The organism is Mucilaginibacter sp. OK283 (genome assembly GCF_900110415.1).
GTDB lineage: Bacteria > Bacteroidota > Bacteroidia > Sphingobacteriales > Sphingobacteriaceae > Mucilaginibacter.
Map to the genome: position 1 here is coordinate 288033 of NZ_FODR01000003.1, position 57671 is coordinate 345703.

Here is a 57671-nt window from a genome sequence, read left to right on the forward strand (position 1 = left end):
CTCCACGTTGAAACGCAGGAAATCTATCAGCTCGCAAGCCGAATCGATCTCGGCCTGGTAAGCGTTTTTTGATTGACCAAGCATGGTAGCCGCGTTTATAGTAGCACGGTACGGGCCGGCAATTAAATCGGCAGCTTTTAAAAATATGGCGGCACGTTGCTCCCAGGGCAGGTTTTCCCAGTCGGCTTTGGCGGCAAGGGCTGCATCAATGGCGGCGGTTACGTGGCTGGCATCACCTTCGCTAAAAGTAGCTAACAGGTGTTTATGATCATGTGGCGGGCGAATTTCCAGTTTGGTGCCTGTGCGTACTTCCTGCGCACCAATGTACATAGGTATATCTAACTGTTGTGCGCGGGCCTCGTCTAAAGCGGCTTTGAGGGCTACACGCTCTAAACTTCTGGGTCCATAGTTTAAAACCGGCTCGTTTACAGGAGCCGGGACATTAAAAAATCCTTTAAGCATAATGGGTCGTCAATTAATAGGGCAAAGATAGGCATTTGTGATTGACGATGGGTGAGGGGAGTGTCAAAATGTTGATGGAGTAGAATTGGGGCTATATTTCAGGGATTTTCCTGAGGTATCACCACTACATTCTTACCTAATGTTTTAAACCGATCGCCGTTTTCTTGTACTACGGTAATGGTAATGTGTCCGGTTTTACTGGTGTTTATATCGCGTACTTTGCCGCATTTTCCGGCATGGGTTCCCCCGATAACTTTACAGTCGTCTCCGTCCTTTAAATTTGCAATTGCCATATTTTTCATTTGTTTAGTTTGTAATTTACGCTTAAAGGTAATTAATGTCTGTTGATATCATTGTAAATCGCCAGCATTTTGGAGTTTAAACTCAGGCGGATTTTGGGCGTAAAGATATATTTGGGCGGTATAAATAATTCGTTAAAAAAAATTATATTCATACTAAAATGGAAATACTATTTATCATCATCGGCGTTATTGTTTTTGCCCTCATCGGTTTTGTTGCTTACCGTTTTTTTAAAGTAAAGACGCAACGAAAAAAACTCGAAAGCCTGCGATTTAATAGGATTCAGCCACTTTTTGATCAGTTGAACAGGAAGAGCGTAGGGAGTTATTCATTATGAAAGTAAAACTATTGGTGATCAGAACCAGCGATATGCAAAAGCTTGCCAAGTTTTATGAGCTATTAGGCTTTGTTTTTGAATACCACAAACATGACGATGCTCCTTACCATTATTCAGCTACCGTTGGTGAAACCGTTATTGAAATTTATCCGCTCACAAAAAGCCAAACCGAGGCCGATAAAAGCTTGCGCTTAGGTTTTGAGATTGATAATTTTGATACAACCATTGAATTGCTAAAGGAGAATAACGTTGTATTTGTATCACAGCCGGTATCAACAGCATTTGGCTTTATGAGCGTTGTTATTGACCCCGACGGCCGGAAACTTGAATTGTATAAAAAGTAAGATGAAAAAGCTACTTATATTATTCGCGTTATTGATAACAGTTAATTCAACTTTCGCGCAATCAAAAAAGGTTGTCGCTACAAAGTTGAGGCCGTTTATACCGAAGGACTATTCGGTACTGGCCTATGAAACCGGCGATCTTAACCAGGATACCTATCCGGATATTGTGTTAGCTTTAAAAAATAACCATGAAACAGATAGCGACCAAACAGCAAGGCCGCTGTTGATACTTTTTGGTAAAAAAGGTGGCGGCTTATCACTTTATGCACGTAACGACAGTGCGGTGCTTTGTAAAGGCTGCGGCGGCGCGTTTGGCGATCCGTTTGAAGGTATAACCATTAAAGGCCGGTATTTTTCGCTGGAGTATTATGGTGGCAGCCGGTACCGCTGGAACCGGATCACGACGTTTAAATACGACCCGGTAAAAAAAGATTTTATCCTGCATCGTGATGCAGGTGCATCATACGATGATGTGCAGGAAGACAAAAAATACACCAAAGATGTGTATCATAAAACCGCTTTCGGCAAACAGCGTTTTGTAAAATATAAGTATGATACAGATTAACAGCGCGCCATGAACATAGAAACGCTTCAATCCATTTGCCATCAATTGCCCGGTGTTACCGAGGATATCAAACTGGATCATCACCTGTGCTTTAACGTTGGAGGTAAAACCTTTCTGTTTACCGGTCCCGACTCGGTGCCGGTAACAGCGGCTGTTAAAGTGCCGGATGAGGACTTTGAAGAAACCCTTCAAAAGGAATGCTTTTCACCGCAGGCCTATATCGGCCGTTATAGATGGGTACATATAGCCGATATTAGCTGCCTTAGCCACAAGGATTGGGAGTTTTATATCAAACAATCGTACCGGCTGATAGCTGATAAGCTGCCGGCCAGGGTTAAAAAACAGCTTAATATAGCCGGGGAATAAACACCCCTTAATTGTCGTATCCGCACCGCATTGTTTTATCATTGGGGTGCTACATTTGCATCATAACAATAACAACAAACTATCATGGCAACTCAAATTTTTGTAAACCTACCGGTTAAAGACCTTAACAAATCAACCGAATTTTTTACCAGCCTGGGCTATAGCTTCAACCCGCAATTTACCAACGAGGTAGCCGGCTCGTTAGTGATAAGTGATACTATTTTCTTTATGCTGGTAACAGAGCCCTTTTTTAAAACTTTTACCAAAAAGGAAATTGCAGATGCAACTAAAGTAACTGAAACTATTAACTGCATCTCTTTAGATAGCCGCGAAGCTGTTGATGAAATGATAGCAAAAGCAGTTGCCGCAGGTGCCACCACGCCAAACGACAAGCAAGACCATGGCTGGATGTACGGCTGGGGTTTCCAGGACCTTGACGGCCATCTATGGGAGTTTGCGTATATGGACATGAGCCAGTTGCCGGGGTGAACAGAGTCAAGAGATTAGAGTCAAGAATTAAGAGAAAAATAAAAAATTCTGGTTCATTCTTAAATTCTGCGAATTCTGATTCTGACAAATTTTGCGATAGGGATCGGCGCGGATACCGGCCAATGTGGCTAAGGCCTGTGCAGTATGAGCAGAGAGCCCGGGCCGCAGGCATCGCCCTTTTTAGTAGTAAGTATCAAGTAGTAAGGTTTTTAGGGCAAAAGGGTTTTTATAAAATAGGTTCCTGCCTGTTATCCCAAAAAAATAAGATTTCAATTTGGGTTGCTTTTACTTGATAAAACATGGCGCAGTTTTTATGAATAAACCCTTTTCGGATATGGGGGGCCTGTTTTAAACTTTGAAATATTTCTGGCGACAGACTAAGTGTTTCGAGTACTTTGAGTGTGCGCTCCTCGAATTCAGCTACGATTTTATTTCCGAACCTTTCTTGGATCTGGAATTTTATGGCATCGAAGGTTTCAATTGCGGTGAGTGAAAAAACGACCGTATAAATCATTTAGCAGAACTTAACCGCTTTTTAAATTCATCTAAACTTATAGTGCGACCGGCAAGGATATCTGCCTGGCCTTTAGCGATACCATCTAATACGTGAGCTGGTAACATTTCTTCGTCCTGTTCTTCAAAAGGAATTTCTAACGCTTCAAAAAAAGCCTTGATAATCTTTTCCTGGCTTTTTGCGGGATGTACTACGTATGATGCCATGTTATAAAATTACAACAAATTGTTTTGATAACAAAAAAACGGGGTGCAATTCAAATTGCCGCAGTTAATTTATAATTTTATGAGAAAGAAACCATGATGTTAACCATAAAAATAATTTACGATGACCAGGGAAGAATTTATCGAAGCGGCGGGCAAGCGCTACGACCGGCTTCAGGCATTAAACGACGGCCGTGATTTCTATGATTATGAGAAAGAGTTTATAAATATATGGGAAGACTTGGGTCGGGAGGTTTTTGAAAAGAATATAAATACAGCAAGTGAGGATAGGCGTAAAAAAAAACTCGCTGTTGCTACGGGCAAATAGCCATCAACAAATCTCATCATTACAGCCACGGAGCCAAAGGTTTTCAGATAAGTCCGTTGATGCAGGAGAAAATGGTGTATGCTGGGCAGTACGACAATTATGGCAGCTGTAACCAATTGATAAGCAAACTGATGGGTCAGGAAATAAGTTCGGCGCAGGTATTCAGGGTAACGAATGCATATGGAGCTGAATTAGGCATAGATGAGCAGGCGGAGCGTAGTCTTGCACCCGTTGGACAGGACGAGGTAGTTTATGCAGAAATAGATGGTAGCATGATACTAACCAGGGAAGGATGGAAAGAGGTAAAATTAGGCCGGGTATTTAAATCATCTGATTGTGCCACTACCGGAGAAAAGGATCGCGGATTGATCCTTGAATCGCAATATATGGCCCATTTGGGAGACAAAAATCCATTCTGCCGGGGCATGGACGAACTACTGGATTCGTATGGAGGTACTAAACTAAAAGACCGCCTGATGCTAATCAACGATGGTGCAGTTTGGATACATAACTGGTGTACAGATATGTATCCTAATGCGATACATGTGCTGGACTATTATCATGCCTGTGAACATTTACATGAATTTGTCGGGATGGCTTTCAAGGATGCCGAAGCAGGAAAAAGTTGGGCCCAAGAACAGAAAGACAAACTTTTAGAAAGCAGGGCAGCAGAAGTAATTCAGGCCATTAGCGATATGACCTGTTCAACAAAACAAGCAAAAGAAAATCAAGCGAATTTGATCAATTATTATCAAAGCAATCTTTTACGGATGGACTATGCCAGCTACAAAAAATTGGGTTATGGGATAATAGGTTCCGGGGCAATTGAATCAGCCCACCGAACTATTATACAAAAACGTTTGAAGCAATCCGGTCAGCGTTGGGGCTTGAAGGGAGCGCAAAATGTCTTGAACCTTAGAGTAACCAAAGGAAGTGGTCAGTGGAACAAAGTCATCAGAAATATTAAATCAGCCGCCCAACAGGCTGCATTGACAAAACTAGCCGCATAGCGACAATTTGAATTGCACCCAAAAACACCACCCGAAACCGGATGGTGTTTTTTTATGTTGTCCCACACCTTTCAGTGGGCCGGGCATCTATCAAACTTTGATTTCAACTTCAACGCCGCTTGGCAACTCAAGCTTCATCAGGGCATCTACAGTTTTCGAGTTCGAGCTGTAAATGTCTAATAAGCGCTTGTATGAGCATAATTGAAATTGCTCACGTGCCTTTTTGTTTACGTGTGGTGAACGTAAAACGGTGAAAATTTTCTTTTCGGTTGGTAACGGAAGTGGTCCGCTAACTACAGCGCCTGTTGGCTTTACTGTTTTTACGATTTTCTCGGCAGATTTATCTACCAGGTTGTAATCGTAAGATTTTAATTTGATCCTGATTCTTTGGCTCATGTTGTTGTTTAATTTGATTACCCTAAGAGCTATTTATTAGAGTAATTGATTGTTTATTGTTGTATTTGAAAATTTGGTAATTTGAAGATTTGAAAATTAAAAAGCATCTTCAAATTTTCAAATCACCGAATCTTCAAATTAATTTATGCGTTTGCAGCAGCTTTTTTGCCTTTTACTTTGGCAACTACTTCTTCCTGTACGTTACGTGGTGCTTCAGCATAGTGATCAAACTCCATGGTTGAAGTAGCACGGCCAGATGTGATGGTACGTAACTGGGTTACATAACCAAACATTTCTGACAATGGTACAGTAGCTTTAATTACCTGTGCACCTGCACGTGAATCCATACCTAACAGCTGGCCACGACGACGGTTCATATCACCGATTACATCACCCATGTTTTCTTCAGGGGTAAGGATCTCGATTTTCATGATAGGCTCCAGCAATACTGGTTTACACCTTGGCAAAGCCTCACGGTAAGCCATCTTAGCTGCTAACTCGAAAGATAGCGCATCTGAATCGACTGCGTGGAACGAACCATCAATTAAACGTACTTTTAAGCTGGTTAACGGGAAGCCGGCTAATACACCGTTTGCCATTGAAGCTGCAAAGCCTTTTTCAACAGATGGGATAAACTCACGAGGGATTGAACCACCGCTGATTTCGTTCACAAACTGTAAACCTTCTTTACCTTCGTCATTTGGTGAAAGTATAACCTGGATATCGGCAAATTTACCACGACCACCGGTTTGTTTCTTGTAAGTTTCGCGGTGCTGAACGGTACCTGTAATTGCTTCTTTGTAAGCAACTTGTGGCGCGCCCTGGTTAACCTCTACTTTAAACTCACGTTTCAAACGGTCCATGATGATATCTAAGTGAAGCTCGCCCATACCGCTAATAACGGTTTGACCGGTTTCTTCGTCAGATTTTACGTGGAAGGTTGGATCCTCTTCAGATAATTTACCTAAAGCGATACCTAATTTATCAACATCAGCCTGAGTTTTAGGCTCAATAGCTAAACCGATAACCGGGTCAGGGAAATTCATCGATTCAAGGATGATCGGGAATTTCTCATCGCAAAGGGTATCACCTGTTTTAATATCTTTAAAGCCTACTACCGCAGCAATATCACCTGCACCCACGTTAGGGATAGGGTTTTGCTTGTTAGCATGCATCTGGAAGATACGTGATATACGCTCTTTGTTATCTGAACGCATGTTATGCACATATGAACCAGCCTCAAGGTTACCCGAGTATACGCGGATAAAGCACAACCTACCTACGAAAGGATCGGTTGCAATTTTAAACGCCAATGCTGCAAATGGCTCTTTTTCAGATGGTTTACGTAAAATCTCTTCGTTTGTATCAGGGTGGTGGCCTACAATACCTTCAACGTCCATTGGCGAAGGCAATAATTCCATCACGTAATCAAGCATGGTTTGTACACCTTTGTTTTTGAAAGATGAACCGCAAACCATAGGAACAATTTTAGCATCTAAAACTGCTTTACGTAATGCATCAAGTACTTCACGCTCAGTAATTGTTTCAGGAGCATCGAAGAATTTCTCCATCAGGCTTTCGTCATACTCGGCTACTGATTCAAGCAATTTCTCTCTCCACTCTGTAGCTTCCTCGATCATATCCTCTGGGATAGGCACTTCGGTAAAGGTCATACCTTTATCATGCTCATTCCAAACAATACCTCTCCAGTTAATTAAATCAACCACACCCTGGAATTTCTCTTCAGAACCAATTGGCAATTGCAAAGGCACTGCGTTGCTGCCCAACATGCTTTTTACCTGTTTTACAACATTTAAAAAGTCGGCACCGCTACGGTCCATTTTATTTACGAAGCCTATACGGGCAACGTTATAGTTGTTTGCAAGTCTCCAGTTGGTTTCTGATTGTGGCTCAACACCATCAACCGCGCTAAAAAGGAATACCAAACCATCTAATACACGCAGTGAACGGTTTACCTCAACGGTAAAATCCACGTGACCCGGTGTATCAATAATGTTGATATGGTATTTTTGACCTCTGTAGTTCCAGTTTACTGTAGTAGCAGCAGATGTAATGGTAATACCACGTTCCTGCTCCTGGGCCATCCAGTCCATGGTAGCTGCACCTTCGTGTACTTCACCAATTTTGTGGCTTACACCAGCATAGTAAAGTATACGCTCGGTAGTGGTAGTTTTACCGGCATCAATGTGAGCGGCAATACCTATATTTCTTGTAAATCTTAGATCTCTTGACATGGTAATTATTGAGTTATTGATTTATTGAATTAGTGATTTAATTGAATTTCACCAATTAAGTCATTCACTTATATTTTTAGAAAGTGATTGGCGAAATAATGAATTACTGATTAGCATAATGTTATCTAATCAATAATTCACTAATTCAATAATTCACTAATTAGAATCTAAAGTGTGAGAACGCTTTGTTGGCTTCAGCCATTTTGTGCGTATCCTCTTTCTTTTTAACTGCTGCACCTTCACCTTTAGCTGCTGATATGATCTCGCCGGCTAATTTCTCCATCATGGTTTTTTCACCACGACGACGGGCATAGCTGATTAACCATTTCATACCTAAAGCTATTTTACGCTCCGGACGAACTTCGGTTGGTACCTGGAAGTTAGCGCCACCAACACGACGGCTTTTAACTTCAACTGCAGGCATAACATTGTTTAAAGCCTTTTTCCAGGTTTCTAAACCGCTTTCGCTGGTTTTCTTTTCAACAATATCAACTGCATTATAAAATATAGCGTATGCGGTAGATTTTTTACCATCATACATCATGTTATTTACGAACCTTGTAACCAGGGTATCATTAAACCTTGGATCAGGAAGGATAATTCTCTTTTTTGGTTTTGACTTTCTCATTGCTTTCTATCCTCCTTAATTATTTTTTCTTCTTAGCTGGTGCGCCCTTGGTAGGTGCAGCTACCTGACCTGGTTTAGGACGTTTTGTTCCGTATTTACTACGACGTTGGTTACGGCCGGCAACACCTGATGTATCCAAAGCACCACGGATGATGTGGTAACGTACACCTGGTAAATCCTTAACACGACCACCGCGGATCAAAACAATAGAGTGCTCCTGTAAGTTGTGACCTTCACCTGGTATGTAAGCATTTACTTCTTTACCGTTGGTTAAGCGCACACGGGCAACTTTACGCATTGCTGAGTTTGGTTTTTTAGGGGTAGTGGTATACACGCGTGTGCATACTCCTCTTCGCTGTGGACAGCTGTCCAACGCTGGCGACTTACTCTTGTCAACCAGAGCTACTCTACCTTTTCTAACTAATTGCTGAATAGTAGGCATTTTTTCCTTTTTGTATTTACAGTTTTATCCTTATTTTAAGGACTGCAAAGGTACGGAGTATTTTTTGATTTTCAAGGGATTGGGTAGAAAAAGTTTTGTAAAGGGTTGGTTTGGTGGATAGAGGGGGGCGTTGAGGGGTAATTGATTGATATTTTAGGCGTTATGGGGAGTTATTGAAAGCGTTATTCCCGGCGTCGTCATTGCGAGGAACGAAGCAATCCCCGATATGCCAAGTAGCCTGAATCTACAATGTATTAAGTTTATCAATAACATCGTTAGCAGAAAGGGGAATATTTTTACCAGATTGAAACGCTCTTAAAGATCTTTTTGCTGTTTTAGCCATCTCGTCTCTACGCGCTTCAATTTGTCGCTTTTGTAAAATTTCAAGCAGCATTTCCCTGGACGCAAAATCGAGTTGCTTAATATCTTCCAGCGTTGAGTCAATGGTTACCATGATTTACTGTTTAAACAAAAATACCAAAAATCATTATATTGTAGTTCCATTGTTTGTAGCTTCTATCAGTAAAATAACCTTTATTCTTGACCGCTATAGGCTGTCTTACTACTTGATACTAACTACTTGCTACTTTCCTTTGGCAATGCCTTCGGCCCGCGCTGTTTGTTCATACTGCACCGGCCTTAGCCACATTGGCCGGTATCCACGTCCATCGCTATTGCGGGTTTCGGATACAAATAGGTTCTTTAAGTGGGCTTAGTAGCTGATGCAGCAACCCATCTATATATAAACAAACAAAGCGGTGATTACTCACCGCCTTGCTATCAATCACTCACAAACAATCACTCACAAACAATCACTCAAAACAATCTTTTTTTATTAGTAGTGGTTATAGCCGCTCTGGTTGTAATCATGGTCGTGGCCACGTCCGTGGTCGTCATGATCGCGGTCGTGATACCTTCCATTATGGTGTCCTCTTCCATATCCATCGCGTACCACACAACCCGATGATACCGATACTACTACCGCTGATATTAATAGTGCAAATGCAACAAATCTCTTTTTCATGGTGTTTAATTTTAATGGTACCTGTTAATTAAACAACGTACACATATATGACGATTTGTTTTTGAAAAGGATTAACCGGGGTGGCATTTTATTAAAAAGCCGCATCGATGATCTGCTGGTAATAGGGCGATTCGGGCAGGGCAAACTCTTTGGCTTTCAGCCTCCGGGTTTTATAATCGGCCAGCTTGCCTGTGTTTTTGTAGCAGGTTGCCATGTTAAAAGCCAGTTCGCCTTTGGCATCCAATTTTTTATCGGATGCGTTCGATATGCCTTTTTTATAGGTCGCGATGGCCTGCTCAAATAGCTTTTTCTTCTATCAGTTTAGTGTTAACCATGTTAAAATACAATATGTTGATTATCAAATATTTACAAAAAATACATTGAAATGTGTTAAGTTATGTTAACCCAATTAGATGCACTGCACTGCAAAAAAGCCTTCAACTCGTTACAGTCAAAGGCTTTTCTTATTATGGCGCTGCCGGTTTTGGCGGCGTTGGCGGATGCGGCATGTTCCTTGGCGGAGCGCAGCTTGTAGCTAAGGTGGCAACCATTGCTGCAAGCAACAGTATGCCGGTGAATTTCTTTTTCATAGTGGTATGTTTTATAGTTATAATATAAGTTGGCTGTTATTTGTTTTCAAAACCATTAACTTAGGTTTTTACAATACAGTCACCATGAAAAAAATATCCTTACTGATTATTCCTTTTTGCATCCTCGTAGGTTGCAAGCCTAAGCCCGCAGCCAATAATAGCGATGCGTTATCCGGCGATGCTGCCTTCCAAAAAACAGCCGACGACTACCTCGACGGTTACCTGGCCTGGCGACCGGCCAATGGCGTTGCCCTTGGGTATCACCAATATGATGGTAAGGTTACCGATATCAGTAAGGCCTCTATCGAAAAAGAACTGGCGCGGTTAAAAGATTTTGATGCTAAACTGAACTCTGCCGATACGGCATCCTTTAGCCCCAAAACATTTTACGATTACCGCATTTTACGCTCGGCCATTAAACAGGAACTCTGGACTTTTGAAGACCTGGGTACTTTTACTAAAAACCCCATGACCTATGCCGGCGCGGTTGATGTGAGTATTTATATAAAGCGCAATTTTGCACCGATAGCGGATAGGGTAAAATCTATCATCGCGATAGAAAAACAGGCCCCTAAAATGATGGCCGATGCCAAACTAAACCTGAACGATACCTTGGCAAAACCATATGTAGAAACCGCGATCCAGATAGCAGAAGGCTCTGCTGCTTTTTTAGGCGGCGACTTGAAGGTGGCTCTAAAAGACGTGAAGAACGATACGCTCATGAAAACCTTTAACAAGGTTAACGCGGCTGCTATAGCAGCAGTAAATGATTTTGCCGCTTATCTGAAAAAAGTAAAATTGCCCAAGGCCAATAACAAATACGCCATAGGTACAGCCAGCTACCAAAAAATGCTGTTATACAGCGAAGGGATAAAACTTACACCCGATAAGATATTGGAAATTGGCCTGGCCCAGTTAAAAAAAGAACAGGATTCGTTTAATGCCGCGGCCAAGATCATCAACCCCAGTAAAAAACCGGTTGATGTGTACCACGACCTGCAAAAAGACCATCCCACGGCCGAAAGCCTGATCCCGGATGCCAAAAAGAACCTGGAGCAGATTCGCCAGTTTTTGATAGATAAAAACATCGTGACCATGCCATCGCAGGTGCGGGTTAAGGTGGAGGAAACACCGCAATACGCCCGCGCTACAGGTACCGCATCAATGGATACGCCTGGCCCGTTTGAAACTACTGCCACCGAGGCCTATTATTATATAACCCCTGTAGACCCTAAATGGACGGCCCAGCAAAAAGAAGACTGGCTAAAACAGTTTGACTATTACACTACCGACAATGTAACCATCCACGAAGCCTACCCGGGCCATTATACCCAGTTTTTGCACCTGAATGCATCATCGGCAACCAAAATTGAAAAAATCTTCGGCAGCTATGCTTTTGTGGAAGGCTGGGCCCACTATTGCGAAAAAATGATGGCCGATGAAGGCTACGGCCACAATGGCGACACGGTAAAGGCAGCCAAATACCGCCTGGCACAATCGGGCGATGCCTTGCTGAGGCTTTGCCGCTTATGTGTATCCATCAAAACCCATACCCAGGGCATGAATGTAGATGAGGCCACCAAATTTTTCATGAACAACTGGTACCAGGGCGATAAACCATCGAGGCAGGAGGCCATACGCGGCACCTTCGATCCAGGCTACCTGTTTTACACCATTGGCAAGCTGGAGATCCTGAAACTACGCGATGATTACCAAAAACAGGAAGGCGCCGCTTTCTCCCTCAAAAAATTCCATGATGCAGTACTTGACCACGGTATGCCGCAAATTGGCATGCTAAGAGAAATTATGCTGAAAGACAAAAGCACCTGGGGCGATGTGCTTTAAGAGGCTTAAAGCAGAATGCTTAAGGCAATAGAAAAATATGTCATTGCGAGCGTAGCGCGGCAATCGCGAGCTATTCATGTGGATATGCATAGTTCGCGATTGCTTTGTGCCTACCGATGATATGTTTTCTTTTAGAGGTGCGTAGGCCTGTCACCCTGAGCCTGTCGAAGGGTCGCGCGGAGAGGCCTTTGCCCGCTATGCTTCGACTGGCTCAACATGACAACGCTCTTTAGTATGTTATTTCTCCTTCGGGATTTCGCGAAATTTTACCACTCAGGATGACATAAAAAAAAAGAGAATGTCATCGTAACTCACGCCGCGATGACATTCTCTTTTTTCCATCATCTGCACATCTGAAATTTGCACATCTAAAGGGGGCTGCGGGGCCTAAACTACCATATTCACAATCCGGCCTTTAACCACAATCACCTTTTTAGGGGCTTTGCCGTCGAGGTATTTTTGTACATCGGGGTTGGCCAATACGGTTTCTTCTATCTCTTTTATCTCCAGGCTTAACGGAATATTAAGGTTCATTTTCATTTTACCGTTGATGGATATCGGGTAAGCAAAATCATCCTCAATTAAATAAGCGCTGTTGAATTTAGGGAACGGCGCGTAAGATAATGTACCGGCCGGGTTGCCCAGTAAAGTCCATAACTCCTCGCAAATGTGTGGCGCGTAGGAGGATAGGATGATCACCATATCCTGCAATATCGCACGGTTGTTACATTTTAAATCGGTTAACTCATTTACAGCAATCATGAAGCTGGATACCGAAGTATTGAACGAGAAACGCTCGATATCTTCCTCTACCTTGCGGATGATCTTGTGCAGCGATTTTAGTTCCGCTTTTGAAGGCTCGGCGCCGGATACGCTAAATTCCCATGCGTCGTTATGAAACAACCTCCAGAACTTACGCAGGAATTTAAATACGCCCTCGATACCGTTGGTATTCCATGGTTTGCTTTGCTCCAGCGGGCCAAGGAACATCTCGTACATACGCAAAGTATCGGCACCGTAACGTTGGGCAATGTCATCCGGGTTAACAACATTATAGTAACGTTTCGACATTTTTTCAACCTCTACGCCACAGATATACTTGCCGTTTTCTAAAATAAATTCAGCATCTGCAAATTCCGGCCGCCATTGTTTAAACTTGCTGATGTTCATCACTTCGTTCTCTACAATATTTACGTCAACATGCAAAGGCGAAGTTTTATATTCTTTAATCAAGCCATGGGATACAAAAGTGTTGGTTCCGCGACCTTCTTCATCTATCAAACGATAAACAAAATTGCTGCGGCCCTGTATCATCCCCTGGTTAATCAATTTCTTGAAAGGTTCTTCCTCAACCACTTTACCAATATCCTTCAGGAATTTGTTCCAGAAACGGCTATACAACAAGTGACCTGTAGCATGTTCGCTGCCACCTATGTATAAATCAACGTCTTTCCAATATTCAATGGCCTCTCTTGATGCAAATTCATTATCATTTTTTGCATCCATATACCTATACCAGTACCAGCTACTACCAGCCCAGCCAGGCATGGTGCTTAGCTCGTATTCCCCTTCAGCATGTTTCCAGTTTTCAGCCCTGCCCAAAGGAGGTTCGCCTGATTCAGTCGGCAAATATTTATCAACTTCAGGCAATAACAATGGCAAGTGACTTTCTTCAATTAAATGTGGCAAACCATCTTTAAAGTAAACCGGCACAGGTTCGCCCCAGTAGCGCTGGCGGCCAAAAATAGCATCGCGCATCCTGAAGTTGATTTTGGCCTTGCCAGCGCCAACCTCTTCCAGTTTGGCAATAACGGCCGCAGTACCCGCCTTATAATACAACCCGTTCATAAATTCCGAGTTGATGTAGGTGCCTTCCTTGGTTGGGTCGGCCTCGGTGTCTATCTTTTGGGTGTCAAGAATCTGTACTATCGGTAAATCAAAATGTTTGGCAAATAAATAGTCGCGTTGATCTCCGGATGGCACAGCCATAACCGCGCCTGTTCCGTAACCAGCCAGTACGTAATCGGCAATCCAGATCGGGATTTGCTGGCCGTTCAGCGGGTTTAAAACGTAGCTGCCGGTAAAGGCGCCCGATACCGTTTTGGCATCGGCCATCCTGTCAAGCTCCGATTTCTTTTTGGTTACAGCTATATAGGCATCAATATCGGCCTTTTGCTCTGGTGTGGTTAAACTGGCCACCAACTCATGCTCGGGCGCTATCACCACAAAAGTTACCCCGAAAATGGTATCCACACGGGTGGTGAAAACCTCTATGAATTCGGATTTCGGATTTTCGATTTCGGATTTATCTGAATTCTCAAATCCGAAATCCGAAATCCGAAATTTTACCGACGCACCGGTGCTTTTGCCTATCCAGTTGCGCTGCATTTCTTTCAAAGGGTCGGGCCAGTCGATGGTGTCTAAGCCTTGCAACAATCTTTCGGCGTAGGCGGTGATGCGCATGCTCCATTGCATCATCTTTTTTTGCTCAACGGGGTAGCCGCCGCGCTCGCTAAAACCGTCTTTTACCTCGTCGTTGGCCAATACGGTACCAAGGGCGGGGCACCAGTTTACGGTGCTTTCGCGCAGGTAGGTAAGGCGGTATTTCAATAGTTCGGCCTGCTGGTCCTGGTTGCTCATCGCCTTCCACTCAGCGGCAGTAAAACTCAATATTTCTTCATCGCATACGGCGTTGATGCCTGTCGATCCGTTTTGCTCAAAATGTTCAATCAGTTTGGCAATGCTTTCGGCTTTGTCGGCATCTTTATTATACCAGCTGTTAAACAGCTGCATAAAAATCCACTGGGTCCATTTATAGTAATCGGGCGAACTGGTGCGCACTTCGCGGCTCCAGTCAAACGAGAAACCAATCTGATCCAGCTGGCGGCGGTAGGTAGCAATATTTTCTTCGGTAGTTACCGCCGGATGCTGCCCCGTTTGTATGGCATATTGCTCGGCCGGTAAGCCAAAGCTATCGTACCCCATGGGGTGCAATACGTTAAAACCTTTAAGGCGTTTGTAACGTGCAAAAATATCAGATGCAATATATCCCAGCGGATGGCCCACATGCAGCCCCGCACCCGACGGGTAGGGGAACATATCCAGCACATAATACTTAGGTTTGGCGCTTTTATCTTCGGCTTTAAACGTATTGTTCTGGGCCCAAAATTGCTGCCACTTTTGCTCTATATCTTTAAATTGATAGTCCATTTTGTTGGTTATACGTATGAGGTTGCGAAATTAAGAAAATCTCTATTAGTATGGTAGTTTATTGGCGATTAGTTCAGTTTTAAGTGCCGGGCTCATGGCATATGTCGCCAGGATCGGATTATGGAGTTACCAGAAATGGCAGAATCTGTAATCTGAACTTTCTTCGCTTGCACGCATTTTTAACACCCAAACGAAACCGGAAAAGCTGATCCTATGTACCCGGGCCAGGCAGCCGGAAACCCGTACCCAAAAAAACTCAACTTATTTTATAATTAGCCGTAATAACGTTAAATTTGACATGAATATTTAAAACTTAAACATGAAACACAATTACAAACTTACCCTGATTGCCGCAGCGGCTATTGTGCTAACCTATTTTGGTTGCAGCAAATTAAAAGAAGATAACACTCCTGTAAACACGGCCGATCCGACATTGGTGAGCACAGAGATTGCTTCAAACCTTAGTCAGGCTTTATATGGCGAACAAGGTGGTTTCAGCATTTCTGACGGATTGGATTATCCATCAAATATTGTTTTTAAGTCAAAAGGTAAAGCAAGGATCGAATCTGCGGGCAATTTTGGCTGCGGTTTCAAGATTGATACTACTTTTTCGCTAAAACTGGGCGATAGCGATACTTCGAAACTCGACCTTTGGGAAAAAATTAAATACGAGGTTTTATGCACAAACAGCAAACCGTCAAGCATCACGGTAAACGATAGTTTAAACCTGGTATTAGTTGGCGGCGGTGCCAATATCACCGAAAAATATGGCAAAAATTTTATTTTAAAAAGCCTTAACCCTGGCGTAAGCAATTTAAAGCTTCAGTTAGATGGTACCTTAAATGCCTATGTAAACGGTACTTATACCGAGGCCGGGAAAGCAAAAGCCATCGCCGCGTCGTTTAATTTTAAACTTACCGGCTTAATGATAGACCGCGCTGCCGACGCCGATATAACCGATGGCCACGCCACCTTTTCTACCAAAGGTACCTATGAAGGGAAAACCTGGAACTACAGCGGTACAATTTCCTTTATAGGTAACCATAAAGCCCAGTTTAGCATTAACGGAAAGAAATTCACCATAAATATTAAAACAGGCCAGGTATTATAAACAACCTTCGCTCATATGAAATCCCCGTTTGCCTTTATTTGGTAAGCGGGGATTTTTGTTAACAGGCGTTTTGAACAAACTACAACTCCAAAATCGTATACTTGTTAAACTATAAAACGTCAGATACTCCATGCCAGTCAAAAAGTTCCCCCTTCAGGGGGGTAGGGGGCTTCGCCTCGTTTCAAACCTCACCTTCCAGGTGCTTGTTGCCATTGCCCTGGGCGTAGTGGTAGGCCTAAACTTTAAAGGTTTTGCTCCAACTGCCGAACTGATCAGCAAAACCTTCATCAGCCTGATAACCATGCTGATTGCACCTATCATATTTTTTACCATTGTGCTGGGCATTGCAGGTATGAGCGATATGAAAAAGGTTGGCCGGGTAGGAGGGAAGGCTTTGCTTTATTTTGAAATAGTAACCTCTTTTGCTCTTATTATAGGTGTTACGGTTGCCAATATCATTAAACCGGGTGCCGGTTTTCAAAACCATACCCTAACCGATACAACGGGTAAACTGGCCGTGTATGAAAAAGCAGCATCTGAAATGCACTGGGGCGATTTTATAGCTCATATAGTGCCCGGCAATGTGTTTGATGCATTTGCCAAAGGCGATATTTTACAGATCCTGTTTTTTGCCATCCTGTTTGGCGTTGGCCTAAGCCGCATGGGCGAAACGGGGCAAACCGTTATCAGTTTGTTTAATAAGCTATCCAAAGTGTTTTTTAATATCATGAAAATAGTAATGAAGGTGGCCCCTTTGGGTGCTTTCGGGGGGATGGCATTTACCATCAGCAAATACGGTGTAAAAACTTTGCAGCCACTGGTTATATTAATGGGTTCGGTTTACCTTACCATGTTCCTGTTTATTTTTGTGGTGCTCAATATCATCTGCCGCATTTATAAATTCAGCCTGTGGCAGTACCTTAAATATATTAAAGAAGAAATACTGATTGTGTTAGGCACATCTTCTTCCGAATCGGCCCTGCCGGCCATGATGGAAAAGCTGGAAAAGTTTGGTTGCTCCAAATCGGTGGTTGGCCTGGTTATCCCTACAGGATATTCCTTTAATTTGGATGGTACCACTATTTACCTATCTATGTGTGTGATATTTTTGGCGCAGGTTTTTAAAGTGCCTTTGTCGCTGGCGCAGCAGTTAACCATAATAGGCATCCTCATGATTACCTCCAAGGGTGCCGCCGGGGTTACCGGCAGTGGTTTTATTGTGCTGAGCAGTACGCTCACGGCTATAAAAATTATCCCGGTAGAGGGGCTGGCCATATTGATTGGTGTGGATAGGTTTATGTCGGAAGCACGGGCTATTACCAATGTGATAGGTAACGGGGTGGCTACTATTGTAATTGCGAAGAGCGAGGGGGAGTTTGTAAGCCCCTAACCCACTGAAGGGGGTACTTTTGATTAGGACCCGGATCTTACTTTTGATAAAAAAACTGGGTTTTGACGATATAAATTAGTAGACAGGCACCACATATACCAGTTAATGTATAACTTGCAATATATGATGGATTATATCACGCTATTTAAAGACTGGGTTATTGCCTTGGGGGAGAAGCACGAGGTTGACCCTTTGCTTATCGGTATTCTTTATTTAGTTAGTAAGATCTGCTTTTTTTCGTTCCTGGGCTGGGTCATCAAAACTTTCAGGGCCCGAAAACCTATCCTTATTCCTTTGCTGCTTGCGTCGCTTAGTTTTAGCCTGCCTTATCTTTACCTCATCATCGCCGGGCGCAATATTTCCGTTTGGGTATACGTGTTTATTGGTTTGATGTTTGTGTACGGCGGATTCTCCATCTGGAAGAAAATTACCGCCAAACCAAATCCTGCTTAAGAGCCTGCTGACAGCTTTCAGCTGCCGGTAAAATGTATTTTTTCTTTTTTTTAAAATTGAAATTTTTAATTATCATTGTGTCAATAAAACACAATTGATTCTATTCAATTGTAAGCCATTTATAAACAGGCTGACTATCAAACGATAGTTGGTATTGATACACAAAGAAATAAGATCATTATGAAAAAAATTATCCTGTCATTGGTAACTATAGGTATCAGTATGCAATCGATTGCGCAAAAGGTAACATGGGTTTCCACTACCAAAACAGATCATTGGGCTGTTAGCAATCTGAAAACTGTTGCTGGTGAAAGCAATGCTGTCGATGTCGAAATATTGCCGGCAGGTACAAAGCAAACCATTAATGGTTTTGGGGGATGTTTTAACGAACTCGGTTACACCTCGCTGCAATTGCTGAGCATTAAAGACAGGCAGGCGATTATGAAAGAGTTATTTGCTCCCGGTGTAGGCGCCAGCTTTACTATTTGCCGGATGCCGGTTGGTGCCAATGATTTTTCGCTCAACTGGTACTCCTACGATGAAACCGAAGGCGATTTTAAACTGAAAGATTTTAGCATAGCGCATGATATGCATACCCTGGTGCCGTTTATAAAAGATGCCCAAAAAATCAATCCGGCCCTTAAGCTATGGGCATCACCATGGAGTCCGCCGCAATGGATGAAAAAGAACAAGCATTATGCTGCCGCCATGATTCCCACTAAAGAGATGATAAAAAAATACGAAGAACGTGGTATAAAACTAACCGGCATGGATTTCTCAAACGCAGAGAACGGCCTGAAACCCGACCAGGTTGGTAAAGAAGGCGCCGACATGTTTATACAGGACAATCAATATTTTAAAACCTATGCCCAATACTTTGGCAAATTTGTTGATGCCTATAAACAGCAGGGTATTAAAATAGGCATGGTGATGCCACAAAACGAGTTTAATTCGGCACAGGTATTCCCAAGCTGCACCTGGACAGCGCATGGGTTGGCCAAATTTGTAAGCTACCTTGGCCCTCAAATGGAACAACGTGGAGCAAACGTATTTTTCGGAACGGTTGAACGCGCCAACGAAAAACTGACAGACACCCTGCTAACTAGCCCCGAAAGCGCTAAGTACATTAAAGGCGTTGGTTTTCAGTGGGCCGGTAAAGGTGCCATAGCAGGTATTCATCAACGGTATCCAAATCTTGCCCTGTACCAAAGCGAGCAGGAATGCGGCGATGGCCAAAACGATTGGAAATACTGCCGTTATACCTGGGATTTAATGAAACATTATTTTAACAGCGGCGCAAACGCTTACATGTATTGGAATATTGCGTTAAAAGAGGGCGGAATCAGTCACTGGGGCTGGCGGCAAAACTCGCTGGTGAGTGTAGATACCACCGGTCGCACCTATAAGTTTAACTACGAATATTACCTGCTTAAGCACCTGAGCCATTACGTGAAGCCCGGTGCAAAGCTGTTGACGGCAAGCGGCACATTTAACAATTTGCTGGCCTTTAAAAATCCCGATAACAGCGTAGTTATTGTTATACAAAACGATGGGGAAGCCAACAAAATGGTGAATATTAAGCTGGGTAATAAAACAATCAGCCCGTTATTAAAGGCTGATTCGTTTAATACATTTTTATTGGCCGGTAAATAGAAATATGCATGTAAAGCCACGGCGCGCGCTTCAGTTAACGGTGAAACGCCATCCCGATATTACCATTACGGGTAACCGCCCCAATACCAAAAAGTCACTTTTATGTTATCATATTAAATTATTGTGCTATTAAATTATAATGGGGTTTGACATTCGGCCAAAAACTTTAGATTTGCCGTACTAAACGAAAAAAACCAATGAGTGTTCTGGTAAATAAAGATTCAAAAGTTATTGTACAAGGTTTCACCGGTAAAGAGGGCAGCTACCATGCCGAGCAAATGATTGCTTATGGTACCCAGCTTGTTGGTGGTGTTACACCTGGCAAAGGTGGCCAAAGCCATTTGGACAGGCCTGTTTTTAATACTGTTAAAGACGCGGTTGACCAAACCGGCGCCGATGTATCTATCATTTTTGTACCCCCTGCTTTTGGCGCCGATGCCATTATGGAGGCTGCCGAGGCCGGTATTAAAGTTATTGTTTGTATTACCGAAGGTATCCCTACGAAGGATATGATTGCGGTAAAAGAATATTTAACCGATAAGGACGCGCGCCTTATTGGCCCTAACTGCCCCGGTATTATTACTGCCGACGAAAGCAAAATTGGCATTATGCCAGGCTTTATCTTCAAAAAAGGTAATGTAGGCGTGGTTTCAAAATCGGGTACCTTAACTTATGAAGCGGTTGACCAGGTGGTTAAGGCCGGTTTAGGTATCACTACTGCCATAGGTATTGGCGGCGACCCGATCATAGGCACCCCAACCAAAGAAGCTGTTGAATTGCTGATGAATGACCCGGACACACACGGCATTATTATGATTGGCGAAATTGGCGGTGGTATGGAAGCTGATGCAGCCCGTTGGATTAAAGAATTTGGTACTAAACCGGTTGTAGGTTTTATTGCCGGCCAAACCGCGCCTCCGGGCCGCAGGATGGGCCACGCAGGTGCCATTGTTGGCGGTGCCGACGATACAGCTGCAGCCAAAATGAAAATTATGGCTGAGTGCGGTATCCGCGTAGTAGAATCGCCTGCCGAAATTGGCGCTGCTATGGCCGAAGAATTGGCTAAATTAGCTTAAGGCTGAGGCGAAAGCTAAAAGGTTAAAGGCGAAAGGTTCACAAGTAAACATATTTAAATCCTGGTCATTTTGGCCGGGATTTTTTATTTCTCCTTTCCTTACATAATTTTTAACTATTTGTATATTTACCATATGACAACGATAACGTTAGAAGTTCCGGATAGCCTTGGCGAGTATAAGAACGATACTGTGCGTTTTATAGCTTCCAAACTTTATGAGTCGGGCAAACTATCACTCGGACAGGCTGCTGTTATGTCTGGCCTTAGCAAACGTACCTTTGCCGAGCTGCTTAATGAATATGGGGTATCCTATATCAATTATTCGGTTGAAGATTTGAAAGATGAGTTTGATGGTATTTCCGGATTATAATATCGTCATCGCATATAAACTTGATGGATTAACTATCATTTTAGATTAAAGGGGGGCATTGACCTCAAAATATAAAACTTTCCGTTTTGTTAAATTTACTCTTAGCCGGAAAAAGCAACTCCCTCCACCATCTGGTAAAATAAGAAATTCTCTCCAATGTAGTTTCTGATCCGCGGAGCAAAAGCAGCTTATAAACACCTCTTTTTCTCCATTATGATTAATAACAGGTATGAACTGTTTGTAGTAGGACAAAGTGGAATCAAGGAAGCCTCCACGATAAATGTAACTGGTATCCTTTAGCATTTTACGAGTTCGTTTAGTAACGGATACCGCAATGGTATTTTCTCTTTTGTTGTACTTTATCGCCTCGAGCCTGATGACTTCTTCAATATCTCTAATTTCATTGTCAGATAGGGTGGTAGATTCTGCGTGCTTATCAAATTTGTAATTCGTGTAAAGAATCTTATCAAATTTGAACACCATATACTTCGAGGTGTCTATATGCTGCAGGTTAATCTGTGTTTCAACAGGACCGGCTGCACAGCGTTTCACATTAACAAGCAAACAGGATAAGGTTATTAGCAAAACGTATTTCATTAATACTTGGTTTGAGGTAAATATACGAGTTAACAGTTCTAAAAAATCCTTATTTTTAAGGCATCCAGCTTTAAAACATCACCCATGATCAAAAAAAATCTGCTTTGGTTACTTTTATTTTTGTGCTGTGCAACAGGCACCGCCCAAACCTACAAACCCGCCACTTTCACCGATCCTGACAGGCTGAAGAAGATAGAAGCCACTTACCCGGTTATAGACCAGATTTATAAAAAATATGCCGAAGATAATCATTGGCCAGGTGTTGCCTATGGTATTATTGTGGATGGTAAACTGGTGCATACCGTGGGCCTGGGCTATACCGATGTGCCAAATAAAGTACCGGCTACGCCAAAATCAGCCTTCCGCATTGCATCCATGACCAAAAGCCTTACCGCTATGGCTATTTTAAAGCTTCGCGATGAGGGTAGGCTCAAGCTGGATGATCCGGCTTACCTGTATATTCCCGAAATGAAGGGTACTAAATACCTTACTAAAGATGCTACGCCCATAATCATACGCCAGCTGCTTACCCATGCTGCCGGTTACCCGGAAGATAATCCCTGGGGCGACAGGCAGCTGGCAGTAAGCGATGCCGAACTGGTAGCCATTTATAAAAAAGGTGTTTCGTTTTCTAATAACCCCGGGCAGGGTTATGAGTACAGCAACCTGGGTTTTGCCACACTGGGTTACATCATCAAAAAAGTATCAGGAAAAACCTATGAGACTTATATTACCGAAAATATCCTGAAACCACTGGGTATGACGCATACCTACTGGGAGTACACCAAAGTACCAAAAGAGCAACTGGCCCTGGGCTACCGCTGGCTGGATGATAAATGGGTTGAGCAGCCCTTGCTGCACGATGGCGCTTACGGTGCCATGGGTGGCTTGATTACCACAATTGAGGATTTTAGTATTTACATGGCCCTGCACCTGGATGCCTGGCCGCCAAGGGACGATGCCGAAACCGGCCCTGTTAAACGCAGCTCCATCCGCGAAATGCAGTATCCCTGGGATGTAAACTATTTAACAGCCAATGCCAAAACAACCACAGGCCGTCCTTGCCCCAATGTAAGCGCTTATGCTTATGGGCTGCGCTGGGCAAAGGATTGCGATAACCGGGTTTATATTGGCCATACCGGCGGTTTACCGGGCTTTGGCAGCCAATGGAACATTATGCCCGATTATGGTATCGGCGTAGTGTCGTTTGCCAATTTAACCTATGCGCGGGCCGGTTATCCCAATACGCAGGTGCTGGATACCATTATGGCCTTAACGGGTATAAAACCCCGCCAGCTGCCGGCATCATTAATATTGGAGCAACGCAAAAACGACCTGTTAAAAGTTATTGCCGATTGGAGCAAAGCCAAAGAAAGCGGCATTTTTGCTGATAACTTTTTTATGGATTACTTTCCTGATAAATTAAAAGTTGCAGCCGCTGCCGCCTTTGCCAAAGCCGGTAAAACGGTAAGTGTTGGCGATGTAGTGCCGGAAAACCAGTTGCGCGGTTATTTTATTATTAAAGGGGAGAACGCTAATATTAAAGTGAGCTTTACGCTGACGCCCGAAAACCCGCCGTTGATACAGGAGTATCATTTGGATGTGGTGACGCAGTAGTGTTAAGTCAAACAGTACTAAGTCGTAAGTCTAAAGTTGTTTTTTCTCTTTTGACTTAGAAGCTGTCTAAATTTGATTTATGAATGCTTTTATACTTCTTATGAAGCACATATCCACGCGTCATTGCGAGGTACGAAGCAATCCCCTACTTACAGGGTAGCTTTGCAAGTCCGATCTGCATAGTCGGGGATTGCTTCGTACCTCGCAATGACGGTCTGTTTGTCTAATTTTAGACAGATTCTTAGAAACTAAGACTTTGGGCTAAAGAATATCCGTCAATTTATCGTTGACACGACAATGGCTTATCGGGATCAGGACACGCCGTTTACTCTAAACCAAACTACGGTTCCGGTGGTTAGGTTTATCTTTAAGTTGAAGTAACAGCTTCCTCCGTCCATTATCCTGACAATATTTTTTCGCCAATAATTTTTGTCATTATCCGGGCGCCAGTCATCTAATTTACAAAAGCAATTTACCCAAACTTCTTTTTCGTCCTTTGCATTAGTCACAGCAACAATTTGTTTGTAGTAGGTGGATGGCGATTTGATCTTCGGGTCATAAGCAACCGAGCCTGGGTACTTTTTTGTATTTGCCAGGTTTTGCTTGTAAATTTTTTCGCTATCGATATTATATTGGGTAACCGCCTCGTTAATCAAAAGATTTACTTTTTCTATTTCATCCGGCGAAAGTCCGGCGGGCTTTGAACCTTCGTCAAAATAACTACTGACCAGGTTTTTTTCCAGGTTTAAAATAGCCAGCCTCGGGGTATCAGTCATCTGTTCATGTATGTGAACCGAGGAAGCTAAAGCCCAATCATGTTTTGGTTTACCAACTGTAAACACAAATGCCAATAATAGGAGGTATGGATTCATGGTAGCAAGATAACCGTAATTTTTGGTATTTATTGTGCACGTCAACCCAATGTAAACATCACCCCAAAACATCCAATCCCCCTTAATTGTCGTATATTTATGTAGCAAAACGGTGATTTTCTCAATCACTAATTCACTAATTCAATAATTCAGTCATTCAATAATTAAAATGGAATACAATAAGTTAACACCCGAAGAAGAATATATTATACTGCATAAAGGTACCGAAAGGCCATTTACCGGCTCGTTATTAAACAATCATGCGCAAGGCCTGTACGTTTGTAAACGCTGTGATACACCGCTGTACACTTCAGAGTCGAAATTTGAATCGCATTGCGGCTGGCCAAGTTTTGACGACGAGATTCCAGGTGCTGTAAAAAGGGTACCCGATGCAGATGGACGCCGGGTTGAGATTGTATGCGCCAATTGCGGTGCCCACCTGGGCCACGTTTTCGAAGGCGAATACCTCACCCCAAAAAACACCCGTCATTGCGTAAACTCGATGTCAATGAAATTTGTTCCTGCAGGTTGAGCGCAACAACTTTCTTAAAACTTTTAGGAATGCTCCGTTTGGTTTTATCCCGCGGGGCATTTTGTTTATCCACATTTGGTTTTTTGGGGCGCTTTTTCAGCCCGATTTAGAGATTGATACCAGCCTTTAGCAAAGGCGTTGTCTATTTTTCAATAACTGTCTGTGTTAAGTAAAGTAATTTGTAATGTTAAATTATTGGTTCGGCCCTGTTTTTACACTATGCAATTGCCAGGGTAATTTTAATTAGCTGTAATCAAGTCTATTAATTTTCTTTCAACAAAGCCCTGTTTAAAATAAATCGACAAAGTGTTAATAACTCGGGCCTTTGTTAAAAACTATCATTAACACGATACCAACTCAAACATTAACTTTGTTCTACAAGGTAATAAAAAGGTATTCAACAGACAGTCGGATGTATTCATCATCCAGTAATGCAAACACTTAACTGTCAGGAATTTACATATTAAAAACTGTGATTGGTAAGCCATGTTGCAGCAAAATGAAAGCTTTATTTTTTAATAAGGCCGGTGTTGGTGTCTGATGTCACTAAGTAAACAATAAAACGAAAAAAAACAGGTACCCCTATGATACAGGAAGACGAAATATTACTGAAAGAGAACAAGGACAGGTTTGTGATACTGCCTATTAAGTATCCGGCTATTTGGGAAATGTATAAAAAGGCTGAAGCCAGTTTCTGGACAGCTGAGGAGATCGATCTTTCGGACGATATGAAGCATTGGGAAAACCTGAATTCGGGCGAGAAGCATTTTATTTCGCACATACTGGCTTTCTTTGCCGCCAGCGATGGTATTGTGAACGAAAACCTGGCCGTGAATTTCATGAGCGAGGTGCAGTTGCCAGAGGCCCGTTGTTTTTATGGTTTCCAGATCATGATGGAAAACATCCACTCAGAAACCTATGCCCTGTTAATTGATACGTACATCAAAGACCCGGCCGAAAAAGACCGCCTGTTTCATGCTATTGATACCATTCCGTGTGTAACTAAAAAAGCGGAGTGGGCATTGCGTTGGATAAACAACGGCAACTTTGCCGAGCGTTTGGTAGCTTTTGCTGCTGTTGAAGGTATTTTCTTCTCGGGCAGCTTTTGCTCAATCTTCTGGCTTAAAAAACGTGGCCTGATGCCGGGGTTGACTTTCAGTAACGAACTGATCTCCCGAGATGAAGGTTCACATTGCGAATTTGCCTGCCTGCTGTACAAAATGCTGAACAAAAGGTTAAGCGCGGATGCTGTTTTAAAGATCATTACCGATGCGGTTGAAATAGAAAAAGAATTTGTTACCGATGCGCTGCCTGTTAACCTGATTGGCATGAACGCCAAAATGATGGGCCAATACATTGAGTTTGTTGCCGACAGATGGCTTGGCGAACTTGGTTACGAAAAACATTACGGCGCCAGCAATCCTTTCGACTTTATGGAAATGATATCGCTGCAGGGCAAAACCAACTTCTTCGAAAAACGGGTTGGCGATTACCAAAAAAGCGGCGTATTAAACAATGCCGAAAGCAAAGCGTTTTCGCTTGACGAAGACTTCTAAGAATAGTATCAAGTAGTTAGTATCAAGTATCAAGATACTAAGTCAGATACAAACAGAGGTTCGGTGGCCAACAAAGTTTGCGACGCCCGGTTAATAAAGAATAAGAGTTAATAATATATATACGTAAACGAGTTGGTTCAGGTCTTGCTACTTGCTACTAACTACTAAATACTGAAAAAAAAATGCTGGTAGTAAAAAGAGACGGTAGAAAAGAGTCGGTAAAATTCGACAAGATCACGGCACGGATTGAAAAACTGTGCTACGGGTTCAACCTGGTTGACCCAATTGATGTGGCAAAAAAGGTAATTGAAGGTTTGTTTGATGGGGTAACCACATCAGAACTTGATAACCTTGCTGCCGAGACTGCCGCATCACTAACGACGAAGCATCCTGATTATGCTTTGCTGGCATCGCGTATTGCAGTATCAAACCTGCACAAGAACACCATCAAGTCGTTCTCTGAAACTATGCGTATCCTGTACAACTACGTGGATAGCAAAACCGGCAAAAACGCATCATTAATAGCTGATGATGTTTGGGAAGTGATTGAGAAAAATGCCGAATTATTAGACAGCACCATCATTTACGACCGCGACTTTGGTTTTGATTATTTCGGTTTTAAAACCCTCGAAAAATCGTACCTGTTAAAGGTAGATGGTAAAATTGTTGAACGCCCGCAGCACCTGTTTATGCGCGTATCTGTTGGTATCCATAAAGAGGATGTAGAGAGCGCCATCAAAACTTATCACCTGATGAGCGAGCGTTGGTTTACACACGCTACACCTACTTTATTTAATGCCGGTACTCCAAAACCACAAATGTCGTCATGCTTCCTGTTAACCATGAAAGATGATAGCATTGATGGTATTTACGATACTTTAAAACAAACAGCAAAAATATCGCAAAGCGCAGGTGGCATAGGCCTAAGCATTCACAATGTGCGTGCTACAGGGTCATACATCAGCGGTACAAACGGCACCAGCAACGGTATTATTCCAATGCTGCGCGTATTTAACGATACCGCCCGTTATGTTGACCAGGGCGGCGGCAAACGTAAAGGCGCTTTCGCTATTTACTTAGAGCCATGGCATGCAGACATCTTTGAATTTTTAGATCTGCGTAAAAACCACGGTAAAGAAGAAATGCGTGCCCGCGATTTGTTTTACGCTCTTTGGGTATCTGACTTATTTATGCAGCGCGTTGAGGCCAACGAAGAGTGGAGCTTGTTTTGCCCGCATGAAGCACCAGGCCTGGCCGATTGCTTTGGCGATGAGTTTGTTGCCCTTTATACCAAATACGAAAAAGAAGGCCGTGCACGCCGTACCATCAAAGCACAGGAATTGTGGTTTGCCGTATTGGATGCCCAGGTTGAAACCGGTACACCATACCTGTTATATAAAGATGCTGCCAACAGCAAATCGAACCAGCAAAATTTAGGTACTATCAAAAGTTCAAACCTTTGTACCGAAATTATGGAGTATACCGATGCCAACGAAATTGCGGTTTGTAACCTGGCTTCATTAGCATTGCCACGCTACATTAACAATGGCACGTTTGATCATAACAAACTATATGATGTTACTTACCAGGCTACTTTAAATCTGAACAAGATCATCGATTATAACTACTACCCGGTTAAAGAAGCCGAATACTCAAACCTGCGTCACCGCCCTATCGGTTTAGGTGTACAAGGCTTGGCCGATACTTTCATCCAGCTGCGGATGCCGTTTGAAAGTGATGAAGCTAAACAGCTGAACAAAGAGATTTTTGAAACCATTTACTTTGCGGCCATGACGGCTTCAAAAGATTTGGCTATCAAAGATGGTCCTTACGAAACCTTCCAGGGTTCTCCGTTATCAAAAGGTAAATTCCAGTTTGATTTATGGAACGTAGCCCCTGCCAGCACCCGTTGGGATTGGGAAAACCTGCGCCTGGATGTAATGAACCATGGTGTGCGCAACTCATTGTTAGTAGCGCCGATGCCAACAGCATCAACATCACAAATATTGGGTAACAACGAGTGCTTTGAGCCATATACCTCAAACATTTACACCCGCCGTGTATTAAGTGGTGAGTTTATTGTGGTAAACAAATACCTGCTGCGCGATTTGGTTAACCTTGGCTTGTGGACACCGGCTATGAAAGATAAGATCATCACAGCAAACGGATCTGTTCAGGATATTGCCGAGATACCATCAGCTATTAAAGAACTGTACAAAACAGTTTGGGAAATTAAGATGCGTAACATCATTGATATGGCTGCCGATAGGGGTGCTTATGTTTGCCAGTCTCAATCATTAAACCTTTTCATCAATGCGCCAAACGCTTCAAAACTAACTTCAATGCACTTCTACGCATGGAAAAAAGGCTTGAAAACAGGTATGTACTACCTGCGTACACAAGCCGCTTCGCAAGCTGTTAAATTTACAGTTGAAAACCAGGGCGGATCAAACATGGAGCCGGTTATCCCAGACCATGTAGACCAAATGGCCGACAACGTACCAGAAGGCCCAAGCTGCTCGATGGAAGAGGGTTGCGTTACTTGTTCGGCGTAAGTATTAGTCGGAAAGTCCGAAAGTCGGGAAGTCCGAAAGATAAAAGAAGACCGGAAGCGTATTAGCTTACCGGTCTTTTACATTATTAGTAGTCGGAAAGTCCGAAAGTCGAAAAAGTCCGAAAGATACAAAGACCGATAAGCTTCGTAGCTCATTGGTCTTTTATATTTAGCCTACGGTTAGCTTCTGAACTTTCCGACTTCTTCTCTTTTACATTATAATGATCTGAAAAGCTTTTATTTGCTATCAAACTTGTCGACCTTTGACAAAACAACTTTCGGACTTCCGGACTTTCCCGACTTCCGGACTAAAAAATGCACCCCAAACACGAAATCATCCGTTGCGAACGCTGTGAGGCGCCTTTTGAATGTAAAGCCAATTCATTCACCAAGTGCCAGTGCAGTACCGTGCAGCTTACGCTGAATGAGGTGCAGTATGTGAGTGAGCAGTATGAGGGCTGTTTATGTGCCAACTGCCTGTTACTTGTTCAACAGGAGTATAGGGTAGGGATGGGTATCGAATAATAGCCCCATTAAAAATCATCAGGCCACTCAATAATTTAAAAACAATATCTTAGCGTCAACAGCATATATAATCTGCCGTTAACCATGGCCGCTATCAGCACAAAACAAAAAACACACATACAACAGGTTGATTATATCCGGGCGATAGCTGCACTGGCCGTAACGTTATACCATTTGGGGGGCAAAACGTTGCCGGTGTTAAATTATGGTTGGCTGGGCGTTTACATGTTTTTCCTGTTATCGGGCTTTATCATTTGTTGGGCCATCCCCGAAAATTATAGCTGGAAGCTGAGTGGCCGCTTTATCCTAAAACGGGTTATCCGTATCGAGCCACCGTACATCATCTCGATAATGATGGCCATCATTATGAACTTTTTTTGGGTGGCCCATTACCGGCCCGATTGGGTTAACGCGGTTTGTCACCTGGCCTATCTTAATAGTTTTTTGGGGCAGCCATACTTAAGCCCCGTTTATTGGACTTTGGGCATCGAGTTTCAGTTTTACCTGTTTGTTGCGCTTTGCTTTCCATGGTTTACAGGCAGGTGGGGGGGCTGGCTGTTATTGTTGCTAAGTATTTTGCCGGTATTTTTAAAGGTGCCAGGCAACACTTTAATCAATAGCTTCCCGGTGTTTGCGCTGGGTATTTTGTATTATTTATACCGGGTAAAAGGAAAAACTTTGAAGGGAACGCTTGTATTTGGTGTTTTAATTGCCGTTTGCAGCGCGCATTCGGTTGGTTTGGCGCAAACCTGCGCGGCATTACTTGCCCTGGGTATATTGTTGTTGCCTTTAAAAAGTTACCCGGTTATCAGCTTTCTTTCTAAAATTTCATTTTCGCTATACCTCACCCATGATATCATTGGCAGTAACCTGGTTGTTTACCTGGGGATGCTGTTGCCAAAATCACTGTTTTTTAAAGGAGTAGAGTTTTTAACCGGCCTTGGCGTGAGCATTTTGTTTGCCTGGGGATTTTATTTACTGGTTGAGAAGCCTTGTTTGAAATTATCAAAGCAGGTGAATTATAACATATAGTTTATTATCGTTTGCTGTTATCTCATCTTAGTGTAACATGTACATGACAATTAGCATTTTATCAAAAAAATAAAGGATTGGGGTGTAACATTTGAAGTATTTTCGCCTCCAATTACCAAAATCTTTATAAATGAAACGTTTTTACTTTTTTATACTTCTATTCTGTTTTGCCGTTTCGGCTAAAGCTCAATTTGGGGTAGGTGGCGGCGGCCCCACAGTTGTTGGCCGCATATCTGGTACTGTTATTGATTCTGTTACCAAACAACCTATGGATTATACATCTGTAGGTCTGTATCGCAGTGGCGGTAAATCGCCCATAAATGGTGTTTTAACCGACTCGAAAGGTAATTTTAAGATAGACAATGTAAAGCCTGGGAGCTACAAACTCCTTATTTCTTTTCTTGGTTATCCATCAAAAACGATAGATCCTGTGGTAACTACGGCTTCAAAACCCGATGCAAAACTGAATACGGTTTATTTGTCGCCGGGATCAAAAACACTGGCAACCGTTAATGTCGTTGGTCAGGCACCGCTGGTAGAAAACAAGATAGACAAAATTGTTTATAACGCCGAAAAAGACCTTACATCTGCAGGCGGTAACGCTACAGATGTGTTGCAAAAAGTACCTTTGGTAAACGTGGATATTAACGGTAACGTATCAATCCGCGGCGATCAGAATGTTAAAGTTTTGATTAACGGTAAACCATCCGGCGCCACATCGGCCAGCTTATCGGATGTTTTAAAAACCATCCCTGCCGATCAGATCAAGAGCATCGAGGTAGTAACATCTCCATCTGCAAAATATGATGCGGAAGGCTCTGGTGGTATCATCAACATCATTACCAAGCAAAAAAATGTATCAGGCATCAGCGGCTCGGTAAGCGGTGGTGTGGGTACACGCCAAAACAACGGTAACATTAACCTTAACTATAATAAAAACAGGTTTAGTTTGGGTATCAATGCCGGCGGTAACTTAACCTGGCCGCAAACATCAACAACCACGTTCGATCAGCAGTTTAAAGGTGCTGATGGAAGTATAACCCGCCATAACTTTAACAACTCGACAAGCCGTATTAAAAGGCATGGCGTCATAAGCTCAGTAACTATGGGGTACGAGGTTAATGCGTTCAACAGCTTTAACAGTACCTTCAGACTTAATGATGGTGGTTTTAATATTGCCGGAAACGGTATTAATAATATACAAGCCGGGAGTATTTTAACCCAATACACAAGTACAACCCAATCGCACAATCATTTTGGTGGTTTTGACTGGAACCTTGATTATACGCACAAGTTTAAAAAAGAAGGAGAGGAGTTTACGCTTTCGGGCCAATGGAGCCATAGCATTATCAAAACAGACTACAACAGCTTGTTTACAGCAGTTAACCCAAGCCAAAAGGGAAATAACGATGGTAAAAACAACGAATATACTTTCCAGGCCGATTATACTTTGCCTGTAAGCAAAGTAGTAAAAATTGAGGCCGGCGGTAAAACCATACAACGCCGCATAAACAGTAACTATGATATATTTGATACAGATAACAGCGGCAACAACGCTATTCGCGATTCGTTGAACTCGAACCTGTATGATTATAACCAGAATGTGTACGCCGGTTATACTGTTTTAACCTTCACTTTACCAAAAAGCTATTCGTTACTGGTAGGTGGCCGGGTAGAAAATACCAGGATAAAAGGCGATCCGCAGAATCCTTACCAGGACCCGGCTAAAGTAGGCGACCTGTACCAGAACTTAAGCCCGTTTAGCACCAGCTATACAACTTATGTTCCGAGCCTGACCATACAGAAACAACTGGGCAGCCAAACGCTTAAATTATCATACAGCAAACGTATACAACGGCCAAGCCTGCAGTTTTTAAATCCGTTTATTAACCGCAGTTCCATCCAAAGCCAAACGGTTGGTAACGTAAACCTGGCACCCGAAGTATCGCAAACCATAGAACTGAACATTAACAAATTCGTTAAATCATCGGTGATCAACTTCTCGGTTTATTATAAAAACACCAACAACATGATTGAGGGTATCGCTGATACACTGACCGAAACCATCCATAACCAGGTAGTACATGCAACCCGTACCGCTTATCAAAACATTGGTAAAAATAATTCGTTTGGCGCAAGTTTCTTTGGGTCGATAAACCCAATAAAACCTTTAACCATACGGGCAAGCATCAATGGTTATACCTATAACCCAACCATATTTGATGCTTATAAAGATAAGGCTTCGGCAACGGGTGTTTATTTCCAATACTCGGCTTTCGGAAGTGCATCATACCAGTTTCCGCATAACTTTTTGGCCGAATTGTTTGGCTTTACCAACTCGGCCCGCCGTACCATACAAGGTACCAGCCCGGCATTCGGTATTTATGCCTTTGGTTTAAAGAAACAGTTTATGGATAAAAAACTGGCTATCGGCTTTAACACCGTTCAGCCATTTGCCCGCGACAAACACTTCGACCAAAATATAAGCAGCGATGCGTTTTCGTTAAAAAGCTCAACCGCATTCCCTTTCCGTTCGTTCGGTATCACATTTAGCTACAGCTTTGGTAAACTAAGCTTCAGCAACCCGCAACAACAGAAAAAAGGCGTAAACAACGATGACCTTAAGCAAGGTGACCAGGGCGGTGGCCAGGGTGGCACACCATCAGGAGGAAGATAAGATTTTAGAGTCAAGAGTCAAGAATCAAGACTTTTTGAAAATAGCAGGGCCGGGAGAGTTGATCTTCCGGCCTTTTTTTACTTATAGTTACATTGATGCCATGTCGCTACTCCTTATAGTGAGGTGTTCGCAAAATGCTGATTGTCAGCGATATTTTTTTAATAATCTATGTCATTGCGAGGAACGAAGCAATCGCGGACTATACAGGGCGGATCTGCACGGTTCGCGATTGCCACGCTGCGCTTATAATGACATGATTATAATACGTTGATTATCAATTGTATTTTTTATTCCCCTCTCGAGAGGGGGCGCGGTAGGAGGTGCGTTGGCAGGGATGTGTTTTTCCGCGTTTCATTGCGCGTGCATAACACCCCCCTCCGCCCCTCTCAAGAGGGGAATCGCACTTTTCCACCGCTTTTTAAAAGGAAGCGCAAGTCTGATGGTACCCAGAATAACCCCATTTGCAACCATGTCATTACTGTTTTTTCCAGCCGAAGCTGATGGATACTCGCTATGATATGGTTGTTGTGAGGCTCTAAAGCAAACGCGTCATCCCTATTTTTTTAGGATCATTCTGAAGTATATTCGCAATGCCGTTCCCGAGGCGTCTTGACTCTTGATTCTATTCCGCCTCTACATTGATTCCTATCTGCTTCAATAGCAGCGACGCGTTGAACGTTTTGCACTCGCCGTGTTTTATCTTATAGTCAAACAGCATTTCGCCGTCTTTTACCTGGATGTCGAAGTAGAAGTTGCGTACATAATCGGGATATTTATCTTCAAGCCGGGCTATCTGCAAATCGTGGGTGGCCACCATACCCACGGCATTTTTGCGGATCAGCTGTTCAATTACCGCTTTGGAGCCAAGGTATTTATCAACCGAGTTGGTGCCGCGCAGCATTTCATCTATCAGGAAAAATATCTTGGGCTCGTTTTCTACCGCGGCCAGCAACATTTGCAGGCGGTCGAGCTCGGCCTTAAAGGTTGATGTGCTTTCGTTAAGTGAATCTTTAATGCGCATGTAGCTAATGATGGTGATAACCGATACCCGCATGCTTTTAGCGCACACAGGAGCGCCGCAAAGCGCCAGTACGGTATTTATACCTATGGTGCGCAAAAAAGTGCTCTTGCCCGCCATATTTGAGCCTGTGATAATATCTATCTTATGGGTATCTTCCAGCTCATAATTATTTTCGATGCGTTTAGTGGCTTCAATAAGCGGGTGAGCAAGTGAGTGGGCGATGAGTGTGTAACCTGGCTTATCTTCAATTTGCGGGTAAGCCCAGTCGGGGTAATTAATGGTGAGGCTTGCCAGGCTGATAAGTGCTTCAAATTCGGCGATGACATCAAAAGCGGCTTCCAGGCTATCGTTATTCCGGCGTTTCCAGTTTTCGATAGCTATTACCTGACGGATATCCCACAAAAAGAACAGGTTAAGCACAAAACCGACAATCATGTTAAGGTGATAATTGAGTTTGTTGATCAGGTTGGCTAACTCTTTTATTTTGTTGGAAGTTTGGCTGGTTTTTAACAATCCGGCAAGCGATGCATTATAGCTGGCCAGCCAGGGCTCATCCTCCGCCTGCTTAAATACATCGGCATATTTGGCCAGGGTATCGCCAATTTTACCGGCAATCATATCAGCTTTGCTAATGTACATGGCTTTAGAGAATACGATGCCCATGTTAGCAATACCTATTATAATAGCCGCCAGCCTGGCGTAAGGGATAAACCAGGCCAGTATTAAAACACCGGTAAACAAATATGGCGCTATTTTGGTATACATGGCAAGCCATTTTTCGCCGGGCATATCAAGCGGAAGGTGGAGGTATTTGAAAAGGTTTTTAAGCTGATTAACATCCTGCTGAATGGCAAATACCAATAAGGTTTGCACCGAAAGTTTCCAATCGTTTTTACCGGCTATTTCTTTAACCGCTTCCTGGCGCTGCAGAACGGTGGCTTTGGTTGCCGGCTTATCAAACCATTCGGCAAGCTTATTGTTGCCTGTAGATGTTGCTGTGCGGTTAACCAGTTGGTACAGGGAGGCGTTGCCGAAAATATCCAGGTCGGAGGTGTAAAAATGTTTCTCGTTGCCAAAGCGGGTGCCATCGTTATACATATTGGCATGGGTTTGGATGCTGGCAATTTCGTTCAGGTTTACCTTTTGCAGGTCGTCGTAATACTGTTTAAGTTTTTCGAACCGGCTTTGGCGTGATACCAGCCACGCAAACGCAAAAACAAGTACCACAAAAGCCACGGCCACAATGGTAAAATTATCCTGCTGCACGGCAATGCTGATGGCTACAACAATAAGCGCGAAGATGCTGAGCCTCAATAACGAATATGTATTGGCAAGCTTTTTATATTTAGCGGCTTCCTGCTGTGCAGCATTGGCGCGTTGTTCATAGTCTTTAATAATATCCTGTTGCATACCTGGTAAAAAAGTTGTGGCTAAATAAACACATATATTTTAAATAAACGTTTATTTGTTTGAGATATGAAGATCACGTTTTTAACCGTTGGCAAAACCGAAGATGCCTATTTAAAAGAGGGCATAGATAAATATGTAAAACGCCTGAAGCATTACACCAAACTGGAACTGGTAGAGATTAACGAACTGAAAAATACCAAAGCCCTTACGGCAGACCAGCAAAAAGCAAAAGAGGCAGAGCTTATCCTGAAAAAAATAAGCCCGCTTGATCATGTGATTTTGATGGATGAGAAGGGAAACGAATACACATCTACCCAGTTTGCGGCCTATATCAACAAAAAAGAGATTAGTTTATCGGCCAACTTGATATTTGTTATTGGCGGCCCCTATGGGTTCGACCAATCGGTATACCAACGGGCCAACGATAAAATTTCACTGTCACGAATGACCTTCTCGCACCAGATGGTCCGCCTGTTTTTTGTCGAGCAGCTTTACCGCGCATACACGATTTTGAAGGGGGAGCCGTATCATCACGAGTAGATGTGCAGATTTCAGATGTGCAGATGAGGAGGGATATGCAGATATGCAAATTTCAGATGTGCAGATGACTGGGATAGATGTTAAATGATTTTAGCAGATATGTTTTTTTCATCTGCACATCTGAAACTTGCACATCCGAAGAGTATGAACTTCTGATTAAGATGGATAATCTGCACATCTGAAATTTGAAATTTGCACATCTAAAACCCTACCTTTGCGCTATGGGTCACGATCATTCACATTCTCACTCGCACGGCGGACATCATCACCATGATCATGCGCCCAAGCTGGACCATTTGAATACAGCCTTTATTGTAGGCATCATCTTAAATTCGGCTTTTGTAATTATAGAAACCATAGCTGGTTTTATGACACATTCGCTGTCGTTGTTAACCGATGCAGGGCATAACCTGAGCGACGTGGCCTCTTTGGCTTTGGCGCTGCTGGCCTTTAAGCTTACTAAAGTAAGCGCCAACAGTAAGTATACCTACGGCTATAAAAGATCGACCATCATCGTATCCTTTTTTAATGCCATGATCCTGTTTGTAGCTGTTGGCTTTATTGTTTACGAAGCCATTATGCGTTTCCTGAATCCCGAAACGGTATCAGGTGGTACCATGGCCTGGGTAGCTTTTATTGGTATTGGTATCAATGCCCTTACTGCCTGGCTGTTTGTGAAAGATAAAGATACCGACCTGAATGTTAAAGGTGCTTACCTGCACATGGCGGTTGATGCCATTGTATCACTTGGCGTTGTTATATCGGGCGTTATCATCTATTTTACCAGGCTGTATTGGATTGATAGTATTGTAAGTATAGTTATTGCCATTGTGATATTACGCGGAACCTGGGGGCTGTTAAAAGACAGCCTGCGCCTGGAGATGGACGGCGTACCTGCCGAAATGGATTTGGAAAAAATAAAAGCCGAACTGATGAAAGGCAAAGGCGTAGTAGATGTGCACCACATGCACGTATGGGCACTTAGTACTACCGAGAATGCGCTAACCGCCCACCTGGTTATCAAACCAGAGAATATGACCGATTTTGATAGTATTAAACATGATCTTCGTCACCGGTTGGAACACATGGAAATAAACCACAGCACCTTTGAGCCCGAGTTTGCCGATGAAAAGTGCGGGCAACCGGAATGTGCGTAGGGTAGATGCCATGATAAAATACCCTGTTAACTATAAAGATATTCAACCGGATATTGATTTTTATTCCGAGTTACCTGGGGTTTATAGAAAAGCTGAGAAGTACCTGCTTGATTTTAAATGGTGTGCTGCGATAAATGATAGCTTTCTTTATTACAACCTTGGGGAAGTGTTTTGCATTTTCCTTTTCGAAATAGACAATACACAAAGCCAGGAGGATAATTTCCTTTGGGTGATTGTCGGTGATATCCCTTCAATGTATTTAGATGTTTACGGGCCGGATTCTACTGTTGAAGTATTAGAAGATTATATCCACTTGGCTGAAGACTGGATTGCACATGTAAAATCAAAACAATCTGTAGATGAATGTTATCCTTTTAATGCCGAACCGACGATAGAACTGGCAGAACTTTTAGAAAAAAAAGTAAGTTTTATGAAAAATACTTTACTAAACGAAATGGAGGATATTTCGCTTAAACGATTTAAATAATTCTTCCTAATTTAACGCTCAATATTAAACCTGCTATGAGCACTACCAACAGACGAAAATTTATAACCACTACAGCCGCCCTGGCAGCAGGAACGGCAACAGCATCTGCAATGTCAATGATAGATCAAAAAGAAGAATGGCCTGTAATACATCATGTGTTTTTCTGGCTTAAAAACCCTGGTTCGGTTGAAGACAGGGATAAACTGGTTGCAGGCGTTAAAACCCTGTCGAAAATAGAAACCGTTAAAAAACTGCGTGTAGGCGTTGTGGCCAGTACCGAAAAGCGCGACGTGGTTGATAACAGCTGGGCTGTATCTGAACTGATGTTTTTTAGCGACCTTGCCGGGCAGGCAACTTATCAAACCCACCCCCTGCACCTGGAGTTTATCAAAAATTGCAGCCACCTTTGGGAAAAGGTGATTGTGTATGACGCGGTGGAGGCGTAAGGAATGAAATTCTAAATAGATCAACCGTCATTGCGAGTAACGAAGCAATCCCCGACATGCTAAGTCCCACATTATTTGGGATTGCTTCGTTACTCGCAATGACGGTAGTTTGCTACATATTTAATTATATTTCTTTCCACACCCACAACGATTTTTTGGAGGTTACCTAACGGGCCCTTACAACGGCGGCGAAAAAAATAGATTGATAGAAAAGCGGCGAAAAAAAGAGATTGATAGAAAAGCAAAAAGCCGATTACTCGGCTTTTTTTGTGGCTTTTTTAGCTTTTGCTTTTGGGGCGGGAGTTGGCTCCGGTTCGGCGGCAACTACCTCGGCAACCGGTTCTTCAACTTCGGCTGTTGTAGTCTCTGGGGCCGGTGCCTGGGTTGGATCCACTTCGTTAAACAACGGTAAATCTTTAAGGATATGGAACCAGGTAAGGATCTTTTTCATATCTGAGGCATATACTTTCTCCTCGTCATGATCCGGTGCCACTTCGTAAAAGAATGTGCGCATTTTTTTACCATCAGCTTTAGCGTCGGGTACGTTTGCGGCGGCTTTCATCTGCTCAAAAACATCGGTAAGCCTGATATCATCCTCAATACCAAAAATAGTTATTTCGGTAAGGGCAGCCAGTTTAGCTGTTGACAGGTTGGCTACCAGTTTTGTTTTTTGTGCATCCAGGCTCTCCAGTACATAACCGGTTTTGTTTTGAGCCAATGCCCGCCATAATCCCGGTTTGCCAGATACGGCTACAATTCCTTGTAAATTCATTTGTTTGGTTGATTGGGTTGATTAGGTTGAATAAGTTGATTGAGTTGACTGGGTTGACCAGGTTTAACCCCAATCAACTTATTCAACTCAATCAACCATTAACTTATTCAACTATTCACTATTCTTCTATTACTTCGATGCTTAAAATTTTATCGCCCTGGCGAATAGCGTCAACAACGTCAACGTTTTCAATCACTTTACCAAATACGGTGTGGTTACGATCTAAGTGAGCGGTATTTGTACGGTTATGGCAGATGAAAAATTGTGAGCTACCTGTGTTACGGCCGGCATGTGCCATTGAAAGCACACCACGATCATGGTATTGGTTATCGCCTGTCAATTCGCAATCAATTTTGTAGCCTGCGCCTCCAGCACCGGTACCGGTTGGGTCGCCGCCCTGTACCATAAAGTTAGGAATAACGCGGTGGAAGATAACACCATCGTAAAAGTTTGATTTTGCTAATTTTTTAAAGTTAGCTACAGTATTTGGGGCATCCTGATCGTAAAACTCTACGGTCATGTCGCCTTTTTCAGTTTTGATTATTGCTTTGCTCATTTCTTTGTTTTTTTGAAAACAGTTGGCAAAGGTAATGATTTGAGGTGAAAGGGAAAAGGTTAAAGGCGAAAGGTTTTTACAGGCTGAGAGTTACCATGGGACAAAGGTTAGTGTATAATTTTTTTCTTTGGGTGAATATTTAAATTCACCTTTTCGATTATAGTTAAAAGCTTTCTCATTTGAATACGGTTTGTCACTCGCCTTATTTATTTCAGCAATCGCAACAGAATACCATTCCCAGCCATTTGGCCCTCCTAATGTGGAGCAAAACCATTGTATCCTTTGTAGTTCCGCGTCATTGGTCGCATTATCGCCACTGGGTATGAAAATCCATTTGGCCAGCACCAATTCGTCCGTTTTTCCGATTAATTGAATATTACTGCCTCTTGAATTGACTGCAACGAAATTTGGTAAGCCGATGCTGTCTTTTTTTTGTTTGAAAACCAAGGTTGGGTCAAATTCAATTATCTTACTAATCAATTCGTCGCGATTAATTTCTAACCCAGGTTTGAAGGCTGGCGGACCGTTTTCATTTTGGGCACTTACTGACAAGCATAATAGAATTACGAACTGGCTGCTTAAAGCGATTTTAACGATAAAAGAAAGTGGTGATTTCATTATTGGTTAGGTTGATTCAAAATATTAAGCTAAAATAATATTAAACAATCAGGTTTCAGTAAATACCAGTAATACTGCGATAGTTTATTCGTTACATTTGATAATCAATATCATCTAAAATAATTCCGAATAGTGATTAGCCAACAGCATAAATACGTTTCATCTTTCAGCATAAAATACCTTTTACCTTTCGCCTTTTGCCTTTTACCTCTTTTGACAAAAGCTGCCTCTATCCTCATCCCTATGGACGATGAGCAAAAAGATCACCTGAAATCTTACGGCATAGCTTTCCTGGCTTTAAAAAATGGCGAGGAAGTTGACTGGCTGCTAAACTATCGCGGCGGCAGCTTTATGATGAAGTATAACCAGAAGATGGAGGAGGAGTGCAAAATACGCGGGGTGAGCTACCAGGTGCTGGCCGATGCCAAGGTGAGCGAGATTATTACCGAGGTAAGCGACCCATCGGTAAATATGGATGTGGTTAAGTTGGAGAAAGCACCCAAGATGGCCGTTTACTCGCCAAAAAATAAACTGCCCTGGGATGATGCAGTAACGTTGGTGTTGAAATATGCCGAAATACCTTATGATGTAGTTTATGATGAGGAAGTTGTTAGAGGCGACTTGCCCAAATACGATTGGCTGCACCTGCACCACGAGGATTTTACCGGGCAGTACAGCAAGTTTTACGGCGCTTTTAGGTTTGCACAATGGTACAACGATGATGTAAAAGGACAGGAGGCGCTTGCTCATAAGCTTGGTTTTAAAAAGGTATCTCAAATGAAGCTGGCAGTCGCCAAAAACATTCGCGATTTTTGCGCCGGCGGCGGTTTTTTGTTTGCCATGTGCTCGGGTACCGATACGTTTGATATTGCCCTGGCCTCATCCAATACCGATATTTGCGAGCGGATGTTTGATGGAGATGGGGCCGACCCCGACGCGCAATCGAAACTGGATTTTACACAAACTTTCGCTTTCCAGAATTTTACGCTGGATATGAACCCGATGTCGCACCAGTTTAGCAACATTGATGTAACTACTACCCGGCAGGTGGAGCGCCAGCGCGACTTTTTTACGCTGTTTGATTTTTCGGCCAAATGGGATGTAGTGCCCAGCATGCTTACCCAGGATCATGACAAAGTGATAAAAGGCTTCATGGGGCTTACAACTGCCTATAATAAAAGCATGCTAAAGCCCGGCGTAACCATCATGGGCGAAATGAAAACTGCCAATGAAGCCCGCTATATCCACGGCGAATATGGCAAAGGCCAGTGGACATTTTACGGCGGCCACGATCCAGAAGATTACCAACACGCGGTGGGCGATCCGCCAACAGATTTAAAGCTTCACCCCAATTCGGCAGGGTATCGCTTGATTTTGAACAATGTATTATTCCCGGCGGCAAAGAAGAAGAAGCAGAAAACGTAAAGAATTAATTTGAAGATTTGAGAATTTGAAGATTTGAAAATTGTCTCGTATTAATTCTGTTAACATTTTGATCTGATTCTGACAAAATTCTGTTAATTCTTAAATTCTGAGAATTTTGATTCAGACAAACGCGTAAGGGATAAAAGCGGATACCGGCCCTGTGAATAAGGCCTGTGCAGTATGAGCGATTAGCCCGGCCCGCAGGGATACGCCCAAGATAATATATGCAGGCTGCTTACTGTCAAACTGCTTACCGCACTCTGCTAATTACTGCCAACTACAAACCGCCCACTGCAGACTGAACCGCTAATTATAAAACGTCCAGCTAACACCAAACTTCAGCAAATGATCTTGCATAGGGTAGCGGTTTACGGTGTAGAAACCTTTGCTTTGCAAGCCCTGGTTGGCATAATCATACATCAGGAACAGGTTGGTGCGTTGCAGGGTGGCTTTAAAATAAACCGATGCTACGGGATACGATGTAAAGGTAACGTCGGGCCCGTTGTAAAACTGCCCAATCCCTACTGCGTATGACGGTGCCACATACGGTGTATTATACCTTACGCTTACGCCAAAGTTTGATTTAAGTACGTTGAAAAGTGTTTTGCTGAAATACAGGTTACTATAAGTGTAAACTTCGGGGGTGCGCAGGGTTGATTGATAATCTGTTTTTTGGTAAACCACGTAGTTATCAAAATGCAGGCTGTGGTAGCTTAAATTTTTACCCACACTTATCTTAAGCAGGTTGATATCATTACTCAGCTGGGCAGGATGGGCGTCGATACCGCCATCCTGGGCCGTAAAATACATGTACCCGGCAATTAAAAAGTATTCGGCCTTGATATCAAGCTGCAAGGGGTTGTTGATATAGCTAAACGATGCGCTGGTTGTTTTTTGGTTTTGGAAACTGTTGTGGAAAATATAGTGGTTGCTTATCCAGTTGGTATAAATGAGCGGCGGTGAGCTGTTTTGCGAATACGCTTCCAAAATAATTTTGCCTGCTTTATCATTACCTGCAACATTAAGTTTTGCACCGTAAAAGTAATCGCCAAAGTCGCGGCCCTGAACAATCTGTCTAAAGTCGCCTTCAAGACCGAGCCGGTCGCTAAAACGGTAGCTGAATTTGGCTTTCAGGGTAATGTCCTGGAAGGTATTGTTCTGCATTTTATTTTGATGGATGTACTTATATCCATACTGGTTTAGTACGGTGTCACTTACGTATTGCGCGTAGTTATAAAGGTCATGTACCAGGCCCAGATCGAGCTTTACCTCGTTTTTAACAAACTTTACCGATTTACTCCGGAGATAGAAACTATACGAGAATTCGTTTTGAATATGCGTTACCGACAGCGAATCTCTTGACCGGTTATAGCTGTAATAATAATCGGGGAATACATTATAAGTATCGGGCTGGTTTGTTTGCAGGTAATTATAACTGCTGTTTTGAACAAATAAGGTGTGCGCTACACGCTGGGTAGGCAAAATTTTGGAGTTATCCTTGCCTTTGTTCAAACTATCAATACGGCCCAGGTAATAAAACTGCTTTATATACAGGCTTTTATCTGTCCATTGCTGATAGCTGTTTTGAAGCCGCACGGGGGCCGAGTTTTTAAAGAACAGGGAATTGCTTTTGCCTGTGAAAATGGTATCGTTAAGGATTGAACCCGTTTCTGGCGCTTTTAAATTATTGTAAATGATGTTGGCCAGTAAATTATAACGCTTGCCGGGCGATTGATACCAGGTAAAAAAAGCAGCATTTACATCGCTCACATTTTGCTGCAACACGCTGCTGGTGCTATAAAATCCGCGCGATCCGTTAAAGTTAAGGTTAAAACCCACATTCCAGTTTGGTTTTACATTTTGGGTGTGGATGATTTTAAAAACCTGCTCGGCCGAACTGCCAAAACCGTTAAACAACGTGAGGTTGGAGTACGCCACCCTGGCGTTATAATATTTAATATCCTGCGGTTTTATGGCATACACATCCAGCGAGTGCAGGCCGGTGTTGAAACCAATGGTTTGGTCGGGCTCAAACAGCATACTTCGTTGTGATACGCCGTTGTAGCCAAGGCTGATGCGCGGATGGCGGGGATCGGTAAGCGGACTGTAATTTTCAAAGTTATAGATGCCGGTATCCAGCGCGAAAGTTTGTGTGCTGTCGCTCAGGAAACGCTCCATCGTCACGCGGATAAATTTGGCGCTGAAAATTACAGAGTCTTTTTTATTGTCCTCTTTTTTGCGCAGGCTATCCAGCAGTTCATCGTCACTAACCTTCCGTTGAGTTTTTACCGTATCGCGCGTTGATAGCGGCCTTGCCCGGTTTACCTGGCCATATTGTGCAAAAGCCGCCTGTATGCCAAAGCACAACAGGAACAATAAAATATATTTGAGCTTATGATGCATTAATTACACTAATTACCGGCTATCAGATTTTTGAGGATCAGGGTCAGTTTTGGCTCGGCTTCCTCGGCTACCCTTATAATTTCTTCTAATGATACCGGTTCCAGCACATCAGTAAAGCCTTCGTCTGTTAATACCGATATAGCAAATACGGGTATGCCCATATGATTTGCCACAATAACCTCGGGTACGGTGCTCATGCCTACTGCGTCGCCGCCAATGATCCTTAAATAAGTGTACTCGGCCTTGGTTTCTAAATTGGGGCCGGTTACAGCAACATAAACTCCTTTATGGCAGGTAATATTGTTTGTCGCGGCAATACTTAAAGCTTTATCAATTAAGGTGCGCTGGTAAGGCTGGCTCATATCCGGAAAACGGGGGCCAAGCTCTTCATAATTTCTGCCAATAAGGGGGTTTTGCGGTTGCAGGTTAATATGATCGGCAATAACCATCAGGTCGCCTTTTTTAAAGGCGGGGTTAAGGGCTCCACTGGCATTTGATACGTAAAGGGTTTTAATGCCCAGGTATTTCATCACCCTAACCGGGAAGGTGATTTGCTGCATGTTGTAGCCTTCATAATAGTGCAATCGCCCCTGCATAGCTACCACTTTTACACCGCCAAGTGTGCCAAATATCAACTTACCCGAATGAAACTCCAATGTCGAGATTGGGAAATCGGGGATGTTGGAGTACATCAATTGTTTTTCTACAACGATATCCTTAACCAGGCCACCCAGGCCTGTGCCTAAAATTATACCTACCTCGGGTTCAAAATCGCCTATACGGTTTTTAATGTACCGGGCGGTGCTTTCAATATTGTCTAACATATTTGGTTACTAAATTATCAAACTGCTGTTTGCCGTTATTTAAAAAACTAATACCTATTGGCAATACCAAAACAGGTAGTTTTTTAATGGCCGGCTGCAATTCCTGTTCCCCTAAACGCTGCGCATCCTTTTCTGTTGTGATGATTAACTTTTTTTGTGATGTACAGGCAAAAAAATCATCGGCAAGTTTACTGATATTTTTTAAGGTAAATTGGTGATGGTCGGGATATTTATGGTGATTGATGATAGATGTATGGTTTTTTAAATGCGATAACAAAGGCATCGGATTGGCAATACCCGTAAGCAAAAACACGGCGGTTTGCTCATCAATGTTTTGATACACCGTGGCCCCATTCACGTTTTGCAGCGCCAGGTAGTTTATGCAGGCAAAAAATAACTGTTGGTTGGGCAGGGGCTTAATGTGCTTTTTTATGATAGCCATTTCTGCATCTGCCAATGTTGGCGGGCATTTGCTAATGACAATAACATCGGCCCTCTCGCGGCCACTAAACGGCTCGCGTAGGTTACCCGTAGGTAATACCAGTCGCGGTTGGTTAAGGCGGTTATAATCAAACAACAAAATGCTAAAGCCGGGTTTAAGCGCCCGGTGCTGGTAGGCGTCATCTAAAATTACCAGGCTGTATTTATCTTTTAACTGCTGTATACCCGCTACCCGTTTTTCGCAAACCGCAACGGTAACCTTCGGGAATTTATGTTTAAACTGGGCAGGCTCATCGCCTATTACCGATGCCTGCGGGTTATCGCCCGCCAGCAAAAAGCCTTTAGTTTTACGGCCGTACCCTCGGCTAAGTATTGTTGGTTTTTCATCCTGGAATAACCGGATCAGGTACTCGGTCATGGGGCTTTTGCCGGCGCCGCCTACATCAAGGTTTCCCACCACAATAACCGGGCGGTTAAAACCGGTACTTTTAAATACCCCCGCATCATAGCACCAGTTACGAATGGTAACAACCAGGCCGTAAATGAGCGAAAAGGGGAGCAGAAGCCAGCGGAGGAGTTTCATATGGGGTAAATAGTATTAGGCCTCATTTGTTTAGTAGTAGTGAAATTTCGTGAAACTCTGAAGGCAAAATAGGGCGCGCATGGCGACGAAGACTCACCCGGCGAGGCTGCGCCCGCCACCCTCTCTTCACCTGCGGTGGAAAGAGGGGCTTGAATTGTAAATAACGCGGTATTAAAAAAACTAAAATAATGAAATTTCAAACCCCTCTTTGCGGCGAAGCCGGAGAGAGGGTGGCGGGCGTAGCCTCGCCGGGTGAATATTAGCCTGCGTTCAAAGCCGGTGTTTGTATCGCTATCCAACATATCATGAGTAGCGTACCGTGGCAATCGCAAACTGTGCGGGCTTGTAGTACTTTGCCCACAAATGCTTTGTTCCTCGCAATAACATGGAATCAATGGTTTATTCATTTATGCTTTAAAGAAGGAACAAATCTAAAAATTTAAAGGCTATTTGTCGCAGCGTTGCATTTAGATGTTAGGCGAAACCGCTTACAGGAAATTTAATTGCTGTTCTTTATTAACCAAAAACATTGCCTGTTCTTTTTTAACCGAGGGGAATTCGTCTAAAAACTCCTCAATCGAAATTCCAGCTTTTAAATGATCAAAAAGCGACTCGACTGGCACGCGCGTACCGGCGAATACCGGTGTCCCGCTTAAAATATCCTGATCTGTATTGACAACCTGTTGAATATCCATATCATAAAGATACGATTATTGATTTTACTGAGTATTTTGCATCTGATAAACAATTCACTCATGAAACTCAAACTTCTCACCCTCTTTTTACTCCTCACCACCGCCACCTTCGCCCAAACCGATAAAAAACTAACTGCGCAGTTACAGGATGCCGTTAAAGGTTTTCATGGCCAGGCAGGTATTTATGTACAAAACCTTAAAACGGGTAAAACCGCTGCTATTAATGCCGATACGCTGTTCCCTACAGCCAGTATGATTAAGGTGAGCATTCAGTGCGGACTGATGGACAAGATAGAGAAGGGCGAGCTGCATTATAACCAAAAGCTGGTTTACCGCGACTCGCTTTTATATGCCGGAGAGGATCTTTTAGGCTCGTTCAAAGATAAGGATACCGTGCAGCTTAGTAAAGTGGCCATGCTAATGATAACCATGAGCGATAATACCGCAAGCCTGTGGCTGCAAAAACTGGTTGGCGGCAATTATATTAACAACTGGCTGCAACAAAATGGTTTTAAAGCAATGCGTGTAAACTCGCGTGTGGCCGGCCGCGAGGCTATCCGCAAAATTTATGGCTGGGGCGTTAGCACACCCTATGAAATGTGCCGCATGTTTACCATGATCAGAAAAGGCGAAGCTGTAAGTCCCGCCGCCAGCGAAAGGATGTACCGTAACATGGGAAGGATTTACTGGGACGAGCACGCCCTGTCGCAAATTCCACCGTATGTGCACACCATATCTAAGCAGGGCGCGGTTGATGAGTCGCGGTCAGAAACTGTGCTGGTAAACGCGCCTCATGGCGATTACGTATTCTCGATTATCACCAACCATAATACCGATCAAAGCTGGGGAACAAGTAACGAAGCCGGCCTGCTCATCAAAAAAATATCGGCCCTGCTATGGCATTACTACGAACCCGCCAGCAACTGGAAACCCGCCGAAGGTGTAGATAAATTTATGCTGAATGAATAGCTGCGCAGTCATTGTCGCTGCGCAGTCATTGTCGCTGCGCTTGTCATTGGTCATTGGTCATTGGTCATTGGTCATTGGTCATTGGTCATTGGTCATTGGTCATTGGTCATTGGTCATTGGTCATTGGTCATTGGTCATTGGAAAAGGCACAGCCTTTTCCAATCCACCGTCTGGTGATTTTTTACCATCTTGTTTTTTAATAGAAAAGCCCAATGACCAATGACAGCGCAGCCCAATGACAAATGACAGCGCAGCGAAATGACCAATGACAAGCGCAGCGACAATGACCAATGACAGCGCAGGGATATGAACCAATAATAATTAAGTAAAATTTCTGTTTGCTTTGCAGTTAAATGGATGCCGTTTGTTATAATTGGCAATTATATCAATGTGTTAAAAATACACATACCAGTTACAACCAATTAAATGAAAAAAACACTTACTTTATTTGTATTGCTTATACTTAGTATTATAGTAAAAGCACAAACTATTGCCAACTTATCGGGCACTATAACCGACGAAAAAAGCCAGGGAATTGCCGGCGCTACTGTTTATCTGCTGAATACCAATTACCGTACTGTTGCCGATAAGGACGGGAAATTCTCATTAAAAGATATTGCATCCGGGAGCTATATCCTGCGCATCAGTGCCGTTGGTTATGCTGCAAAAAGCCAATCGATTGTTTTAAGCGGCACTATGCGCCCAATAAGTATTCAATTGAAAGATGCCAGTAACCAACTGGATGAAGTTACCGTAACGGCTCAAAAATACGAGGAGGATGCCCAAAAAGTGCCTTTCAGTGTTACAACCTTATCGGCCAGGCAAATAAAAGATTACCGGCTTTGGGATTTGAAAGATTTGACAGCTATTGCCCCTAACTTAAACTCGGCCAGTTCCGGCGATGGCCGCAATGTCAGTGGTATTAGGGGTATAGTTACCACATCCTATGATCCTGCTGTAGCTACTTATGTTGATGGCGTAAACCAATACGGCCTGGATACTTACATCCCACAGTTGCTTGATGTAGATAGGATAGAGGTGCTGCGCGGTCCGCAGGGCACACTATACGGCCGTAATGCTACAGGCGGTGTTATCAATATCATTACCAAACAACCATCAAACACCGTAAGTGGTTTTGCCGGGCTCGATTTTGGCAACTACGGCCAGCAGCGTTTTACCCTGGGTATAAAAGCACCGTTGATAAAAGATAAATTATTTTTAGGAGTGGCCGGTGTTTACTCGGGCTTTAATGGCTTTTATACCAATACGTTTGATAACAGCCACTTTGATAAGCAACACTTCTTTTTAGGTAATTACTACCTTAAATTCCTGGCTACATCAAAACTGGCTTTAACGCTTAATGTTAAAAACTTTAACAACCGCAATAACGGTGCCTTTACGTTGGCCGGTTCGCCGGATGATGCTTTGAGTAAGCCTTACCAGGTAGATCAAAACGCCACTACCAAAATGATTGATAATACCTTCCACGCTTCATTAGCCATCAATTATTCGGGCAGCGATTTTAACTTTACCTCGCAGTCATCCTACCAGGTAAATAACCGTTATTATACCAAACCTATTGATGGTGATTTTTCGCCTATCGACGCGGTATCCGTTGTAAATAATTACGGTGGCGACTGGAATAAAGTACGTACAGGTATCCAGGAGTTTAGGTTTACTTCACCTGCATCCTCAACCTCTAAATTAAAATGGACCGCGGGCGCTTATGGTTTTTATCATTACGCCCCAAACAAGCAGGGAACCTATTTTGGTGCCGACGCGGCAGCGGTTGGCTCGCCAATAACCAACTTTACCAGTATCAATACCAATATCGACAGAAATTTTGGCGTGGCAGTTTATGGCCAGGTAACCTATGTTGTTAGTCCGCAATTTGATATTACAGCAGGTTTGCGTTATGATCATGAACATAAAAAAGAAAGTGTAAAAGGCGAGTTTCAGCCCGATGGCGGCGATGCCATGGTTACAAGGTCGGATACTTCTTCCTCGGCCAATTTTAAAGCCTTTTCACCAAAACTTAACCTGGCTTACCATCTTTCGGCCAATAATAATCTGTATGCAACTTATAGTCGTGGTTTTAGGGCCGGTGGTATCACCGAACTGGGATCAGACCCGTCATCGCCACCACTATACACTTTTAAGCCCGAGTACAGTAACAACTATGAGGTTGGATCAAAAAATAACTTTTTTGATAATAAATTGCGTGCCAACGTGGCTTTGTTTTACACCCGCGTTACCGATGCACAGGTGCCAACTTTAATATTGCCCGATGCTATTACCGTAACCAAAAACGCGGGCAAGCTGAGCAGTAAAGGTGTTGAAGTGGAGCTGAGCACTACACCAATAAAAGGCCTGGAAATTGAAAATAACTTTGGCTATACCCATGCCCGCTATACCGACCTGGCGGTTGGCAGCAACGGAGAAATAGTCGATTTAAAAGGCAACAAGCAAATTTATACGCCTAAATTTACCAATATGCTGGCCCTGCAATACGGTTACGCACTGGGCGGCCCTCAAAAAGTGAGATTAATAGCCCGCGGCGAGTGGCGCTACCTTGGCGACCAGTATTTTGACCTTGCTAACACCATTGAGCAAAAAGGCTACAGTAAATTCAATGCCAAAATTGGCATCGATACCAAAAACTATAGCCTGTTTTTATGGGAGAGCAATATAGGCAACAAAAAAGCTATAGACTATGCCTATGACTTTGGTGCAACCCACTTAGGAAACCCAAGGGTTTACGGGATATCGGTAACCGCTAATTTTTAGTGTACACCTCGCCTTTATAAGGATGAATGGTTGAATAAAAGGTATAGCCTGCAACATGCATCAGGTAGTAGGTCATGATATCGCACCAACAAATTTCATCATGAAACATCGGGACCGCCGGGAACTTACCTTCCTGGCGGCTTTCGTTTTTATTGTAATCGTAATCGCCGCCGTGTTGCTTTATCCAGTCTTTAAACATGTCCATTTCTGCGGGATCTGAAAAAACTATTTTAAAAAAAGTTTCCTCTTTAACCGACTTAAGATCGTCGTTAATATAATGGTGGAATTTATGCCGATGGCGGATTATTTTGGCGGTTATCATACTGTATATGCTTGTGGTGCAGTAGGGTAACACTAAATGGTAACTAACGTTTTAATTATTATTTTATGGTAGTTAAATAAATGTTAGCTATGTATCTTTAGCCTGTTATAACATTGTATTTTTTACCTATGAAAAAACTTATCGCAATTATAGTAGTTTCTGCGCTATTCGTGAGTATCAACATTAAAGCTGTGGCACAGGCAAATACCACGGCCAAATCGCTAAAAGTATGGTTGCTGGCTGGGGTAAACTTGAAAAGCAATCCCGACGACAAGAGCAAAACCATTGCAACCATTCCTTACGGAACCATTGTAAAGCCTGTTAAATCAGCGGGAGAAGCTAAGGCCTTAACGGTCGATTTTAACACCGCAGCTTTAAAAGAACCCTACCAACTGAATGGTAAGTGGATAAAGGCGGAGTTTAACGGTAAAAAAGGGTTCCTGTTTAATGGCTATCTGTCTGCTATGCCTGCGTTAGAAATGGATGATCACGGCTTTGTAGAAACGGAAGATGCATACCTTAAGCGTAACTACGGGGTTTTAAAAATTGCGAAAAGGATACCCAAAAAAGGAACCAAAGAAACAAGTATTTATTACAAAAACGGGGCCGTGACTACCGAGACCTATTTTGACGGCTGTGCCGACCACAAACTGCTTTTAAAGAACATTAGCCTGGATGAAGCGATGCTTTTTGAAAAGGTGTTACATAAAAATGCAGATGCTGCGCAAAACATTAAAGTTGAACAGCAGCAAGCAGGTGTGATAAAAATATCATCGTACGATTGTGACTGATATTGTTTAAATTCGATTTTATTTAAACCTGTCTAACCATATCTCCTGTTCATGAAAAAATTAACCGTTCTAACCCTGTTTTTAACTATAGGTTTGCTGCAGTTTACTACTGCACAGGTTGTAACCAAATATGGCGATAACGTGAGTACCCTTGACGGTATCATGAAAGCCTATTATGATGTAGTAACGGTAAAAAAAGGGGAGGAGGTAAGCTACGAGCGCGATAGCCTGCTGCATATTGCCAATGCCCACGTAGGCTCGGGATATATTGATAAGCAAGGCAAACAAAAATTTGGTTATATGACGTTGAAAGAATATCACCGCCGGTCGGATGATATGCTTTCGCGCGATGGTTTTGACGAAAGGGAGATTTCTCGTAAGGTAGAACATTTCGGCAGCGTTTATCATGTATTTAGTACTTACGAATCGCGCAATGTCGCAGGTGGCCCCGTGATTGAGCGAGGTATTAACAGCATCGAATTGTTTAACGATGGTACCCGTTTCTGGATACTGGCCTGGTTTTTTGACGGAGAACGAAAAGACAATCCGATACCAAAGGAGTATTTAAATAATATCAAGTAGTCAGTATCAGGATTGGAGAGCTGATGGTTGGATACCCCCCGTCATTGGTACCAAGCAATGACTGACTTTTTTACGGGTAATCAATACTTTATCCGTTTGTGCCCCGGTTGTTTTTAAGGATGGATAACAAATTCCAAATTGAAATTTCCAACCCCGAAATTCAAATAATAGTATTATATTTCATCCTCTGATTAATTATATGATTTTTAAACGATTGATTGCGTACGCCTGCTGTATGCTGTTTACCCTGGGGGCGTTTGCTTTAGAAGGCGATTCGCTGGTAACTATAACCGCCTTAAAAAATGAGTACCAGTTTAAATGGAACGGCCAGGCCAATCGTGTAGAAATTAAGGAGAAACTGAGTAATACCTACGTGAGCAATAGTTACGGCGTAAGCTACCCGGTATCTGAATTTTATAACGATAACACCAGTATTGATGCCGTAACTTGCAAGGTTGATGGCCATAACTTGCGGTCGTTTAAGCCAACCTATACCTACTACAGCCAGGACGATGTTTTTTACTCGGATGCAAAAATTTGCTACTTCCCGATGGATATGCCCAAAAAAGGAAGCATCGGCACGGTTACTTTTGAAGAAACCCTGAATGACCCCAGGTATTTTACCTCCATCTATTTTTCGGATGCGGCAATAGTACAGCAGGGCGAGGTAAGCCTTAAAATTCCGCGCTGGATGAAGATAGGTATTAAAGAAATGAACTTTAACTCCTTCGGGATAAAAAAAACCACCGAATACATCTCTGGCGAAGATGCCGATGTTATCACCTATTCGTTTACAAATATTCCGGCCATGAAACGCGAGGCCAACAGCCCCGGCCCAACCTATATTTACCCGCACCTGTTGGTGTTGTGTAAATCGGCGGCGCCGGGCGGCAAGCAGATCACCTATTTCGGCTCCCTTGCCGATCAGTATGCCTGGTATCGCGAACTGGTTAAAAACGTGGCGGGCGATCAAGCCGTAATCAGCGCGAAGGCAAAGGAATTAACTGCCGGCCTTACTGCCGATATGGACAAGATAAAAGCCATATTTTATTATGTACAGGATAACATCAGGTATATTGCCTTTGAAGATGGCATGGCGGGCTTTAAGCCCGAGAAGGCCGACGAAGTGCTGCGCAAAAAATATGGCGATTGCAAAGGAATGGCCAATTTAACCAAGGCGCTGCTGGTATCGCAGGGTTATGATGCCCGGCTGTGCTGGCTGGGTACCAAACACATTGCCTATGATTACCAAACCCCATCAATGGCAGTTGATAACCACATGATATGTGCCTTAAATTACAAAGGGAAAATATATTACCTTGATGCAACCGAAAGCTACCTTAGCCTTAACGAGTATGCCGAGCGCATACAAGGCCGGCAGGTTTTAATGGAAGACGGCGATAAATACGTCCTGAATAAAATACCTTATGCCTCGCCTTTACAAAACTCAACCAACCAACTGAGCAAGCTGAGTGTAAGCGGTACCAGCCTTGTAGGCAAGGTAAATTATACATGGAAGGGCGAGGATAAGGAAAGTATTTTAAGCGGCTTAAACAGCATTAAACACGAAAATACGGATAAGGCTATGGTGAAATACCTGGCCGATGATAATAACGATTATACCATCAACAACCTGAAGCTAAGCAGCACTGCCAACCCTGATAAGGACTTGACAGCCGCGTTTGACCTGGAGCATAAAAACGCTGTAAACGTTTTTAGCAAGGATTATTACATCAATATCGACAGCCAGAAGGAACTGGCCGATTTTACTTTTAAACCTGCCGTGCGCAAGCTTGATTATTGGTTTGCCTATAAAATGAACATCAACAGCCAAACCGAGCTGGATATTCCTGCCAACTATAAAGCCGCAACAGTACCTGCCGATTTGAACATTGTGAACCCCGATTATGAGTTTCACATCAGCTACACCCAACTGACCAACAAACTGGTGTACAAAAAAAGCCTGCTTATTAAAAATACCAGCTTGCCCAAAACCCGGTTTGAGCAATGGAACCACGATGTGGAACTGCTGGGCAAGGCTTACAACGATACCCTGATCCTAAAACCTACAAACTGATATATTAAATGAAACCACTTTACCTTTCGCTATTTTTTTTATTCATTACTACTTTAACCTTTGCACAGGACAATGTGCCTTATGCCGAAAAGGCCGCCCAATTACAAAAAGAAATCTGGGGTACCACCGTGCCCGAGTTTAAAGTTACCAAAGTGCCCGATAGCCTGAATAAAGAGAGCGCTGTTGTGCTGGCACGCTCGTTTAGCCTTAACCGTACGTCAAACACCAAAATAAAATTTTTAATTATTACCGCCGCTGCAAGCCTGCGCACTGTTAAACTCAAAACCTTTCACGAGCGTGTAAAAATTAACGATAAAGTATCGCTGGAAGATTACTCAACCCTGGAGTATCAAAAAAAGCTGGATAAAACCGTGTCCTTCTTCCTTACCAAATTTGTAAGTACCAATAATACATTTATCGGTGCAAAAATTGTTAAGCCAAACGGTAGCGAGATAATTGTTAATACCGGCGAAGAGGTTTTAACTAAAAACGAAACCAAAGACCAAAAGGGCAAACTGGCCATCCCCGGTTTGCAGGTGGGCGATATTTTAGATTATTATGTGAGTACCGTTGATGTTGATGAAAACAGCAAAAACGCATCCTATAAAAATAACGACGATATTTTTGTACTGGCCGATGAGTACCCTGTTTTGTATTACAGCCTCGATTTTCAGTACAATAAAAAAACAGACGTAAAATATATTTATGCCAATGGCGCCCCGCATTTTGATGGCGGCCGCAATGCCGATGGCGACCTGGTGCTGAGCCTTAAGCTGCACAATATGCCTAAATACCAAAGTAACATATGGGTATCGGCCCTGCGCCAGTATCCTTATATCGAAATTGGCAGTACATTTAACAACGGCGCCGATGCATCATATGATACACGTGCGGAGGCCATTAAAAAAGCGTTTAAATATTCGTTTGAGGAGTACTCTGGCTTTAATGAAGCCGAAAAGCGCACCAAAGATTATTTTAACACCGGCAAACCATTTAAAAATAACGCTGCGGATAGCGTACTCAAGGTGTTGTATGATATATGGAAATTCCAGGTTTTTTGCAACTACGACGGTGATGAGCTTGAAAATATCGACGGGATGAATTACCGTAGTGCCCGCAGTGTGCCGGCTGCCATAGGCATGAGTATGATGCTTACCCAATTGGGTATTAGCCATGCTGTGTTGATGGTATCGTCGCGCATGAGCAATACGCTTGATAACATGTTTACTTTTAACGATTTTGATGCTATCATCCGCATAAAAAGAGACAAAACCTATTTTATGAGTTTTGATAATGTGGTTACTCATTTTGGTGAAGTGCCGGAGCGCTTTGAAGGCGAAAAAGTAATTGCCCTGTATCCCGACCGCATTACTAACAAGTACTACACCTTTATCGAAAAGGACGATTCGTTATCAGTTGCAACAAGCGATAAAAATTTTATTGACGAACAGCTACTGGTAAACCTGCTGCCAACAGATATGCAAAAGCTAAAAATTAGCCGGCAGGTAAGCGAAAGCGGTTTCATGCGTCTTGAAGACCAAAAATCCCTGTTGCCGGCCGGCGATATTGACAAAGGTTTACAAACCCTGATAAAAGGCGAAGAACTATCAAAAAGGATAAAGGGCAAACACAAAGCCGACGAGTACTCAAATGCCTTTGAACAACAACGTAAAGACCAGTTAAAAGCCTTTACCGCCGAAATTAAGGGTAAATACGACCAGGAACCAACCGAAGTAAAGGATTGCAGGATCGTCGACCCGGCGATTGAAAACACTAACCCGGCGTTTAAATACAGCTCGTCATTTGTGCTCAACAACCTGGTTAAAAAGGCCGGCAACAATTACCTGGTTGACGTTGGCAAACTCACCGGCGGTTTTTACAAGCTTGACGACACCGAACGCAAGCGCACTATTGACGTTTACATGCCCTGCGCCCGCAGTTTTAAATATACCATGTCGCTGGCTATCCCGCAGGGCTATACAGCTAAAGGTATAGAAGAGCTGAACATTAAAAAAGAGAACAAAACAGGCTCATTTTCATCAACCGCAACTGTAAATGGCAACACATTAAATATTGTAGTAACCCGTGCCTACGCCCACAACTTCGAAAAAGCCGCCGACTGGCCCGCGCTGGTCGAAATGATTGATGCGGCCGCCGCTTATAACGCTAAGAAGATTTTGCTGGAGAAGAAGTAGTTGTTAGTCGGGAAGTCCGAAAGTCAGAAAAGTAACTGGAGTTGTTAGTCCGGAAGTCGGGAACTCCGAAAAGTCGTCGTCTGGAGTTAACCCTTCCCAACTTCCGGACTTTTCTGACTTTCGGACTTTCCCACTTTCGGACTAATAACTACATTTGCACACTATGACAGCTACCGAAATACGCCAGGCTTTTCTTGATTTTTTTGTTTCAAAGGGACACGTTATCGTTCCTTCGGCACCAATTGTAATTAAAAACGACCCAACCCTGATGTTCACCAATGCGGGGATGAACCAGTTTAAAGATATATTTTTGGGCGAAGCAGCAGCCAAGGCAACCCGTGTAGCCGATACTCAACGCTGCCTGCGTGTAAGCGGCAAACATAACGATTTGGAAGAAGTAGGTATTGATACCTACCACCACACCATGTTTGAAATGTTGGGCAACTGGAGCTTTGGTGACTACTTTAAAAAAGAAGCCATAGCCTGGAGTTGGGAATTGTTGACCGAAGTTTATAAACTACCCAAAGACCGCCTGTACGTTACCTATTTTGAAGGCGACGAAAAGGAAGGCCTTGAAAAAGATACCGAAACCTACAACCTGTGGAAGCAGTTTGTAGATGAAGCCCACATATTGCCCGGCAACAAAAAGGATAACTTTTGGGAAATGGGCGAAACTGGTCCATGTGGCCCGTGCTCCGAAATTCATTACGATAGCCGCCCGGATAATGAGCGTGCCGAGGTAAACGGTGCGAAGCTGGTTAATGCCGACCACGACCAGGTGATAGAGATATGGAATAACGTGTTCATGCAGTTTAATCGCTTAAAAGGCGGCGCATTACAGCCATTGCCGGCCAAACATGTAGATACAGGTATGGGCTTTGAGCGTTTGGTGCGTGTGCTGCAAGGCAAAACATCCAACTACGATACGGATGTATTCCAGCCGATGATCCAGTTTATTGCGGAGAAAAGCGGTAAAAAATACAATAGCGCCGCCAAACCCGGCGATGCCGATTGGAACGAAGCCGTGGCCATGCGTGTACTGGCCGACCATATCCGCGCTATCAGTTTTGCCATTGCCGATGGGCAGTTACCTGCAAGTAATAAAGCCGGTTACGTAATCCGCAGGATCCTGCGCCGTGCTGTGCGTTACAGCTACCAGACTTTAGGTTTTAAAGAACCTTTCTTTAACCAGCTGGTGCCTTTACTGGCCGGGCAGTTTAGAGGTGTGTTTGATAACCTTTACAGTCA

Annotated in this window: 58 protein-coding genes (2 of these 58 cut by a window edge); 33 read left to right on the forward strand and 25 right to left on the reverse strand. The window is 43.1% G+C overall.

Annotation, left to right across the window (positions count from 1 at the left end; all coding sequences use genetic code 11):
- Window positions 1–462, reverse strand: the 5' portion of a protein-coding gene (gene pruA / locus BMX56_RS09390) for an L-glutamate gamma-semialdehyde dehydrogenase (RefSeq protein WP_090645044.1). 1176 nt of this gene lie to the left of the window's left edge; the window shows 462 of its 1638 coding nt (coding positions 1–462); its start codon is at window positions 460–462; its stop codon lies off the left edge, out of view.
- Window positions 463–560: 98 nt separating this feature from the next.
- Window positions 561–755 (reverse strand): KOW motif-containing protein, encoded by a 195-nt coding sequence (locus BMX56_RS09395; protein ID WP_255369810.1) that lies wholly within the window; start codon window positions 753–755, stop codon window positions 561–563.
- Between the two features lie 167 nt (window positions 756–922).
- Here BMX56_RS09395 and BMX56_RS30105 point away from each other — a divergent pair, with 167 nt between their 5' ends.
- From BMX56_RS30105 to BMX56_RS09415, 5 genes are all read left to right on the forward strand, one after another.
- Window positions 923–1099: a Z-ring associated ZapG family protein gene (locus tag BMX56_RS30105; protein WP_177183762.1), complete on the forward strand. Its 177-nt coding sequence runs from the start codon at window positions 923–925 to the stop codon at window positions 1097–1099.
- Complete coding sequence (locus BMX56_RS09400) at window positions 1096–1443, forward strand: VOC family protein (protein WP_090645051.1); 348 nt, start codon at window positions 1096–1098, stop codon at window positions 1441–1443. The genes BMX56_RS30105 and BMX56_RS09400 overlap by 4 nt, the downstream gene beginning before the upstream one ends.
- 1 nt (window position 1444) lies before the next feature.
- Window positions 1445–2008, forward strand: a complete 564-nt coding sequence (locus tag BMX56_RS09405; RefSeq protein WP_090645055.1) for a hypothetical protein — start codon at window positions 1445–1447, stop codon at window positions 2006–2008.
- 9 nt (window positions 2009–2017) lie between these two features.
- Window positions 2018–2374, forward strand: a complete 357-nt coding sequence (locus BMX56_RS09410) for an MmcQ/YjbR family DNA-binding protein (RefSeq protein ID WP_090645058.1) — start codon at window positions 2018–2020, stop codon at window positions 2372–2374.
- 84 nt (window positions 2375–2458) lie between these two features.
- Window positions 2459–2863, forward strand: coding sequence for a VOC family protein (locus BMX56_RS09415; protein ID WP_090645064.1), 405 nt, complete (start codon window positions 2459–2461; stop codon window positions 2861–2863).
- A gap of 226 nt (window positions 2864–3089) precedes the next feature.
- On the opposite strand, the gene BMX56_RS30110 is transcribed toward BMX56_RS09415, so the two are convergent.
- Window positions 3090–3377, reverse strand: coding sequence for a type II toxin-antitoxin system RelE/ParE family toxin (locus tag BMX56_RS30110; RefSeq protein ID WP_090645067.1), 288 nt, complete (start codon window positions 3375–3377; stop codon window positions 3090–3092).
- A complete protein-coding gene (locus BMX56_RS09425; protein WP_090645071.1) occupies window positions 3374–3583 on the reverse strand; it encodes a hypothetical protein in 210 nt (69 codons plus the stop codon). Before BMX56_RS09425 ends, BMX56_RS30110 begins: the two co-directional genes overlap by 4 nt.
- Before the next feature lie 121 nt (window positions 3584–3704).
- On the opposite strand from BMX56_RS09425, the gene BMX56_RS09430 reads away from it, so the two are divergent.
- The gene (locus BMX56_RS09430) at window positions 3705–3908 is read left to right on the forward strand and encodes a hypothetical protein (RefSeq protein WP_090645074.1); all 204 of its coding nucleotides are present in this window, start codon (window positions 3705–3707) and stop codon (window positions 3906–3908) included.
- A gap of 59 nt (window positions 3909–3967) precedes the next feature.
- On the forward strand, window positions 3968–4918 hold the full coding sequence (locus BMX56_RS09435) for a UPF0236 family protein (RefSeq protein ID WP_090645076.1): 951 nt from the start codon (window positions 3968–3970) through the stop codon (window positions 4916–4918).
- A 90-nt stretch (window positions 4919–5008) separates the two neighbouring features.
- Here the strand turns inward: BMX56_RS09435 and rpsJ are convergent, their stop codons facing one another.
- The 8 genes from rpsJ to BMX56_RS30490 all read right to left on the reverse strand — a co-directional run bounded on the left by rpsJ (window position 5009) and on the right by BMX56_RS30490 (window position 10253).
- The gene (rpsJ, locus tag BMX56_RS09440) at window positions 5009–5314 is read right to left on the reverse strand and encodes a 30S ribosomal protein S10 (RefSeq protein WP_022830652.1); all 306 of its coding nucleotides are present in this window, start codon (window positions 5312–5314) and stop codon (window positions 5009–5011) included.
- 143 nt (window positions 5315–5457) lie between these two features.
- Window positions 5458–7569, reverse strand: coding sequence for an elongation factor G (fusA, locus tag BMX56_RS09445; RefSeq protein ID WP_090645079.1), 2112 nt, complete (start codon window positions 7567–7569; stop codon window positions 5458–5460).
- A gap of 160 nt (window positions 7570–7729) precedes the next feature.
- Entirely contained in the window at window positions 7730–8197 is a 468-nt protein-coding gene (gene rpsG / locus BMX56_RS09450) for a 30S ribosomal protein S7 (RefSeq protein WP_090645082.1), read from the reverse strand.
- A 19-nt stretch (window positions 8198–8216) separates the two neighbouring features.
- A complete protein-coding gene (gene rpsL, locus BMX56_RS09455; RefSeq protein WP_090645085.1) occupies window positions 8217–8639 on the reverse strand; it encodes a 30S ribosomal protein S12 in 423 nt (140 codons plus the stop codon).
- 244 nt (window positions 8640–8883) lie between these two features.
- Complete coding sequence (locus BMX56_RS09460) at window positions 8884–9093, reverse strand: hypothetical protein (RefSeq protein ID WP_090645088.1); 210 nt, start codon at window positions 9091–9093, stop codon at window positions 8884–8886.
- A 381-nt stretch (window positions 9094–9474) separates the two neighbouring features.
- Window positions 9475–9663: a hypothetical protein gene (locus BMX56_RS09465; protein WP_090645092.1), complete on the reverse strand. Its 189-nt coding sequence runs from the start codon at window positions 9661–9663 to the stop codon at window positions 9475–9477.
- 91 nt (window positions 9664–9754) lie between these two features.
- On the reverse strand, window positions 9755–9907 hold the full coding sequence (locus BMX56_RS30115) for a hypothetical protein (protein WP_177183763.1): 153 nt from the start codon (window positions 9905–9907) through the stop codon (window positions 9755–9757).
- A gap of 223 nt (window positions 9908–10130) precedes the next feature.
- Window positions 10131–10253, reverse strand: coding sequence for a hypothetical protein (locus BMX56_RS30490; protein WP_255369811.1), 123 nt, complete (start codon window positions 10251–10253; stop codon window positions 10131–10133).
- 84 nt (window positions 10254–10337) lie between these two features.
- On the opposite strand from BMX56_RS30490, the gene BMX56_RS09475 reads away from it, so the two are divergent.
- Window positions 10338–12098, forward strand: a complete 1761-nt coding sequence (locus BMX56_RS09475) for a DUF885 domain-containing protein (protein WP_177183764.1) — start codon at window positions 10338–10340, stop codon at window positions 12096–12098.
- 387 nt (window positions 12099–12485) lie between these two features.
- Here BMX56_RS09475 and leuS read toward each other — a convergent pair whose 3' ends face one another.
- Entirely contained in the window at window positions 12486–15308 is a 2823-nt protein-coding gene (leuS, locus tag BMX56_RS09480) for a leucine--tRNA ligase (RefSeq protein ID WP_090645102.1), read from the reverse strand.
- A gap of 319 nt (window positions 15309–15627) precedes the next feature.
- Here leuS and BMX56_RS09485 point away from each other — a divergent pair, with 319 nt between their 5' ends.
- From BMX56_RS09485 to BMX56_RS09510, 6 genes are all read left to right on the forward strand, one after another.
- Window positions 15628–16419: a hypothetical protein gene (locus tag BMX56_RS09485; RefSeq protein ID WP_090645105.1), complete on the forward strand. Its 792-nt coding sequence runs from the start codon at window positions 15628–15630 to the stop codon at window positions 16417–16419.
- Window positions 16420–16549: 130 nt separating this feature from the next.
- A complete protein-coding gene (gene dctA / locus BMX56_RS09490) occupies window positions 16550–17809 on the forward strand; it encodes a C4-dicarboxylate transporter DctA (RefSeq protein WP_090645108.1) in 1260 nt (419 codons plus the stop codon).
- A 123-nt stretch (window positions 17810–17932) separates the two neighbouring features.
- A complete protein-coding gene (locus tag BMX56_RS09495; protein WP_143065411.1) occupies window positions 17933–18262 on the forward strand; it encodes a hypothetical protein in 330 nt (109 codons plus the stop codon).
- Window positions 18263–18442: 180 nt separating this feature from the next.
- Window positions 18443–19915, forward strand: a complete 1473-nt coding sequence (locus tag BMX56_RS09500) for a glycoside hydrolase family 30 protein (RefSeq protein ID WP_090645114.1) — start codon at window positions 18443–18445, stop codon at window positions 19913–19915.
- 197 nt (window positions 19916–20112) lie between these two features.
- Window positions 20113–20991 carry a succinate--CoA ligase subunit alpha gene (gene sucD / locus BMX56_RS09505; RefSeq protein WP_090645117.1) on the forward strand — a complete coding sequence of 293 codons (879 nt, stop codon included), beginning with the start codon at window positions 20113–20115 and terminating at the stop codon, window positions 20989–20991.
- Between the two features lie 132 nt (window positions 20992–21123).
- Complete coding sequence (locus tag BMX56_RS09510) at window positions 21124–21360, forward strand: UPF0175 family protein (protein ID WP_090645120.1); 237 nt, start codon at window positions 21124–21126, stop codon at window positions 21358–21360.
- A gap of 45 nt (window positions 21361–21405) precedes the next feature.
- Here BMX56_RS09510 and BMX56_RS09515 read toward each other — a convergent pair whose 3' ends face one another.
- Window positions 21406–21957, reverse strand: coding sequence for a hypothetical protein (locus BMX56_RS09515; RefSeq protein ID WP_090645123.1), 552 nt, complete (start codon window positions 21955–21957; stop codon window positions 21406–21408).
- Between the two features lie 84 nt (window positions 21958–22041).
- Between BMX56_RS09515 and BMX56_RS09520 the strand changes: the two genes are divergently transcribed.
- Window positions 22042–23574, forward strand: coding sequence for a serine hydrolase domain-containing protein (locus BMX56_RS09520; protein WP_090645126.1), 1533 nt, complete (start codon window positions 22042–22044; stop codon window positions 23572–23574).
- Between the two features lie 311 nt (window positions 23575–23885).
- On the opposite strand, the gene BMX56_RS09525 is transcribed toward BMX56_RS09520, so the two are convergent.
- Window positions 23886–24446, reverse strand: a complete 561-nt coding sequence (locus BMX56_RS09525; protein ID WP_143065412.1) for a hypothetical protein — start codon at window positions 24444–24446, stop codon at window positions 23886–23888.
- Between the two features lie 169 nt (window positions 24447–24615).
- Here BMX56_RS09525 and BMX56_RS09530 point away from each other — a divergent pair, with 169 nt between their 5' ends.
- The 6 genes from BMX56_RS09530 to BMX56_RS09555 all read left to right on the forward strand — a co-directional run bounded on the left by BMX56_RS09530 (window position 24616) and on the right by BMX56_RS09555 (window position 33322).
- Window positions 24616–24978, forward strand: coding sequence for a methionine-R-sulfoxide reductase (locus BMX56_RS09530; RefSeq protein ID WP_090645132.1), 363 nt, complete (start codon window positions 24616–24618; stop codon window positions 24976–24978).
- A gap of 584 nt (window positions 24979–25562) precedes the next feature.
- Entirely contained in the window at window positions 25563–26534 is a 972-nt protein-coding gene (locus tag BMX56_RS09535) for a ribonucleoside-diphosphate reductase small subunit (RefSeq protein ID WP_177183765.1), read from the forward strand.
- 182 nt (window positions 26535–26716) lie between these two features.
- A complete protein-coding gene (locus BMX56_RS09540) occupies window positions 26717–29089 on the forward strand; it encodes a ribonucleoside-diphosphate reductase subunit alpha (RefSeq protein ID WP_090645134.1) in 2373 nt (790 codons plus the stop codon).
- A 314-nt stretch (window positions 29090–29403) separates the two neighbouring features.
- Entirely contained in the window at window positions 29404–29613 is a 210-nt protein-coding gene (locus BMX56_RS09545; protein WP_090645137.1) for a cysteine-rich CWC family protein, read from the forward strand.
- Window positions 29614–29697: 84 nt separating this feature from the next.
- On the forward strand, window positions 29698–30645 hold the full coding sequence (locus tag BMX56_RS09550; protein ID WP_090645140.1) for an acyltransferase family protein: 948 nt from the start codon (window positions 29698–29700) through the stop codon (window positions 30643–30645).
- Between the two features lie 130 nt (window positions 30646–30775).
- Window positions 30776–33322 (forward strand): TonB-dependent receptor, encoded by a 2547-nt coding sequence (locus BMX56_RS09555; RefSeq protein ID WP_090645143.1) that lies wholly within the window; start codon window positions 30776–30778, stop codon window positions 33320–33322.
- Between the two features lie 622 nt (window positions 33323–33944).
- Here the strand turns inward: BMX56_RS09555 and BMX56_RS09560 are convergent.
- The gene (locus BMX56_RS09560; protein ID WP_090645146.1) at window positions 33945–35753 is read right to left on the reverse strand and encodes a MutS-related protein; all 1809 of its coding nucleotides are present in this window, start codon (window positions 35751–35753) and stop codon (window positions 33945–33947) included.
- Window positions 35754–35819: 66 nt separating this feature from the next.
- On the opposite strand from BMX56_RS09560, the gene rlmH reads away from it, so the two are divergent.
- From rlmH to BMX56_RS09580, 4 genes are all read left to right on the forward strand, one after another.
- Entirely contained in the window at window positions 35820–36293 is a 474-nt protein-coding gene (rlmH, locus tag BMX56_RS09565; RefSeq protein WP_090645149.1) for a 23S rRNA (pseudouridine(1915)-N(3))-methyltransferase RlmH, read from the forward strand.
- A 221-nt stretch (window positions 36294–36514) separates the two neighbouring features.
- Window positions 36515–37450: a cation diffusion facilitator family transporter gene (locus BMX56_RS09570; protein WP_090645152.1), complete on the forward strand. Its 936-nt coding sequence runs from the start codon at window positions 36515–36517 to the stop codon at window positions 37448–37450.
- Window positions 37401–37937, forward strand: coding sequence for a hypothetical protein (locus BMX56_RS09575; protein WP_177183766.1), 537 nt, complete (start codon window positions 37401–37403; stop codon window positions 37935–37937). The genes BMX56_RS09570 and BMX56_RS09575 overlap by 50 nt, the downstream gene beginning before the upstream one ends.
- A 35-nt stretch (window positions 37938–37972) precedes the next feature.
- Window positions 37973–38383 (forward strand): Dabb family protein, encoded by a 411-nt coding sequence (locus tag BMX56_RS09580; protein WP_090645158.1) that lies wholly within the window; start codon window positions 37973–37975, stop codon window positions 38381–38383.
- 253 nt (window positions 38384–38636) lie between these two features.
- Here the strand turns inward: BMX56_RS09580 and BMX56_RS09585 are convergent, their stop codons facing one another.
- From BMX56_RS09585 to BMX56_RS09595, 3 genes are all read right to left on the reverse strand, one after another.
- Window positions 38637–39155, reverse strand: coding sequence for a DUF5606 family protein (locus BMX56_RS09585; protein ID WP_090645161.1), 519 nt, complete (start codon window positions 39153–39155; stop codon window positions 38637–38639).
- A 118-nt stretch (window positions 39156–39273) separates the two neighbouring features.
- A complete protein-coding gene (locus BMX56_RS09590) occupies window positions 39274–39711 on the reverse strand; it encodes a peptidylprolyl isomerase (RefSeq protein WP_090645164.1) in 438 nt (145 codons plus the stop codon).
- 90 nt (window positions 39712–39801) lie between these two features.
- Complete coding sequence (locus BMX56_RS09595; RefSeq protein ID WP_090645167.1) at window positions 39802–40329, reverse strand: hypothetical protein; 528 nt, start codon at window positions 40327–40329, stop codon at window positions 39802–39804.
- A 243-nt stretch (window positions 40330–40572) separates the two neighbouring features.
- Between BMX56_RS09595 and BMX56_RS09600 the strand changes: the two genes are divergently transcribed.
- Entirely contained in the window at window positions 40573–41754 is a 1182-nt protein-coding gene (locus tag BMX56_RS09600) for an asparagine synthetase B (protein ID WP_218152403.1), read from the forward strand.
- Between the two features lie 306 nt (window positions 41755–42060).
- On the opposite strand, the gene BMX56_RS09605 is transcribed toward BMX56_RS09600, so the two are convergent.
- From BMX56_RS09605 to BMX56_RS09625, 4 genes are all read right to left on the reverse strand, one after another.
- A complete protein-coding gene (locus tag BMX56_RS09605) occupies window positions 42061–44157 on the reverse strand; it encodes a putative porin (RefSeq protein WP_090645170.1) in 2097 nt (698 codons plus the stop codon).
- An 8-nt stretch (window positions 44158–44165) separates the two neighbouring features.
- Window positions 44166–44981 (reverse strand): purine-nucleoside phosphorylase, encoded by an 816-nt coding sequence (locus BMX56_RS09610; protein ID WP_090645173.1) that lies wholly within the window; start codon window positions 44979–44981, stop codon window positions 44166–44168.
- Window positions 44965–46005, reverse strand: coding sequence for a tetraacyldisaccharide 4'-kinase (gene lpxK, locus BMX56_RS09615; protein WP_090645177.1), 1041 nt, complete (start codon window positions 46003–46005; stop codon window positions 44965–44967). Before lpxK ends, BMX56_RS09610 begins: the two co-directional genes overlap by 17 nt.
- Window positions 46006–46493: 488 nt before the next feature.
- The gene (locus tag BMX56_RS09625) at window positions 46494–46700 is read right to left on the reverse strand and encodes a DUF433 domain-containing protein (RefSeq protein ID WP_090645181.1); all 207 of its coding nucleotides are present in this window, start codon (window positions 46698–46700) and stop codon (window positions 46494–46496) included.
- A 60-nt stretch (window positions 46701–46760) separates the two neighbouring features.
- Here BMX56_RS09625 and BMX56_RS09630 point away from each other — a divergent pair, with 60 nt between their 5' ends.
- A complete protein-coding gene (locus BMX56_RS09630) occupies window positions 46761–47669 on the forward strand; it encodes a serine hydrolase (RefSeq protein ID WP_090645185.1) in 909 nt (302 codons plus the stop codon).
- A gap of 120 nt (window positions 47670–47789) precedes the next feature.
- Here the strand turns inward: BMX56_RS09630 and BMX56_RS29845 are convergent, their stop codons facing one another.
- Window positions 47790–47984 (reverse strand): hypothetical protein, encoded by a 195-nt coding sequence (locus tag BMX56_RS29845; RefSeq protein ID WP_143065414.1) that lies wholly within the window; start codon window positions 47982–47984, stop codon window positions 47790–47792.
- Window positions 47985–48095: 111 nt separating this feature from the next.
- Here BMX56_RS29845 and BMX56_RS09635 point away from each other — a divergent pair, with 111 nt between their 5' ends.
- Window positions 48096–50456: a TonB-dependent receptor gene (locus BMX56_RS09635; protein ID WP_090645188.1), complete on the forward strand. Its 2361-nt coding sequence runs from the start codon at window positions 48096–48098 to the stop codon at window positions 50454–50456.
- On the opposite strand, the gene BMX56_RS09640 is transcribed toward BMX56_RS09635, so the two are convergent.
- Window positions 50446–50778, reverse strand: coding sequence for a hypothetical protein (locus BMX56_RS09640; RefSeq protein ID WP_090645191.1), 333 nt, complete (start codon window positions 50776–50778; stop codon window positions 50446–50448). The two genes, BMX56_RS09635 and BMX56_RS09640, sit on opposite strands and share 11 nt — an antisense overlap.
- A 128-nt stretch (window positions 50779–50906) precedes the next feature.
- Between BMX56_RS09640 and BMX56_RS09645 the strand changes: the two genes are divergently transcribed.
- From BMX56_RS09645 to alaS, 5 genes are all read left to right on the forward strand, one after another.
- On the forward strand, window positions 50907–51569 hold the full coding sequence (locus BMX56_RS09645; RefSeq protein WP_090645194.1) for an SH3 domain-containing protein: 663 nt from the start codon (window positions 50907–50909) through the stop codon (window positions 51567–51569).
- A gap of 51 nt (window positions 51570–51620) precedes the next feature.
- Entirely contained in the window at window positions 51621–52151 is a 531-nt protein-coding gene (locus tag BMX56_RS09650) for a hypothetical protein (protein ID WP_090645196.1), read from the forward strand.
- Between the two features lie 199 nt (window positions 52152–52350).
- Window positions 52351–54228: a transglutaminase-like domain-containing protein gene (locus BMX56_RS09655; RefSeq protein WP_090645200.1), complete on the forward strand. Its 1878-nt coding sequence runs from the start codon at window positions 52351–52353 to the stop codon at window positions 54226–54228.
- 8 nt (window positions 54229–54236) lie between these two features.
- The gene (locus BMX56_RS09660; protein ID WP_090645202.1) at window positions 54237–56423 is read left to right on the forward strand and encodes a DUF3857 domain-containing protein; all 2187 of its coding nucleotides are present in this window, start codon (window positions 54237–54239) and stop codon (window positions 56421–56423) included.
- Between the two features lie 163 nt (window positions 56424–56586).
- Window positions 56587–57671: the start of an alanine--tRNA ligase gene (gene alaS / locus BMX56_RS09665; RefSeq protein ID WP_090645205.1), read on the forward strand. 1678 nt of this gene lie beyond the right edge of the window; only the first 1085 of its 2763 coding nucleotides appear in the window; the start codon lies at window positions 56587–56589; its stop codon lies beyond the right edge, outside the window.

Coding starts and splice junctions, on each gene's coding strand:
- BMX56_RS09410 (WP_090645058.1), top strand. CDS start 2,018: ATGAACATAGAAACGCTTCAATCCATTTGCCATCAATTGCCCGGTGTT.
- leuS (WP_090645102.1), bottom strand. CDS start 15,308: ATGGACTATCAATTTAAAGATATAGAGCAAAAGTGGCAGCAATTTTGG.
- BMX56_RS09630 (WP_090645185.1), top strand. CDS start 46,761: ATGAAACTCAAACTTCTCACCCTCTTTTTACTCCTCACCACCGCCACC.
- lpxK (WP_090645177.1), bottom strand. CDS start 46,005: ATGAAACTCCTCCGCTGGCTTCTGCTCCCCTTTTCGCTCATTTACGGC.
- BMX56_RS09460 (WP_090645088.1), bottom strand. CDS start 9,093: ATGGTAACCATTGACTCAACGCTGGAAGATATTAAGCAACTCGATTTT.
- BMX56_RS09475 (WP_177183764.1), top strand. CDS start 10,338: ATGAAAAAAATATCCTTACTGATTATTCCTTTTTGCATCCTCGTAGGT.
- BMX56_RS30105 (WP_177183762.1), top strand. CDS start 923: ATGGAAATACTATTTATCATCATCGGCGTTATTGTTTTTGCCCTCATC.
- BMX56_RS09570 (WP_090645152.1), top strand. CDS start 36,515: ATGGGTCACGATCATTCACATTCTCACTCGCACGGCGGACATCATCAC.
- BMX56_RS09515 (WP_090645123.1), bottom strand. CDS start 21,957: ATGAAATACGTTTTGCTAATAACCTTATCCTGTTTGCTTGTTAATGTG.
- BMX56_RS09655 (WP_090645200.1), top strand. CDS start 52,351: ATGATTTTTAAACGATTGATTGCGTACGCCTGCTGTATGCTGTTTACC.
- BMX56_RS09640 (WP_090645191.1), bottom strand. CDS start 50,778: ATGATAACCGCCAAAATAATCCGCCATCGGCATAAATTCCACCATTAT.
- BMX56_RS09425 (WP_090645071.1), bottom strand. CDS start 3,583: ATGGCATCATACGTAGTACATCCCGCAAAAAGCCAGGAAAAGATTATC.
- BMX56_RS09585 (WP_090645161.1), bottom strand. CDS start 39,155: ATGAATTTACAAGGAATTGTAGCCGTATCTGGCAAACCGGGATTATGG.
- BMX56_RS09535 (WP_177183765.1), top strand. CDS start 25,563: ATGATACAGGAAGACGAAATATTACTGAAAGAGAACAAGGACAGGTTT.
- BMX56_RS09525 (WP_143065412.1), bottom strand. CDS start 24,446: ATGAATCCATACCTCCTATTATTGGCATTTGTGTTTACAGTTGGTAAA.
- BMX56_RS09545 (WP_090645137.1), top strand. CDS start 29,404: ATGCACCCCAAACACGAAATCATCCGTTGCGAACGCTGTGAGGCGCCT.
- BMX56_RS09465 (WP_090645092.1), bottom strand. CDS start 9,663: ATGAAAAAGAGATTTGTTGCATTTGCACTATTAATATCAGCGGTAGTA.
- sucD (WP_090645117.1), top strand. CDS start 20,113: ATGAGTGTTCTGGTAAATAAAGATTCAAAAGTTATTGTACAAGGTTTC.
- BMX56_RS09405 (WP_090645055.1), top strand. CDS start 1,445: ATGAAAAAGCTACTTATATTATTCGCGTTATTGATAACAGTTAATTCA.
- BMX56_RS09600 (WP_218152403.1), top strand. CDS start 40,573: ATGGACGATGAGCAAAAAGATCACCTGAAATCTTACGGCATAGCTTTC.
- BMX56_RS09500 (WP_090645114.1), top strand. CDS start 18,443: ATGAAAAAAATTATCCTGTCATTGGTAACTATAGGTATCAGTATGCAA.
- BMX56_RS09580 (WP_090645158.1), top strand. CDS start 37,973: ATGAGCACTACCAACAGACGAAAATTTATAACCACTACAGCCGCCCTG.
- BMX56_RS09520 (WP_090645126.1), top strand. CDS start 22,042: ATGATCAAAAAAAATCTGCTTTGGTTACTTTTATTTTTGTGCTGTGCA.
- BMX56_RS09625 (WP_090645181.1), bottom strand. CDS start 46,700: ATGGATATTCAACAGGTTGTCAATACAGATCAGGATATTTTAAGCGGG.
- BMX56_RS09395 (WP_255369810.1), bottom strand. CDS start 755: ATGGCAATTGCAAATTTAAAGGACGGAGACGACTGTAAAGTTATCGGG.
- BMX56_RS30490 (WP_255369811.1), bottom strand. CDS start 10,253: ATGAAAAAGAAATTCACCGGCATACTGTTGCTTGCAGCAATGGTTGCC.
- BMX56_RS09635 (WP_090645188.1), top strand. CDS start 48,096: ATGAAAAAAACACTTACTTTATTTGTATTGCTTATACTTAGTATTATA.
- BMX56_RS09400 (WP_090645051.1), top strand. CDS start 1,096: ATGAAAGTAAAACTATTGGTGATCAGAACCAGCGATATGCAAAAGCTT.
- BMX56_RS09560 (WP_090645146.1), bottom strand. CDS start 35,753: ATGCAACAGGATATTATTAAAGACTATGAACAACGCGCCAATGCTGCA.
- BMX56_RS09435 (WP_090645076.1), top strand. CDS start 3,968: ATGCAGGAGAAAATGGTGTATGCTGGGCAGTACGACAATTATGGCAGC.
- BMX56_RS30110 (WP_090645067.1), bottom strand. CDS start 3,377: ATGATTTATACGGTCGTTTTTTCACTCACCGCAATTGAAACCTTCGAT.
- BMX56_RS09645 (WP_090645194.1), top strand. CDS start 50,907: ATGAAAAAACTTATCGCAATTATAGTAGTTTCTGCGCTATTCGTGAGT.
- rlmH (WP_090645149.1), top strand. CDS start 35,820: ATGAAGATCACGTTTTTAACCGTTGGCAAAACCGAAGATGCCTATTTA.
- BMX56_RS09495 (WP_143065411.1), top strand. CDS start 17,933: ATGATGGATTATATCACGCTATTTAAAGACTGGGTTATTGCCTTGGGG.
- BMX56_RS09540 (WP_090645134.1), top strand. CDS start 26,717: ATGCTGGTAGTAAAAAGAGACGGTAGAAAAGAGTCGGTAAAATTCGAC.
- fusA (WP_090645079.1), bottom strand. CDS start 7,569: ATGTCAAGAGATCTAAGATTTACAAGAAATATAGGTATTGCCGCTCAC.
- BMX56_RS09610 (WP_090645173.1), bottom strand. CDS start 44,981: ATGTTAGACAATATTGAAAGCACCGCCCGGTACATTAAAAACCGTATA.
- rpsG (WP_090645082.1), bottom strand. CDS start 8,197: ATGAGAAAGTCAAAACCAAAAAAGAGAATTATCCTTCCTGATCCAAGG.
- BMX56_RS09555 (WP_090645143.1), top strand. CDS start 30,776: ATGAAACGTTTTTACTTTTTTATACTTCTATTCTGTTTTGCCGTTTCG.
- rpsJ (WP_022830652.1), bottom strand. CDS start 5,314: ATGAGCCAAAGAATCAGGATCAAATTAAAATCTTACGATTACAACCTG.
- BMX56_RS09510 (WP_090645120.1), top strand. CDS start 21,124: ATGACAACGATAACGTTAGAAGTTCCGGATAGCCTTGGCGAGTATAAG.
- BMX56_RS09650 (WP_090645196.1), top strand. CDS start 51,621: ATGAAAAAATTAACCGTTCTAACCCTGTTTTTAACTATAGGTTTGCTG.
- BMX56_RS09430 (WP_090645074.1), top strand. CDS start 3,705: ATGACCAGGGAAGAATTTATCGAAGCGGCGGGCAAGCGCTACGACCGG.
- BMX56_RS09530 (WP_090645132.1), top strand. CDS start 24,616: ATGGAATACAATAAGTTAACACCCGAAGAAGAATATATTATACTGCAT.
- dctA (WP_090645108.1), top strand. CDS start 16,550: ATGCCAGTCAAAAAGTTCCCCCTTCAGGGGGGTAGGGGGCTTCGCCTC.
- BMX56_RS09595 (WP_090645167.1), bottom strand. CDS start 40,329: ATGAAATCACCACTTTCTTTTATCGTTAAAATCGCTTTAAGCAGCCAG.
- BMX56_RS09660 (WP_090645202.1), top strand. CDS start 54,237: ATGAAACCACTTTACCTTTCGCTATTTTTTTTATTCATTACTACTTTA.
- BMX56_RS09485 (WP_090645105.1), top strand. CDS start 15,628: ATGAAACACAATTACAAACTTACCCTGATTGCCGCAGCGGCTATTGTG.
- BMX56_RS09590 (WP_090645164.1), bottom strand. CDS start 39,711: ATGAGCAAAGCAATAATCAAAACTGAAAAAGGCGACATGACCGTAGAG.
- BMX56_RS09550 (WP_090645140.1), top strand. CDS start 29,698: ATGGCCGCTATCAGCACAAAACAAAAAACACACATACAACAGGTTGAT.
- rpsL (WP_090645085.1), bottom strand. CDS start 8,639: ATGCCTACTATTCAGCAATTAGTTAGAAAAGGTAGAGTAGCTCTGGTT.
- BMX56_RS09605 (WP_090645170.1), bottom strand. CDS start 44,157: ATGCATCATAAGCTCAAATATATTTTATTGTTCCTGTTGTGCTTTGGC.
- BMX56_RS09415 (WP_090645064.1), top strand. CDS start 2,459: ATGGCAACTCAAATTTTTGTAAACCTACCGGTTAAAGACCTTAACAAA.